Below are 57,671 nucleotides of genomic sequence, written 5' to 3' on the forward strand. Positions count from 1 at the left end.
TTGTAATTCCTTATTCGTTATTTCTAAAGATAAATATTTACAAATCTGTTCGATTAATTGATCGATATAGAAAATATCCATATCCATTTTATACGTTCCAGATTCAAATTTGGCCAAATGAAGCATATCAACAATTAACATATCCATCTTATCCACTTCTTTTGCCATTGCTTCAAAATAATAATCTTTTTTATGGCTTGCGACACCATCTTTTAAAATCGATATGCAGCTCTTCATAATACTCAAAGGTGTTTTCAGTTCATGTGATACACCAGCGATAAATTCTTTTCTTGTATTTTCTAATTGTTTTTCTTTTTCTATGTCTTGCTGAAGTTGATTAATATGTGAATGTAGTGTATTAGATAATGTATTAATATTAGACGATAAGGCACCAATTTCATCCTTCGATGTAATTGGAATCTTTTCTGAAAAGTCTAAGTTTGCCATCTTTTTTGTTGTATTGTTTATACGTAATAAAGGTTTTGCAATTCCTTTTGAATAATAAAATGAAGTGAACAAGACAAGTATCAATACAAATACAATAATATACATGTAATAGTCTTGTATCATTTGAACAGCTTCATCAACAGGCTGTAAAGATGTCATAACAAAAATATATGTCGTTGCTCCATCGTTTTCTTTTATCGGCTCAATTAATAGTTTATATTTTATATCATTTTGCATATAGTCAAGAATTTTTGTAGAATTACTCCTCATATCGTTCTTTTCATTAAATAATAAATTTACTTGGAAAGCTTGGATTCTTTCCATAAAAAGACGATTTGTATAATTAATATTAGATGATAGATTTTCTTCCGGAATTTGCACTTTTTGAAGGGTTCCAGAAATAAATGTTTTTGAAGATGCCAAGTTTATATCTTGATCATCAATTTCATTTAATTTTTTATCAATTTGTTTATTTTCCCACGTTTCATCTCCATTATTCACCGATAATCTATACGGAATCAAAGCATGCTCTTTTTTTAATCCAGAAATAAAAACACGCTTTCCTAAAGTTAGGTCGAATTTTCTATCTGTAATATCCTCTATATCTATAAAAGTATCTAAAGGAATTCTGATCATCTGATTTCTAAATTCCTTATCCTCAGAGTAATCTACTTTTACTTCAATATAAAAATCGTTCACGTTCTTTAAATTTCCATTGCTACCCAATAATGCAATATACGCGCTATTCTCTTTGTAAAAATCTTGAGTAAGTTTTTGAATTAATTGTAGATTTCCTTGCTTATTTAAGTACTCTTTCTTAAATGATTGCATACTTGTTTTTATTTCATTTATCTTCTGATTTTCATAATACTGTTTAAAGAATATGGTTTGTCCAATAAAAATAGTTGCTAAAATCAACATGCATAAAGCTGTTGTTAATACAAATAATTTTAAAACAATTCCTTTTTTCATATGTCTCCCTCAAATTTATAGCCAGCTCTTACCACTGTTACAATATGATTTACCTTTTTTCCTAATTTATGACTTAAATTTCGAATATGACTATTGATGGTGCGATTATCCCCAGTAAATTCATAACCCCATATTTTAGTAATCAGTTGTTCTCTCGTAATAACAATCCCCTGATTTTGCATTAAATATGTTAATATTTTAAACTCCGTGTGTGTCAAACTTATAGCTTTCTTATCTAAAGTTACGGTACGTGAAGGAAAATGTATATAGATACTACTACTCATTAATGTATCTTCATTAGTTACGCTAATGAATGAAGAGTATCGACGTTCAATTAATCGCTTTGCTCTTGCTAATAAAATAGGTGGGCTATACGGCTTTGTAACATAATCATCTGCTCTTAGTTCAAATCCATATAATGTATCATCTTCTTCCACACGAGCTGTTAGCATAATAATTGATACATCAGATGTCTTACGAATTCGTTGACAAACTGACCAATCATCTAATTCTGGCAACATAATATCTAGAATGATTAAATGTACCTCATGTTCTTCAAATATAGCTAATGCTTCTTTTCCATCTGTTGCCTCTAGTACCTCATATCCCTCATTTAGTAAACAATCTTTCACGATCTCACGTAAAATATCTTCATCTTCCACAATCAAAATTTTTCTTTGCATGTTGTATATCGCTCATAATTTAGATGATTATTATAGAATAAATAATTCTTGTATATTTTAGCTAATAAAATTTTTTTACTATTTCTATTACTCATAAACTTAACACAACCATATACAGAGAATACCATAATGATGTAAAGATAAGATGCAGAGAGGTTTATAAAATCTATTTTAATAGGCGGGACATTCCAGGGTACAAAATTTATGATAATGGCTATTTAGACAAGAAAGTCTAAACTTTCATTTTTGGAACTTGATTGGGACAAGAAAATCCAAACAAAAATTTTATAGATTTACAGAGCTTAATATATGTAATCTCGTGTGAGCGTATAGGTTGAAATACTACGTTACTTTTATTTATAAAGAAAAGACACCCTAAGATGCCTTTCTACTCTGTAACAAATTTAAATACATGGTACATAAAAAATAGACAAGATAGATATGCTAGTCTGCTAGCAATCGATTATCTTATAATTGACAAGCGATGCTAAGAGTAAAGGTATAAACAGTACCATAGCAAGTTTGATTGCTATGTCATTAATTGCTAGAGTGAACTACCCGCCACTTAACGTCCTAACGGACTGTTTGAAGTGGGGGCTTCTCGGTTAGTCGTTACTTTTGGTAGCTAACGAATTCGTCCTAAGACAGCCGAGCTAACTCCCTTGTTCCAAGGGTTATTTTATTGCTATCTATGCTAACGCCAATAGGCGTATTGCGTCATTTTTGATATTGATAGCTGCGTTATAATCTCTATCGAGATTTACACCGCATATACAAGAATAGACTCGCTCAGACAATGACATATTTTTCACATTTCCACAACTGCTACATGTTTTTGTGGAAGGAAACCATTTGTCTATTTTCACAAGCTGTTTGCCTTGCTCATTTAGTTTATAAGCTAAGAAAGAAGTGAACATACTCCAAGCATTATCAGCGACACTTTTTCCAAAATGAAGTGCTTGCGATATTCCCTTCATATTTAGATCTTCAATAGCTACAACATCAAAATGAGTAGCTAACTCTTTAGACTTATGATGAAGGAAGTTCTTACGTTGGTTTGCTACTTTTTCATGCAGCTTAGCTACACGGATACGTTGTTTATTCCAACGCCCTGAACCTTTTGTACGTCTTGATAATACTCGTTGAGCCTTTGCTAATCGGTCTAACATTTCACGATAGAACTTAGGATAATTGGCTCTCTCATCCTCAGAACTGACGTATAATTGATCCATCGCAAAGTCTAATCCAACAACTGTTTCTACTTCTTTTTGTACGATCTCTTTTTCGTATTCAGTCAAAATGGACACATAGTATTTACCAGTAGGTGTCATAGAAATCGTACATGACTTGATTATATGGTCTTGTGGTATTTCTCTATGCTGTTTGATACGTACCATTTTCAGTTTTGGCAATTTGATATGACCGTTAAGCAACATAATATTTCCGTTCACTACATTCGTTGTATAAGACTTTCTGTCTTTTTTGCTTTTGAATGTTGGGAAGTCATTTTGACCACGAAAGAAATTTTTATAAGCAGTTTGCAAGTTTAGTTGAGCATTTGCCAAAGCTAATGAATCAACTTCTTTTAACCACTCAAATTCTGCTTTGTATTTTGCAGGAGTGGGAAGCTTTTGTTTCTTTAGTTGAGCCTTATCATCTTTATGTTTTTCATACGCTTCTTTCCGTTCAGCTAACATTCTGTTATACACGAAACGTACACAACCGAAGGTTTTACACATAAGATGTGCTTGGTCTTCTGTTGGATACAAACGGAATTTATATGCTTTATTCTGCTTTGTCATATCATTTCACCTCACTTTTCACTTTGATTTTCAATATATGTTTTTACTACGTCTATTGGCGAATCACCAGTAGTTAGCAAGCAAAAACTTCTTGACCAAAACATCTCTTTCCAAAGTTTCTTTTTCACTTGTGGAAAGTCTCTTTTAATAAGTCGAGAACTTGCACTTTTATAAGCATTGATGAATTTTGTCATTTCTGTATTAGGGTGTGCCTTGAACAAAATATGAACATGGTCTACATCATGATTCCATTCAACTAATGTGATGTTAAAGTTTTCAGATAGTCGAACAAACATATCTTTTGCATAGTCTGACATATCATCATCAAACACATTTCTTCTGTATTTCACGACCAACACAAGGTGATAATACAACAAGAATACTGAATGGTTATTGCTATCTAATTTCATTTATATACCAGCCTTTATAATTTGTAAGACTGATTATATCAGAGGCAAAATAAAAAGAAAAACCTTTTGGCTACGCCCTTCACATGTTTGAGGAAGGAGAATTCTTTCGGGAAATTCGTTAAAATGTAAGACTCGATTAAAAATTGCATTAATATTTTTCGCGCGTTGCACCAAGTGCTTTACGAATACCAATTTCACGCGTACGTTCCGTTACAGATACAAGCATAATATTCATAACACCAATACCGCCTACTAATAAAGAAATTCCTGCAATTCCGCCAAATACCATTTTTAACATATTCGTGGACTCGTTAATCATTTCAATCATTCAGAATGAATATCTTATTTTTGTGTTACTCTAGTAAAAATATAACCAAATGAGTCCAATGTATTACTCAATATTAATTTCTTCTAAGATTATAGATGGATTAACAACAAAGATAATGAAGTTTAAGTTTGTAGTATGTATTAGTATTCTATTCTTCGAGGTAGATGGAGTTCCAATATAAACAACATGATCGAGCTTATTATGAGGAACGTCATTCGTAGATATAGTAATAATATCTTTTAAAGGGATGGTAATCTCTGCTGATTGCCATGCAATCATTATACTATCTTGGGATTTTGTTATGCTAATTCTTGACATTTTAAATCAATCCTTTATTAGTTTTAGATAAATAATTAACCTATTTTCTAAATTTTTTAAATAAATACATATATTATAATATATGCATTTTAAGGATTTGTGCTTATGTATGCAAAATTACATGTACAAACTCCTTATTTCTATAAAAATACATAGCATAAATTGAAAATAAGATCCCCATAATTCCACCGATAAGCCCTAATATGTATTCTGTTGTTCTTCTCGAGATTACCCCCCTTAAAATATATAATTATTCTATTAAAAGTAAAATACAATTCATTTACTTTTATATTGATTTATAATTCTATGAAAGAAAAAGCGCTCTTTCGAGTGCTTCTTCTACTATTTCTTAAAAAATTATGCTTTTCCACTCTTAAAACATATTGTAAATAAATTATACTAACTACCCAAATTAAAATTGTATAAAGTTATAAAAGGTAATTATATTTAAAGAAATCTAGTTATTATTAACAAAGGAATTTTATATGAGTTAGTGTTAGCTAGCCTCTCTCTAAAATTTTATCAGGGTATTTATTTAGAGAAATATTGAATAATTCTTTAAGAATTTTCTGATATTCGTCTTCATTTATAGTTCGTTTGCTTTTTTTACCTTTCCTTGTTTCCGTAAAACTTTTTTTAGTAAGTGAAATATGTCCATCTTCAATTAATTTGCAGACAATGTATCCTTTATTAAAAGGTGATTCGGGGTGCTCCACAATAATATTTTGTATAGCATTTACTTTGTTAGAATCAATTTCATTTAATGAAAACGCAAACCCAGTACACCATGTATTAGTAGGTTCAGAATTAAGGAATTGAGCACTCTCCCCATTTTCTCCTTTTTTCATTTCAAGTAGGTAAGTTCCTTTTTCAGTATTCTGTTTACGAATACGATATTTTCCCGTTTGAGATGAGACGACTTCACCGCTAAATGGAACTGGGTGCAATGGAAGATGTGAGGCAAGTCCCCCATCTACAATGTATTTTTGATTATTATAATTTAAAATAATAATTACATGTCCATCATCAGGTTTCCATTTATCACCACCTAAATCGTAGACTGTACCAGATATGCGATAGACATCAAATCCACAATCAAGTAAAAAATAATATAATAGTGTATTAAGCTCGTAACATAGTCCTCCGCGTTGAGTTAGTAGTAATTTTTCTTGAACATTTTTTCTAGTAATTTTCCGAACATTTTTTTCCATAACGTCTAAATTTTCATAAGGTATTACATATGCCATTTGCTGAAGAATTTCATGTAAATTTTCAAAGTTTACATCTTTTTTCGGAGTTATCTGTAGCCGTGAGAAAAAATTTTTTTGCAAATCAGTTAACATTGTATATAACCTCCCATTTATAGAAAATTTAACCATCACAAATAATGATACACTAAATAAATATATAATCAAGTGTAATAAAATCAAATCATGTTATTTTACGGATTGTTTTTCCATAAGAAGCCTCACCATATCAAAAAATGAAAATTGTAAGCTTAGACATAATTCGAGCAAACTTTCATCTTCTATTGATATTCTTCTTATTTACAGAGCAATTAACTTTTGCTAGTTACTTTTTTATTTTCTGGAAAAATATACTTATTTATCCCTTTTCTTATATAGTATCTTTAATAATCATCTATGAAAAAGGCGAAAACAATACTATTGGTTTTATCTACCCTTGTTGTTCAATACAGCAATGGTATCCCTGATAGAGTTTTATATTACTTAAATATGAGGTTAAAAATTAATTTTAAAAGAAAAGAGAACCCATATAGGCTCTCTTTTCTTGGCATACTTACAACATAGGGAATGTTGAGACAACTCTTTCAAAACTTTATTAGGGGAAAGTTTTAAAAAATGTACTCACATTTATTTTTACATATATGGAATATAAAGTAAATTGATATAAAATTTTCTAATCATTTGTAATTTTCTGCAATTTATTACAACCCTTGTCTTACAAGAAGGTACTACCATATTGCTATTAAGCTAAAAAAAATACCCCAAAACAAAAAACGTCTTCCTTCTATCTAAATGGAGATGAAATACAGACCATGTCCTATTTTTCAGGGGTAAAATGAGGAATAAATTTGTACATAACAAGTACGTTAATGATAGTAAGAGCTTTCTCATTTACAGTACCTGTAGCATGTGGAGATAATGGTGCCCCAAAGGAATATACTGAAGCAAATTTTGAAGATGCAAAAGGCGGTAACACAAAACATATAAAAAAGTACAGGTCTTTAATTGATAAAGGACCTGCACTTTTTAATTATTCGTGATATCACATGCATTTTGTAAAAAATAAGCTTTTCTTTCTGTAGAATTATCGGAAAGGGTAACGTTATTTTAGGATTACAATTTCGCTTTAGTTAAATGCCGATGGATAAAGAAGCCCTATAAAAAATTTAATATTATAATCAAAACAAAGGAATCCCTTATAATAAGGGATTCCTTTGTTTTGATTATATAGTTACCTATTTTCAATTTCCAAGTAGCCAATTTATATAGTATATTTATAGGTTACCTAGGATAAATTATAATATTATTTGAAATTAGTTTTCCTATAGGCTGTGTATGAGCGGCATCTTTGTACAATTGAACTATAATAACTGTAGTTTCTTTTTCGTGAACATTACCTATTTTTAGTTGTTTTATTGGAGTTTTTGAAGAAAAACTTCCAACAGTTGTATCATGTGCTACAGACTCTAGGCCTCTATCTGTTAAAGCCGCATCATAATACATTTTACTACAATTTCCTTCTGCCTCTAACTGCATGCCTACGGTTTTATTATTGGACTTATATTCAGTTTGATCAGTATTCACCCTAGCTTTACAATTGTTACCTGCAGCTGTCACTTTATACCATCCTCCCGATGCAGCTTCAGCATTTCCAGATGTAATGAAAATACAACCAAACATAAAACTCAATCCCATTAAAACTTTCATATAATGTTTCATAAATTTACCCTCTTTCTATTTGTTTATATAAACATTAGCATATCAATTCGGCATTTGGTTGTATTTCCTATATTTATCAATTACTTACAGAAAATTGCGTTAATGGTAATGTTTCTTTGTTGTTGTAACTGCTTTATGTAGTGACAACAACAAAAAACACTAACTTCATGCGTTATCAAGACCTAAATCCATAAAAAACCTAAAATATAAAGATCCTAACATATTATATATGACTAATAAGTTAGGATCTTTTATTTTTGTTAATAAGTTTTGAAACTAAATTTGAATAGTGTTTCTTTCTATTTGGGTAGGGTTTCATTATCCTTTTGATGTTGCAATAGGAGCTTTAATAGGATGTGTTTCAGCGTTATTTTCGTATTGGTTAGTATCGAAGTTTTCTTTTAACAAGCAATTACCTACTCTATATGAAAGAGTAGAGAAACACGCTTAACCATCCAAAAACAAATCAAAGGGATTTTGAGTATACAAGTATAAAAGTTAGCGTGAAAGCTCTAGATGCTGACAACCTATATATGGAATGTATTCATGTTACAGCAGCTGCTTTCTTAGCACATATGCTGAAAGCTCACGCATAATCTCTTACTCTTAAGTTGATGGGCATGTATGGTGACCCCTAACAAAAGAATTAACTAAAACAAACAATTCTTTTCATTAAGAGAAAAAATACAGTTTTATATTAAGACCAAGCCCATTGATCTTCATTTAATGTTGAAATCTTCTACTCATTAACTTTTTCAATTTCATCTGTTATTGACCATACATTACTTCTTTCAGCGCTTGCCATATGTACTTTAACTTTGTCACTTACATTAAATTTCTGTCCTTGTGTCAAATAAACCGTAACATCACGTTTACTTCCATCTTTTCCAGTATATTGAACATTCACATAATCAGATTCTTCTGTTCCATATTTAAACTTATCTACTTTTGTAATATGTCCTATTTCATATTCATATGCAAAAACATGTTCTAAATACCTTCCCTGATGCAATGTATCAGTACCTTGAACTTTTTCAACAGACTTTGCAACCATAAATTCAGTGAAATTACGCATCATTTTACCAGTAGCTTTTACTTGATCACCAACTTTTATATTAGGTGTAGAGTTTAAATAAATACTAATAGGCTCTGAATACATTGTTGATTCAACAGAGATAACATTATTAGAAATCTCAACTACACGCCCCTCAATTGTTGATAGATTTGATTCAATAGAAGCTGCACTCGCTTTTGTTGCTTCTAATCCTGGTAAATTTGTACCTGCAAGAGCTGCAATTCCTAATGCACCCGCTAAAATAACTTTTTTCATACCCATTTTATAACATCTCCATTCTTGTTGTATTAAATGTACACTTAGGTCTAATAAATACTTAATTTATTATATCGTTCAACCTGTAATCATTATAGTTACGGCGAGGATAATTATCAACTATGAATTTAATGTAATTTTTCATAATTTTATATTTGTATATTAGTATTAAAAGTTATAAAAACCCAATGTAAACTTTTTATTATTTATTGTATAAATAGCATGAAATTAAAAGTGTATTAAGGTGAAAAAAGGTATTTTTTTAAACAAAAAGCTTAGTTTTTACTAGGCTTTTTGTTTAACTTATTTATATTCTATATGGGTTAGCACCACATACCCATCAAGCTAACATTTTGAAGTGCCCCCAAAACGAAAATTTCATCTTTTTATAGGTGTCCATGAGGATTTAGTTCATTTTTTTCGTTTTGGGGAACATTTAATTTCTTAAGTTGATGGCAATGGGGTAGCACCAATTTTACAAAGTATCCACTTTGGTGTCTCCGTTTAAAAAAGTACCCATTTTCTTGTCTCGATATGTGGACAGAAAAATGGATACTAAATGAACTTCCTCCGTTGATAACGCAGCATTTTACACTATAAAATTAGTTCCTACTTTCATGTCTTTTTACATGTAAATGTAGAAAGACATGAAAATGGATACTTTTTAGACACGAAAGTAGATACTTCATGAATATCTTTCGTTACTAATATAAATTCCAAATGAATTTTCAATTCACATTTAATTAGGTTTTGCTGAAATGCAAAAAAAGAGAGCAAAACTCTCTTTTTCATTTAATCAATATTATTTTTTAATAATTAAATAATAAAAAATAGCCAGTTAAAAGAGCGTGTTGTTATATATTTAGCTAAACACACTCTTACAAATATTTAAACCCTATATTAATTTCTTATTCCATTCATTTAACTTATTCATCCTTTTTTATATTCGGTTATAAGCTTCAAATTCATAACCTTTTTATTTTAATCATTTTATAATCTGTGAGTTGCTACCATCCTGCACTTGCATTCATACCAGATCCCACAAAAGTAATAAATAACGGCCATAATAACGGCCATAACGTAAGAAGTATATTTACAAGTATAAGTATACTATATATCCCAGGGAAATTATGATTTTTACAATTTACCAATACTAAAATCACTAATAAAATTATGGGTATTAAATATAAAAATAGCATTATAAACCAATACCATGTCATTAAAGTAAGACTCAATGGTCCTAATATCATGTGTACAACTCCGAATGATATTCCTAATGCCCCAAAACTAAAGGTTGTAATTATTGTTTTTACAAGCACCTTAGCGAATTTTGAGTCGTACGTTTTTCTGCTATATAGACCTATCACAATGTACAACGATAGATAGGCCATTAATACACCTATCCAAGTCAATAACCAGTCTGCATCTAACATAAAGAAGACAAACAGCGACCAACACACCCCTACTATTGAAAAAACAAGGGAAATAATTATATTTTTTAAAACTGGTTTCATGTTCATTTCACATCCTTTAAAAACTTAAGAATACATTATTAGCTTATATTCTTTTTTTTCTACCGCTTTACTATTGTCTGTTGTATATTCAATAACAGTAATCCCTTTACTTCTAAGTAGATTCTTTTTCCACGTTTTCGCATCAGTTGACATATGGACAGTTACATTGAATCCTAACTTTACAGTCATAATTCCAATGCTTAACCCTAAATTTCCGGTCGAACCTACTGCAATTGAATAATTTGAAAAGAATGTTCTAAACATGTCACTATCTAATACGGAATAATCATCTTGTTTAGTTAATAAATGATCTTTCAAAGCTAAATCTTTGGCGTGTTTTAATACCTCATATACTCCGCCTCTTGTGTTTCAGAAAAAACTTTTGCATTATTATGGAGCAAATCGTTTTATTTGGATTAAGCCAAATAACTTCCGCAGTTTCAATTAATTTTTGAATCAATGGAAATCTCTTTTTCAACTTCTCTTTTGTTTCTATAGAAATTTCACTTATTCATAAACCCCCTTCAAAATATAATTGACCTATTTCAATTATTTTCGTCGTATTTAATATTCTTACAATGACATAAACGTTTGAAAATTAATCATAATTTATTATAATTAAGTATATATTAACAAGTTTTTAAGTATAAGTAAATAAAATTAATTTTAATTTAATTAATTTTACTAATTTAAAGGGGATTATGTATATGAACAATATTAATGTTGGTCAAAAAATTATGGCATTTAGAAAAGATGCAGGATTAACTAGTAAACGTTTAGCTGAATTAGCTGATATAACACCTTCCATGTTAAGTCAGATTGAGAAAGGGATTACGAATCCATCATTACAAACACTAAAGTTAATTTCTGTAGCATTAAATATTCCTTTATTTAATTTTTTCTTGGAAGATACCAATACAGAAGAATTAGTTGTAAGAGCGGATCAAAGAAAAAAAATGACTTTCCCTGAAAGCGGTAATGTTTCGTATGAGTTATTATCTCCTAATTTAGATGGATCACTGGAATTGGCTTTAATGAATCTGCTACCTCAAACCGCTTCATCTATGGAGCCTGTGGCACATAAAGGTGAAGAAATAGCATTTATTATGGAAGGACAAGTAAAACTATATGTAAATGATGAGGTTTTACTTCTTAATCAAGGTGATAGTGTTAAAATACCCCCATATGCAAAACATAAATGGGAAAACACTTCTTTACACAAAGTCACTGTTATATTTGGAGTAACCCCACCATCTTTTTAATTGTAAATACTAGCGCATGGAAAATTATTTACCTGACGTAGCTTTAAAACATTATCTAGAACAGCAGAGTCATAATTTAGAACATATTTATTTTTCCTTCCTGAACAATGTAAAGATTATTCCGACATGAAAAAGGGATTAACAATTCAAAATTGCAATTTACCGATCTGGTGTAATCTTAAAATACAAGGAACTGAAGAAGTAGCAGCAACTGCTGAAGGTAAAAAGAGTGTTGTAGATGGATTTGGCGAGCAGGTTTGGAAAGCCTTCCATAATGTGAAAACTTCAGAACAATTACTGTCTGAAGATGATAAGAATGAATTGAAAGACATAGCCCAAAAGATTGTTCAATTTGCATAGTTTTTATCAGTACGGAATTTGAAAATAAAAAAGACCTTGTAAGAATAAACTTTATCCTATAAAATGGACAGTTTAATAAAAAAGCCTTGAAAGGTCTTTTTTAGATAATGTAAAAAGGTGAAACAAACTATCTCATAATTCGAATCGGAGCAAACACTCTAACTACGGGTTGCCTTCATTATATACCAAATCCTAACATGTGAAGTTAAAATACCTGAAAATTATGTGAATTTATAGGAAGAAAATAAAACCCTGTTTATAATTCCTAAAAATCTCAATTGTTTATATTGCACAAAACACTTTAAAACAATATCTATGTCATAATAAATTATAAAAAGTTTGAGTATAGGTAAATAGAGAAGAATGGTGGATTCTTACTGAAGTATATATAATGATATTTAAGATTAATTAACTATAATAATATGAATTTCATTTTATAACTAAATATAATTTTAGAATATATGTTCATGGTGTTTTCTTCTCTTTTTTACTTATATGATTCAGAAGTTAGTTATGGGAAAATGAAACAAACATTTGTTTAAAATATTTTAGTTATGAAACAATGTTTGAGATATGAGAAGATGATTTACGGGGTCAATGGTCCGCTTTGTTAAATTATGCTTTTACTATATAAATTTTATATAACAAAGAAAAAGAACATATTTTTATAGGTGCTTAGGTAACAAGAGAAACTAAGGCCCTCTTGTCCACTATAAAAACATTTTGATTATTAATTCGCCAATTAGGGGTCATCATACATATCTATCAACTTAAGAATTTTATAACGTCCTAAAACAAAAGATTGTACATTTTCACCTGACATGTCAATTCTTTTATTTTGGGGTATTTACGTTTCTTAAGCTAATGGACATGAAAGGACTAGTAAAACCTAAGTATACAATAGTTCATCCGGAATTTTAAAGAAAGGGAATACTAATGATAAATTACTTGTCCCTGGCAGAAGCGATCTTACCTTATTATCGTAGTCAATTATTGATGCTCCCATTACGATACCCTTTTTCTGATAAAACAAAAAAACGGATACTCCCATCATAGGAGCATCCGCTATAAATATACTTCTATATGGTTAGTATTTTTCTACTCTAAAAAGTCCTAAAAAGAATCTACTATTAAATCCTCGATACCTCTTACCTTACTCTGAAAACTCCTAAAAGGGAGTTTTATTATTGATATTATTTTAAATAAAATACGTCTGTGTTAAACGTTCCTAAATATACAGCACCTGAAGATGTTGTTTTGTACGTATCAACTTTCAAACGATATTTACCCTTTTCATAAATGCCTACGCCATCATAATTGACTCTACCAATATCAATGTTCATTCCTACATATTCTCCAGGTACAAACCAAGAAATTAAAGGTTTGTTCACATTTTCCCACGTGCTATTTGCGCGCTGAATTTGTGGTTGTATACGAAGCTCAACTTCATAAGCTTTGTTGTCATTTTTAATTTTAATATTTACATATGAATCTGTATCAACATAATGATTTGCTTTTGTTGTATTTACGCTAGCTCCGTAACCTGAAGCCGCAGCTGCTTTTGATACGGGGTTAACTAATTCTAGAGTAGCTACACCTCCTAATGCGATTGCTGAAGCCAACATTGTCATACCCATTTTCTTTTTCCATGGTTTCATGTGAAATTCCTCCCAATTTTCAATTATTTTATCGTGTTAATTTTACTAACCCTGTGTACATTGTATCAATTGAACCAGTAGCATTTTCAACTTTCACACGGAAAGTACCTATTTCTGCGATTGATTCGCCATTGCCTGTTGAAACAATAATTTCTTCATTTGTACAAGCTGGTAACATAGACCCCCCTTCCAGATTCATTCCATTACGTCGAAATTAAGGTATTATTTCTCTTAAAATGTTATAAATTTCATTTTAAAATCCCATTATAATAATATTAATTTTCTCTCTTCTTTGCATATTACAACATGGAGAATACAGAGACGACTCTTTCAAAACTTTATTAGGGGAAAGTTTAAAAAAATGAAATTATAATAATTTTTACATAAATGTAATATGTAGTAAATTGATATAATTAATACTAACTATTCTTAACATTTAATAATCTTATCCTTTGCCCTACAAGGGGTACGAAAACGATTCTGGGTATGAGGGACCACTCTGGGATTTAATTACAAACCAAAAAAGGCATACCACCAACATTTTAACGAAAATATATGCTAAGCAAAAATACAATAAGCTGTCCATATGGACAGCCTATTTACATAATTTTCGATATAGGAAGTAAATATGACACCTTTGTTCAAGTATCTATCCCTTTAAAATAAAGGGCTATTTTTTGTACGTGTTTTTAATCATAAAAAAATATTTTGTCAAAAATACTTTACGAATTGTAAGAAATAAATTACAATCATTTCAAGAGGTGGTACTATTGTTACATAATAAAATTGTAGTTTGTCGAGCAGAAAGAGGTTGGTCTCAAGAGGAACTGGCAAAAAAAGTGGGGGTTAGTCGTCAAACTATCGCTACTCTTGAAAAAAATAAATATAATCCCTCTTTAATTCTTGCTTTTAAAATTGCAAATGTATTTGGAAAGTCAATAACTGACGTATTTGATTATCAGGAGGAGTGAGACATATGTTGTGGTTAAAATCTTTATCTTTAGTTTTAATATTTATCAGTCAGATGTATGTAATAAAATTTCAATCAAGCGATGAAGCAAAAGATGAAAGAGGGAGAGAAATTCAATATAAAACAAATAATATGTTGTACAACATATTATATTTAGGTATCATTGCCATTATTATTTTTCAATTGATAGATATTGTTCCTTTAGAATTTATACCTGATTTATTGTTATATTTTGTACTTTTATTAAGTGTGTTAGGTAGTATTTTGATATTTATCAATAGAAACAAGGAAAATTACTAATATAAGTTAGGTTTTTTATTAGACGATTGAACAAAGAATCATGTATATCATATACATGACTGGTTAACATAACGTCTCATTATCAGTAGCAAAGAAAAAGGCGTCCCCTTACTCCCACAAGGGATTCGCCTTTTTCTTTTTCTATGACCCTATGCATCTTTTTATACATTCCTATTCTGGAGCACCTTTTGGCTTCCCTATGTCTCCCTATTTTTCGCATAAAATCTTGGATACTCTTAGCGTGGGGTTTTTCCGAAATGCTGGCGGTACCCCTTTATAAAAGTTACAATTGTCTTTTTTATTACTCTTACATCATATTTGATATATTTTATTGCTCTTTGTCTTGCTTCTCAATAATAAATTTTGAAACTAATGCGGACAATGCTTCTACTTTTTCTTTTATTTTGTTAGATTGATTTGATATCTCCTCGATTGATGCTGCTTGTGATTGGATTGACTGTACAGTTTGAGTTGTTTCCTTAGCTACTTGTGTTGCAGTTTCAGAAACACTCGACATAGAGGCATTGACTTCTTCTGTACCGGCAGACATTTCTTCTGTCGCTGCAGATACTTCTTGAATTTGGCTAGTGATTTTATTAATAGCCATCATAATAGCTGCGAATGCTTGATCTGCTTTATTAGCAGTTTCTTTTCCTTCCGATGCTTTTTGTTGGCCTTTTTGCATTGCATCAACTGTATCTTTTGTATCTTGTTGAATGGATTGTATTAAATGATTGATTTCATATGCGGATGTTTTAGACTGCTCAGCTAAATTTCCTACTTCTTTTGCTACTACTGCAAATCCTTTTCCATTTTCTCCAGCACGTGCAGCTTCAATTGATGCGTTTAAGGCAAGAAGATTTGTTTGTTCAGCAATATTAGTGATTGCATCCAAAGCTTTATCTATTTGTTGCGTACGTGTAACAAGCCTCTCAATTACTTTAGAAGTTTCTTCAACAACTTCATGAATACTATTCATTTGAAGTATAGATTGTTTTATCACTTCACTACCAGAATTGACTTGTTCTGTTGTTGTGACAGCCACTTCTGTAACCGTTGCTGAAGATTCAGCTACTGTTTGAACTCCAGTCGCAATTTCTTCCATTGATGATGAACTTTCTTGAATACTAGTAACTTGACCTTCTATTTTTTTATCGACCTCAGAAATAGTTTGAACAACCTCTCTTGATATATGAGATGCTCGTTTTGTATCTTGCAACATCCCATCAGTAGAAGAAATAACCTCTTGTGTTGTGATTTTTACTTCTCCAATTAATCGTTGCAAGTTATCCAGCATACTATTAAAAGACTTCACAATACTTCCCAATTCATTATTTGATTTATAAGAAGTACGTATAGTTAAGTCACCTTCAGATACTCGCTCCATATCCCTTTGTAATAATACAATTGGTTGTTTAATAGCACTTTTAATGACATAACCAATAAAAATAACGATTGTAATTGCTATAATGGAGATACTAACAAACAGGATTAGAGTATTTGTTGCACTGGCTGTATTATTTTTTTGTAATTGATCTGCATTATTATTATTAAATTGGATAAGTTCACGAATTGCCTGAATTGACTTTTTCATATTAGGATCAACCTCTTTTAGGTAATAAGCATATGCTTCTTCATTATTAGATTGTCCTAAATCTTGCACTTTTTTTAGCTGTGTTCTTAAGTCTTTAAATATCGTATAAAATGTGTTATACAATTCCTTTTCTCTATTAGAACTAACTCTTGTCTCAAACTTCTTTAATAACTGATCAGTTTCTGTACGAGCTACATCTATTTCTGTTAAAAGTTCTTTTATTCGTTTTTCATCTTTTGATAGGATTGTTTCCTTTACATTCATATTGATAAGATAAAAATTAGACTCTATAGCTCCTATCCACTGAATTGGTAATAAACTATCTTCATACATAGTAGTAGAAGCATGCTCCCCTTTTTTAAGACCCCAAAATCCTAGTATAGATAATATTATACAAGCGACACTTGATATTATTACTAATACGTTTAATGTTGTCCCGATTCTAGTATTGTTTAAAAATGACAATTAAATCCACCTCGTTGTTATATAATCTTATTGAGTAATTAATATATAACAATAATCGGCAAAAGGCGACAATTCTATTAATATCCGTATATACTGATATTAAATTAATCATTAAAATAAAATGCATATTTCAAAACTGATTAAATAGAAAAATAATTTGTAATATAATTTGTAATATAATGAATACGTCTATAATTTGTTTTAATTCATTTAAAAAGGCAATTTCTTAACAAAGGGCATTGCCTATCTTTTTATAAGTTAATAATAGATTTCTTTTATAAGGGGTCCCGCCACATCGCTATCAAGCTAAGGTATGGTATCCCGATCTTGTTGGCTACATGCTTGATATTTTGTTTGTTGTTAAAAATACGTATTCCAAATAAACCTTGATAAGATGTGATTTTAAAGGTTATGCAGAAAAGCTTTATCTATTATTTTTCTGAACCTGTTTATTTTTGTATTTCAACAATAAAGATAAAAGCCCTCCTTTAATTAGGAGGGCTTTTATCTTTCATATAAGTGAATCCGATTTTATGATTTTAAAAATGAATGTCGTCTGTTATACCCCAATATAACGCTGACTAATCAGAGCATGCTCTGACTTTATTATTATACTAATGTATATAACGGAAATCAATACTATAATAATAGGTAGATTTCCCCTACTCTTCTTCGTTTTTATGACTCCTATATTATAAAAGTGATATATAAAAATACACAGTTTTATAATTTTAATTATTATATACTTATACAAGTGATTTAGCTCTTTTTACGAGTTGAAATTAAGTTATATAAGGAGCGGTTTGAATGAAGAACAAATTTACGCGTATGATCATGTTAATGGTGGTAATGGCTGTATCAGTTACGGCACTTACAGCATGTGGAAATAATCGTAATCCCGAAGAAGTTGCTACAGCGTATTTTGAAGATGCAAAAGACGGAAATGCAAAAGATTTTGGAGAGCTATTTACTCCAGAAGCAAAAAAAATAGTTGGTTTTATTGGCGGAAATGCAGAACTAATGAAATCAATTAATGAAGATCTTAAAAGCTATAAGATTAGAAAAGTTGAAGAGAAAAACGAGATCGCTACAGTAACTGTTGATGCTGTTTATAAAAAAGATTCTAAAAACGATTATAAAAAAGTAATCGTAATTGAACTAGAAAAAATGGACGAAGGTTGGAAAATTAGTAAATCATAGAAACAACGGTCTAATATATAGGCCGTTGTTTCTATTTTTGAACATTTGAATTCACAGTTATTTAAAATATGTAATGCATTCCTGTATGCAGAGGAATTTGCTTGAAGTGATTTTCCTTTTGTAAGACCTGTAACAGCTACTACTTTACCTACTTGATCAACTTTATCCAGCCCTTTGCTACCAGTAAAACCTGAGAGTAGCGAGGTGATCGCATAAGCTGCATAATTTTCTCTGCTTTTTAAATCCCCATCCATAAGTCATTCATGAATGAATCGGATAGAGCATTCCATGCAACAGGAATAGTTTACAATCGCACCTCCGGTGTTTTTGCTCAAATCCCCGAAATAGGGGAATTAGCTATTAATTTTATTATGAATTAATCTTATTCCCCTCGAGGATGGGCAAAGTTATCCTAAATAGATTTTCTGGTTATAAAATAAAACAGGCTCCATAAAGGAGCCATCTTATCATTTACATATTATCCTACTTTTTTTCTGCTTTGTAATTCCATGCTATTTCTACTACTTCTTCGGGAGTCAATTCTTCATCATTCCAGAAAATTAAATCACTTGGAGCAGGGTGAGGTACACCAGAGTTATTAAATTGATGAACATAGTTACTGTGTTCATCTTCAGGTAAATCAAGATCATAAATTTTTTTTACAAGCTCAAGCAGTTCTGTTTTCGTCATTTTACATGTCATATTTTTCATCCTTCCATTCAATTTATAGCCCTTTGTACCCGAAATGGTATGCCGGATCTAAAACGTTTTGATGCATTTTAGGAGATACAATTATTAGATTATCAAGATTATAGACATCTCCACCTTTATCAATAGGCTGTTTATGATGTAGTATATATTTATTATGGTTACCATAATGTTCTGTTCTTGGTGAGTAAGGTGCCTTACCTTTTTTCATAAGTTTTATATTCATAGGACTAAATTCTTTAGCATAGCTCGAATCAGAAAGTGTTTTCCAAAATTCCTCTCTAAAATCGTCAAAAGATTTGAATTCTCTTCCTGCTAATTTTTCTCGAACTTCTTGTGGAATAATACCAATAGCGCCATCATTATACATTAACTTCTTTTGGGTACCTAAACTTCGTTCAAGATTAAAACTTGAGGTCACTGTACCTGGTGTCTTTCTTTTTACTGCACTTGAAGTTTTTGCAAACATATATGTATCTAATGGTTTAATAGTATCAACTTTATAATCTATCTTACCATAAGCGAGAGCTGGTTCTAAACGATTTTCTAACTGAAACTTGGACATAGATGACAAATTTTTTCTCTATCTCGCACTATTACCTACGGCACCGGCACCTCTTGTGACAAGTCCAAAGAACGCTAAATTAGTCGCTCCGTATGCTACTGATTCTGTGATACTTTCTCCATCTCCATATTCTATGTTCTTTACATACCAATCTGATAAAACATTTCGTATTGCATACAGTTCTTGGATTTCCTCGTTCCACTCATGTTTTAATGTTCCGATAGGATCATTCCACAGATCGCCAATAAACTCGTATGTATCTTTAGCTTTCTCTTTTTTGTCATTAACATAACTCTCCACAAAGTCCGTAAGTCCATATTTTGCTTCTTCCAATGCATCTATTGGATCATCAACTAAGTGTCCAAAAAAGTCTAATGCTTGATTCCCTGCTTTTTTAAGTGGATCAATCAAAGTATCACCTGCCGCTCTCCCGCTTCCTCGCTGAAAGGCGTCCCATAGCTTGCCCATTTGATTAAACTCCCTAAACGCTTTCTCATCCGCTTCACGGAATGTTTTCGCAGTTTTCTTTACTTCGAGTTCGGTATGTTGCAAATGCTTAATTAAATCATCCATACTCTTCTTTTTCGAGAAAAATTCATCGTAAAATCGTTGATGCGCCACCCCTTCCCAAGACATCTATAATTCGAACGTGACTTGTAAAAGCTCTCGAATTACTCTTTCCATAGCCTCTCTATTTCGTGACATGGAATTCGCAGCTGCTTCTAATTTATCTGGATCAACACGTACTTGTCCCAATTAATATCCTCCCTCCACCTATATGTATAAAACTTCTAGTACAAGTATAGAAAATTCATAGGGGGGTACAGACATGATTCGTAAATGTGTACTTTTTACATGATGTATAAATTTCTAATGAATTCTATACTTTAAACATCGCTATATCAGTTTCGAATTTTCTTTCTATTCACAGTATACTAAAATAAGGGAGACGTATCTCGTTATTTTAGTATACTGTGAATAGAATTAGGCTTTTGTAATTTACTCCACATATTCTTTGAATGAAATCATAATTGCTTGTTTATTGACCAAAAAATAAATATATGGTATGTTTACTGTAGATTAGATATATATTGAATGCATATTTAATGTATATAAAGTATAGCACTTAACTAAATTGCATAAACTAAAAAGACAGGATGCTGGAAACATCCCGTCCAATATGTAACTGCCGCTGTAAGGTGGTTGGTTGCAAGTTTTTAGTTATTTTCTTTTTGAACCACCTTTTGTCTTGCCGGACGCGGTGGTTCTTTTACGTTTATTATTACTTTTAACTAACTTATTTGCATAAGCAGTTGCATAAGTTGTTACGAATACTGTTATGAATAGCTTCGTAGCATCTTGTAATAATTGAAGTAAAAAATCCATATCGGTTACACCTCCTTTCCCTCTTTAATTAAGAGAAAGAAAGGGTGCAACCTCCCACCGCACGTCTTCAGTTACTATCTACATTATACCATAACCCCTACTGTATTAGGATATTATTAAATTAACCCTTTTAATTTTGATAGTAGCTTTAAATTTGAAAAAGAAGTTTCTTAGTATGTAGACTAATATCTAATATTAATTAGTTTACTATAATATGAATATGTATACTTAAAGTTTTCTTTTTCGTAATTTATTTTCTATGTTTTATATCAAATTACTTTCTTCTATTGAACGCCTCTCATACTATTAAGTAAACAATACCTTATTTTCCAAAAATATCAATATTATAGATTGTGAAACTTTTTCTCTTATAATCAGTTCCTTTTTTTGTAATAACAGCAATTTTGACTGAACAAACAAAAAAACGACCTCTCAAATTCGCTTGTAAACGTCATTGGTGTTTCAGGTAATGCAATTAGACCTGATAGTTTATAAATTTCTTAAAAACAAAAATAGACCCCTTAGAACGTTTTTGTTTTTTTAGGGGTCTATTCTCTCTGGAATTTCTATTCTTTTATGTCTTCTTTTACTTCTGCGGTTAAAATGTCTTCAGCAAACTTCTTGTAGCCATTATACCCTTTCTTTACGGCCTTTTTCTTTATTGCTTCTAATACCTTTTCATCAAGGTATAGACTTAAATGCTGCTTTTTTTCTTTCGACTCCTCTTTTGATCTATTTTCAATTCTTTCTTTGAAAATTTCCAAATCGGATTTTAAGTACAATCGTTCAGTAGACTTCCCTTTAGCAATCTCTTTAAAGGGCAATATCCCATCTTTAGCCGCATTATGAACGTAAGTCTTAGACTTATTTAGAAATTCAGCTGCCTCTTTTAATGTTAAAGAGTCTTTGTATAATTCCTCTAACTTTTTTACGTCTTCTTGCTCGAAACGATATCCGCCATCTGCTTTCCAGGTAGCCAGATTGATAGGTTCGATCTGTTTATACTTAATTAAATAGCCTAATTGATTTTTTGTTAAACCTACCCTATCGCATACCTCTTCTAAAGATAAATAGTCCATTTCTCACCTCATCCGAAACTCTCACTCTAGCTGTTGTTTGAATTTTCTTAGTTGATACTTTGTTAAACCTGTTTCTTTTACTACATCTGTGATTGAGTACTCCTTATACTGAAGATACTTAAATGGATTTTCCATATAACGTTCTCGTACCTTATTAAATGTACTCTTTTTCGACAAAGAATTCAATTGCTCTCCTTTCTCTCGGATGGAATCGAAAACGGGACAACCTTTACAATGTTTGTAGTTTCTCTGTTTTGCCTGTTCTTGCTCATCCGTACAATTCACTGATAGGTTGTTCAGAGGGCAAATTGAACAATGGGTATCTTCTAAATTATGGATTTCTTGTAAAATTTTCAGACGAAGATGAGTCAAAAAAATCTCCTCCTACCGCACTTGGAATGAAATGTACAAAAAAAACAATTAAACATTTCCATTATACATCACCTAAACAGAAACGTTAAATTATAATGGAAATATATTTATTTAATTATTTCAATTTATACCACAATAAATAATCTGTTTATTGTGGTATAATTAGAATCATAAAAATTGATATAAAAATATTTGTTTTATATTTCATTCTGTTAAAGGTTGTGTTTAAATTTGAATATTATAAATTACGAACATAATAACCAAATTATAAAACCAAAATCAGATTTTTTTGATAGCAGTCATTTTGAAAAAATTATGGGTTTGGGTATCCGTAATATTGACTACTCCCAATTAAGTGAAGAATCATTAGTTTATTTATTTTTACACGATGAGCCTTCTTTAACGAAAAAAAGAAGTGAGCGAACAAAACAACAGTATCTTCACGATCTTTCTCATTTTCTTCGTTACATAAAAGAAACAATCGGAACCATCCAGGAGTTATCCCATAATGATATGGAAATCTACTTCTATGAATTAAGTAAGAAATATGCAGCCACTACATTACGTAAAAAGAAAACAGTAGTTCAGCAGTTTTTAAAATATGTGTACGATAACAACGGACTCTCAGACAACTTTAGTAGTCGCCTTAAAAAAGTATCCGTAAAAAAAGAAGAGCTGGTCAATCGTGACCTTTACCCCGAAGAAGTTAACCAGATCTTAGATGAACTGAAAAAATCCAACTATTTTGTTTACACTGCATTTTTCCTGTTAACTACAACAGGACTACGAATTGAAGAAATCGCAACTGCAAAATGGGCAGATTTGGTCTTTCATTCATCTTTAAGTGCCTATCTACTTCGTGTTGTTGGTAAAGGAAATAAAAGTAGGGAAGTTCGCATCTTTGAAGATACATTGGATGCTTTATGCCATGTTCGAAGTTTACGTAAACAAACAACAGAACTAGATGCATCGAGTACCTCCGCTTTTCTCCCTAAAGCTGATGGATCAAATTATCGAGCGGACTATCTCTCTTCTCTTGTGGCAAAAAAAATAGAAGAAATAAATTTAGATTTTCTCCGTTACCGTCAGGATAGAATCACTCCTCACACTTGTAGGCATTTCATGGCTAACTACTTAATGGAAAAGGGTGTTGAACTAAAAAAAATAAGGGACTATTTAGGGCATGAATCTATCATGACTACAGAACGTTATTTAAGAGAGCGTACAAGACGTCAAAACTTGGCCACAATAGATATGGGAAATTCGTTATTTTAGTAAGTATATATAATAGGAAGAAACTCGATTTAATGTTTCGATTTCTTCCTATTTTTTGCTCATAGAACTCTAAATATTTCTCTATCATCATAATGTTTTAACTGAATATTACAAAATAATTTATATTATGCCTTATTATTAGTCATTAGGACACAATTTACTTTTTCTGTTTTACACTAACTTTATAAATCAGAAAGGAAAAGGTAATGATATGTCCCATCTAAACAAACGACTTGCTGAATTGAGAAAAAAACAAGGATATACCCAATCCGATATATCACATCGCCTAAACATCGCTCGTACTACTTATGCAAATTGGGAATATGGGAAAGCTGATCCTGATGCAGATTCGATTATGCGGATTGCAGAGCTGCACAATATCACTATAGATGAATTGTTTGGAAGAAATAATCCTCTAGAAAGGAAATTAGAATCCATTAAAGTAGCATTAGCAGATCTACCTGCTGATAAGCAACAAGAAGCGCTAGATGTTCTTATCGATTATACATATTTCATTAAGAAGCACTTTAGTAAATGATATTTGTAGTACTTAAATAACACCTTTTCTATCATAAGGCAGAAAAATTAAGTTTGAAATTCATGAAAAGGTATGTGTTTGGATTATCCAGCCATACCTTTTTAATATTTGTGAATAATAAACTCTACATTACAATCTAAATACTCTGGATTATTAAAACTAAATACATCAATAGCAAATAATGTCTTATTTAATGCATCAAACTTATTATACTAACAATCCTATATAGTATAATTATATCTTTATAATGCCAAAGATCTATTTCTTCTTTTGTCTGCATAGCTCATATTAACAATTAATTTTGTATTGTTTGGAAAAATAAACAGCCATACACTGCATTGCCCTCACAAATAAGAACGTTTGTTCTTATTATATTCCTACTCAACTTGAATAATCAAGTTGTTTTACGAAAATACGTTCGTTTTCTAGGAAGGAATTATGTATTTTTCTTGAACTTGTATTTTTATATACGGAATAACGGATATATATGTGCTAAAATGAATATGATATGAAATATTGCTGATATATTCACCATTGTAAAAGTAGTGTTAGTAGAATCATGTTGGTTTAAGTCAAAGAAAAAGACATCTGTATAGATGTCTTTTTCTTTGTAATGCATTAAGGAGAATGTTCTTATTTAACTAATTGCTGCTGAATTTCCTTAATTAAAAGTTCAGCGCCTTCAGGACTAAGAACAATTTGACCATTAGCTAATGAAATATTTTTTTCTGAAATATCACCAGTTATTGCACAAGCATCATAAGATTTATATTTTTGTAAAATGATCTTTTCATCTTCTACAAATATTTCTACAGGATCTTTTTCTGCAATTCCTAACGTTGTTCTTAACTCTTTCGGAAGAACAATTCGCCCTAATTCATCTACTTTTCTTGTAATACCTGTTGATTTCATATTTATACCACCTTTTATTTTTTCTAGCTAATAGTTGCATATGAACAAGCGGATTTAATGATGTTTTTCCGGTATCATCTGCATGCAATACTACAATTATATCTCTAAATTCCTTTGTCGTCTTTTATCTCGTTTTCTCTTTCTTTAACTTCTAACATAAATTTAGCGTAAGTCATTATTTTTTCAAGCTCACTTTTGGACGCGTTATAATCTGTGATATAACTTTCTTTTCTTCCTGGACTCATATATTTATTTTTTTCATTTCGTTTATTGTTTCTATATTCAAGATTTTTCGTTTTCCCTTTATTTCATATAAGAGTTTTAGATTTATTGCAAGGCCTATGCTCCAAATAGTAAACCCCATAATAAAAGAAAGTAATAAATGTGCTGAAAGAGAATGATCAATAATCATGAGATAGAGAAAATAAATAATCGAGATTGCAAACAAAAATGGATTATAGTATTTTTTGATATTTTTGTACTTATGTATTTTTATTTTGTGTTGCTTTTTTCTCATTTCAAGAGTCTCTAACATGTATAATTAATCTCCTTTTAATTAGGACCAATTGGTTGTTTTTTATACTCTCCCTTTTTAGGCTAATATACCACTGTTTAGTAATAATAGAGAAACCAAAAGGACTAATCCTTTGATATTGCTAGTGTTTGCATATTAGTGTGCCTACACCCTTTGTTTAGTTGTAGTTTACGCACAGTAAATAACTTTATATACGGATTATATAATTTTAATAAAAGTTAAACAACAAAAAACTTCATGAAGTTTTTTGTTGTTTAATTAAATTGTTAGTGATTTAATAGTAATGCTATTATATATTTATGAATAAGTTATTTCCGTTTTAATACGTAAAGGAGCGATTACTGTTGAAAATGACAAAAGGAGATGCAATACTTCGCTTACTGACAGAAATTAAATTAGAGCTGAAAGAAACAAAAGAAGCTATTGAAAAACTGGATGAGAGATTAGCTGAAATAGAAAAACAAACACTTCCAACAAATTCATCTAAACCTGCTCTAAATACTCGAAAAGAAAAAGATTGGAAATATCCTTCTAAGATGAAATGAATCAGAGGGATATTTTTCATTTTAGAATATGTGAAAACAGGCAGAACATCTAGAATAGGTAATTTGAATCATTTAATTAAGATGTTGCAATATGAATTGTACGATGAACACATTTTTCTTTCTTACTACCACACAGAAATTGTTCCCTAGCTCTTGCTAGGGCTCTTGCTAGGGCTTTTTCTATGTACATTATTAATTGCATCCTTAGTATACGTTATAATAGTTATCCCAAAACAACAAAAAAATCCCACCATAAAAGTAGGATTTTTAGAAAGTGAATGAAATTACCCAAAGATTGAGTCTCGCCCACTCAATCTTTTTATCTTATAAGAAACGTAATTATTTGTCAAAAAGCATCTACTATAGAGTAACAAATACTTTTTGTTGAACTTGAATTGAACACTTTCAGAAAGTATTTATATTGTTTGCCTTTTTCTCTTAAAAATTGTACCCTCAATAAACAAGTATACCATAAACGGCTATAAACACACTATTAATCTAACATAAATTCAGTTTTTCTAATAACCAGTCTAGCACTTCATCTTTTAAGTCTATACCTACAGCAATTGTTCCAAGTATTACACCTTTTCCAATAAGGTTTATGTCTACAGATATTGCTACCTTTACTGTTTTAATTTCATATGTAACTGTTTCGATGTATTTTTTTTGGAACACGGATAAAGTTAATTAGACCTGAGGTTTCTACATATCTTTCTGTAATTTTAATTTTATTATCTTTTCAAGAAAACTCCGTATCTGTAACTGTTTTAAGATTTTTTGTTCCAAATAAGCCCACAAGCAATAGACCTCCTATATAGTAATATTAAAACCTTATCATATAGATAGAGATATTTATAGAGGGACATAACCAAAATTCAAAAGTTTTAAGGTAATGGAAGGAGGCCTACTATGAAAAGAAAAATTCATAACTAACAGAGGGAGCGACAGGCCCATCAAGCTAAAATTTTGAAGTTTCATTAACCATTCTTACTACCATACAGAAATTATCTCTTAGCTCTTGCTAGAGCTTTTTCTATGCATATTTTTAATTGCATCTTGAGTATACACACGTTATAATAGTCACCAGATTACATATAACGAGGTGGAAAAAATGAATAAGACAGAATTGACAAAAGTAGTAGCAGAAAAAGCAGAACTTACACAAAAAGATGCAGCTGCAGCAACACAAGCAGTATTAGATGCGATAACAAGTGCACTAGCTAATGAAGAGAAAGTACAAATCCTTGGATTTGGTACATTTGAAGTACGCGAAAGATCTGCACGTACAGGACGTAACCCACAAACAGGTGAAGAAATGCAAATTGCGGCTTCAAAAGCACCTGCTTTTAAGGCTGGAAAAGAATTAAAAGAGGCAGTGAAATAATTATATATAGTCAAAAGGGTTTGATATTTATATCAAACCCTTTTTTAATAGCCTTTTTGTTCATAGAACAAAAAATATCATCCAAAGTTTATATAAATAATATAAATTCCCCAAAGAATGTAACCAACTTGTGTTACGATAAACATTGTAAGCTCGAAACCAGTGAGTTTTCTTTCTCTTTTTATTTTTCGTAAATACAGATAGAAACTAAAAGTAGATAAAAACATTAATGATATAGAAGCATTATATATATTCTCTATTATAGTGATAACTGATTCACTCCTCACTTGAAAATTAATGCGTATAGAATAAGCATAGCATATAAAAGTTTGACTTACTTCAAATACACTTTTTATCATTTTAGCCAAGAAGACTCCTTCCTCAAGGAGCGTGAAGGGTCACAGCTCAGTGAGTAGGTGGGAGATGAATTGGCTTCGAACAAGGGATGGCAGGAAGCCATCTTAATTGTTCGACATACAGAAAGTGTTACTCGACTACCTACCGAATGTACGTTTGGTATATAATAGTCATATACCGAAATGGAGGTGAATCAAATAATGATGAATAAAGCCTATAAGTTTCGTATCTATCCAAATCAGGCACAAGCAATTCTAATCAACAAAACGATTGGATGTTCTCGCTTTGTATTCAATTATTTCCTATCCTTATGGGATCAAGCATACAAAGAGACAGGAAAAGGCTTGACCTTATGGTACATGCTCTGCCAAACTACCTGCCATGAAGAAAGAGCTTGTTTGGCTAAAAGAAGTGGATAGTATTGCGATGCAGTCGTCTGTTCGCAACCTTGCGGATGCTTATACACGCTTTTTCAAAAAACAAAACAGCGCACCGCGCTTTAAATCTAAGAAGAACAACGTACAATCTTATACCACAAAACAAACAAATGAAAACATTGCCGTTGTAGGGAACAAAATAAAGTTGCCGAAACTAGGCCTTGTTCGATTTGCCAAAAGTCGCGAAGTAGAGGGGCGTATTGTAAATGCTACAGTTAGACGGAACCCTTCTGGTAGATATTTTGTGTCACTATTAGTTGAAACAGAAGTACAAGAACTTCCGAAAACACATTCTTACATTGGAATAGATGTAGGACTAAAAGATTTCGCTATTTTGTCAGATGGAACACACTATGAAAATCCGAAGTTTTTCCGATCATTAGAAGATAAGTTGGCGAAAGCACAGCGTGTTCTTTCTAGAAGAATGAAAGGATCTTCTCGCTGGAATAAACAACGAGTAAAGGTAGCTAGAATTCATGAATACATATCAAATGCTAGAAAAGATTACTTGGACAAAATTTCAACTGAAATCATCAAAAACCACGATGTTATCGGTATAGAGGATTTGCAAGTATCGAATATGTTAAAGAATCATAAGTTAGCAAAAGCAATTAGTGAGGTATCTTGGTTGCAATTTCGATCAATGTTAGAATACAAAGCAAAATGGTATGGCAAACAAGTCATTGTCGTATCGAAAACATTTGCTTCCAGCCAATTATGTTCTTGTTGTGGGTATCAAAATAAAGACGTTAAAAATCTAAACCTACGTAAATGGTTTTGCCCTTCATGTCAAACACATCATGATAGAGATATTAACGCAAGTATCAATCTAAAGAATGAAGCGATAAGGCTTCTAACCGCAAGGACTGCGGGGTTAGCCTAATCAATTAGAGTTCGATAGAACTCTTTACTTAGGAATCCCTCACTTCTAAACGAAGTGAAAATGGGGGTAGTTCAATGCTGCTTGTACAAATAAAATTTCTCAAAAAATCCTAAAAAAAACTGTGTACGACCTATGAAATGAATGAAATAGTGTATAGTAATTTTCTTTAAAAGGAAGCATACCCATTTGCTAACACAACAACTTCCTTAACAGCTCAATTACTATATATACCTCAATCCCAATTCGTCATCAAGGCCATATAAATTTGTGACGAAGACTAGCTGTACTTTTGTGCAGCTATTTTTTATACAGAATAAGTTAGCAATAGATATTCAAGTTAACATAAGTGTCACCTTTCACAATTTTACCAAATCATTAAAGGAATCTCCTTTCCCCTATCGAATTATTGTAGAGGAAAGGAGAGGAATACATGGAAATTCTAGGATTAGATCCTCGCGCATTAGCGACCCTAGGTGCACTTGAATACACCAATCGTCGCAATAAATTAATCGAAGACTCGGAGAATAACATATACGAGTGTAAAGAAATAAAAGAAATACTTCAATCACTTCCTAAAGAGAAGCAGATTGAGGTTCTTGAGAATCAAGCTCACTTTGAAGCTGTGGCAAAGATGATTGAACAAAACAATTTAATTCTTTTAGAACAAATGAAAGCTCTACAGCTAATTCAAAAATAAGAAACTTAAGATTAATTAATTCTACATACGCTTCCATAAATAATGTATCTTTATCTATACCATTAGCCTCTGTTTTTACAGAGGCTTTTGTTATGCGTTGATTCATATTTTGAATTTGAATAGTTTCTTTCACATGTACGAATAGATCTTCTAATAAACCTGGTGTAGACTCTAATTCTTGTTTTTCAATTTCCTCTGTGACAGCACTTATAAATTCCCATAGTACTTTTACACCTAGTAGTTCTGCTAATCGTTTTTCACGCATTTCAAATATTTTTATATCCATATATAGCACTATCTTCCCGCCTTTCCCGACTTATTTATTCTACAAAAACCATAATTATCCTTTTATGTAAATAATACAAAAGTCATCACTGAAGTGTAGCTTTAAAATAAAGTTTTTGTTTAGCTACCTTTCATTTCCGAATAATATTTTTAACCCTGTTGATACTATTTCTACAACTTAAAGTTACAAACTATTTCTGTAAGCGTAGCGTTTCTTTTGTACAACGAGCAGTTAGTTTTATTAACTAGCTGCTTTGGTGTGCAAAATGAAGTTTTTGTCCAAGTTTTTCACCATTTGATAAAATAAACATAATAATAGTTAATGAACAGACATTTATAATCAATCTCCTAAGGAGCACTTTAATTAGGTGCTCCTTTCTACATATACAATTTAGATATCGTTGCGATATATAACTTTGAAGTTATCTCCATCTTTTCCCCGGCTTAACACTGTACGCGCGACTTTCATTGCATACAGCGTCCCATCTTATCCTTTTATACTAGAGCAACTAGATTACGAACAATATTGTACTCACCGATGTATTCATTCCCTTTTCTTACGAAAGGTCCCATCATCTTACTCGATCCTGTGAGTTACATATAGTTGATTTAGTTTTCAACGAATAAGACTAGGGACTATCCCTCCACATTTGTTACATGCTTCGTTGATACGTGTCCCCACCTTCACAAGAACAAATCAATTTCGGTTCGTTAGAACCGTATATGCACCTGTCTTCTAGTAGGCTTTGGTGACATTTTCTTGCTTACCACGTTCCGATTGACTTAGCTATACATATATCCTTAGGTGCTTGCTGTAAGCCTGTTATCTTTACATCCTCATCGTTAGATGTTCCGAATTTCATATCATTTACTCTTACTTTTCGGTAGATAACATCGTCATTAACGACATACACATTTCTAATGTATTAATCCTTTAGAGCCGTACATTCTCACCATAGATATTTTGTAGCATCCCGACCTATCCATTACCATATGATTTCTCACTTAGGTTTTGTTCAGCTAACTTCACCTAGCTTCATACAATTTGTGACTATTATCATGCCTTGCATGTAGGAGTATTAGATAAGTAGTTTAAGCTCAACCTGGCGGTTTCCATTCCTACCTTCAATCAAACAGTTGTTGTCATCAAATTAATAACCCTCCTATTTCGTATTTGCACACTTATAAGGAAACGTGTCGTGCAAATAAGAATTTTATTTAGTTTTCTAGTTACTCTGGATTCCCATAAATGCTACCAAAAACTTAAGCCTTCTATCTCATCCTAATCAAATACCATATAGCATAGCTCGATATACTCGTTATCTCCCACCCCATAATTCCGATCCATATCATTTGGAACTTTGAATAACTGATTACTAAATCATACAATATCTCCTTCATAAACCTCCTTACCATTTTTATCTTTTAAACGTGTGTATAGTAGTATTTCACAGTGATTCTGTTGATCATGAACGAATATCCAAGCACTTTATACTGCTACCACATACACTATAAGATGTTTGGAATTTACTACATTATTTGAAATTAGAGTTAGGAGGATTTAATATGGCAAATTGTAAAGGTTTAGCTTGTTTTTTATTCTCTTCATGGCCAACAGGTACAGTTGTTACAGTTACTACTAGATCAGGTCAAATTATTGGACCTGCTACTTTTTCACTGTTCTTTCCAAATCTTTGTGCGGTGGTATTGGTAGAAGAAGATGTGCTGACCCCCTCTTCAACCAATACTATATTCATAAGTTGTGAAGATATAGAAAGCGTTACTTTAACCACACCTTAAGATGATTTAAATGGTTCTAGTTCAATCTATAAAAAAGACATTCTAATGAATGTCTTTTTTATGAAAAAATCTAATCAGAATAATCACAAATGTATTATTTTATCTATCACTTCAATAATTTTCTTTAATTTAATTTTTCCCCTTCTAAGGGTTACTTGTCTACACATCCTTCTACATACTTTCATATGATACAGTATATTGTTTAAAGGAGGGACAAATTTGTTCTTATGTAATTTATTTCGTTGTTCAGGTGGAGTATGTAGTATTTTTAAAAATTTACAACCAGGCGAAGTCGTTACTGTGACTGGTAAATCTGGAAATATTATTGGACCTGCTATTTTTACAAATTTTAACCCTAATACTTGTATCGTCACATTAGAAGAGGAAAATTCACTTACTCCTCCTACTATAAGTATTACTAAGATCAGTTGTAAAGAAATAGAAAGTGTTACGTTTAGCTCATAATATATTTTATACCTAAAGCAGGGATTGAAATATGAAACTCTTATACATTACTTCTGGTTACTCAAAAATCTATCAATATCTAGATCAAAGCATACAGAGAACACTTATCAATCAAAATTTCGAATGGTTAGCAGTACAGCCGAGTGAATTAATAGAGCAATTAGATTTCATTACAACAACGTTTCATCCTGATATTGTTTTCACCTTATTAGGTAATCATCTACCGCAAATAGCCATTCAATATTTTAAAAAAAGGAACATTAAATTAGCTGTCTGGTTAACTGAGGACCCATTTTATATAGACACTTCTCTTCTTCTATTAAATAACTTTGATTTTATATTTACTATCGATAGTGAAGCACTTAAATATTACACAAGTTTAGGATATACCAATGTATATCACTTACCATTAGCAACTAATATAGATGTATTTAAACCTGGTCTAAAAAATTCAAAATATAAAAGTGAAGTATTGTTCATTGGATACCCTTATCCAACCCGAGTAAAATTGATACAGTTTCTTTTGGAAAAAACTCCTTATCACTATACTGTTATTGGTCAACATTGGAGAAATAAGTTAATTAAAAAATGGAAAAATCACCGAAGAATTAAGATTATAGAAGAATGGATTCCACCTCAAGAAGTTGCGTTCTATTATAATAACGCTAGTCTCATATTAAATCCTCATCGTAGTTATATGTTTCCACAGAATAAAAATAAAAATAGAGTAAAAAGTAATACCATTAATAATCGTACATTTGATATCGCCGCTTGCCAAGGCTTTCAAATTATAGAAGAAAAATCTGATCTTTCATCTTTCTTCAATAAAGATGAAATTATATCCTATAACAGCTTTAATGATTGTTTAAATAAGATATCTCTTCATTTGAATGATACGATTTCAAAAGGATTAATGATCGAAAAAATTCACACAAAAGTTATTACACAACATACTTTTCATGAGAGAATCAATTTTATAACGACTATATTACGATCACAACTTAATTGATTTATTAAATTAAAAATTTCTTTTCTTTTATAATCATTCTGAATAAATTAAAATGCCTTTTCAATTTTATGAAAAGGCATTTTAATTTATCTTTTCCCGTCAGAAGACTCCCTCCTTACTTTTCCTGAAGGTGTGCTAGCACTAACAAATAGGTAGGAGATGCATGTCGGTTAGCGTAAGCTAACTTGTTTGCTACTATATACTTAAAATGAATTTTTATTAGTATTTCAGTATACTCTATCAAATTAAATCCCATGAAATAGGTGTTCCTTTTTTGATATCCTTACTCGCTTTCTTTCCGAGAATTTTAGATAAGTGTTTTGGCAATAAACCATTACCTGGTCTGATAGCTTTAATATTCTCATTCGTGAATACTTCTCCCGCTTTTATGTCTTCTACAACATATAATGACCTTCTAAACTTTAAAGAGTCTTTTTCTAAATTAGTTGGTCCATAATATACATTACCTAAAGATTCCCATGCTTTTTCAGTTTCACTTACTAATAATTTAAATTCAGCAGGTTCCATTGAAAATTCAGCGTCTACACCTCCGTCAGACCTCGAGAGTGTTAAATGTTTCTCAATTACTGTGGCCCCCAAAGCAACACTTGCTACAGATACCCCTACTCCAAGTGTATGATCAGATAAACCTATTTCACATTTAAATAACTCCTTCATATGAGGTATGGTAGCTATGTTTGTAGATTTTGGTGATGCAGGATACGTACTTGTACATTTTAATAGAATTAATTCTTTACATCCCTCTTCTCTCGCAGCCCTTACTGTTTCATCTAATTCAGCAACTGAAGCCATACCTGTCGAAATGATTATTGGTTTTCCTGTTGCGGCTACTTTACGTATGAGGGGAATATCAGTATTTTCAAAAGATGCGATTTTATAACAAGAAACATTTAATGACTCTAGAAAATCTACAGCAGTTTCATCAAATGGCGTACTAAATGGTATCATTCCTAATTCTGTACAGCGATCAAAAATTGGTTTATGCCACTCCCATGGTGTATATGCTTCTTTATATAAATGATAAAGTGATTTACCTTTCCATAAGCTGTTCGTATCCTGAATTAAAAAATCACCATTTTCTATATTTAAAGTCATTGTATCAGGTGTATATGTTTGAATTTTAAATCCCTGTGCTCCAGCCTCTGCAGCTGCTTCTACAATTTGCAATGCTCTACCTAATGATTGATTATGATTCCCTGACATTTCTGCAATAATAAATGGTGGCGAGTTATTGCCAATCTCTCTACCGCCGATATATACATTACTCATGTTTTTCACCTTCAAGTTCTTTTTTTATAGCTTTTTTTCTTTCCATCCATTGCTCATAAAATAGTGTCATTTTAATGACATCGATATATTCATTACCCTTGCAAATATGGTTCACATATCTTCCATTTTCTACAAACCCAAGTTTCTGATGAAAGTTTAAACTAATACGATTTAATTCTAATATTTCTGCACACACTTTTTGTATGCCTTTTGTTTCAAAAATAAGATCTAATGCTAATAAACCTAATACAGTTCCAGCACGCCTTACGCTTTGTTTGTCGCCTATATAAAATCCCCAATAACAAGTCCGATTCATTTTGTCTATTTTTGTAAAATTAACAAATCCAATTGGTTTTTCTTTATATATTAATAATCTTGCAATCTTTGTATCATCCATTTCTAGTTTTTTATACCATTTTAAATGTTCGTCTATTGTAATTTCATGATCTTCATACATAACCGTACGTATTTCTTTTGTATTCCTCCACTTTAAAATCAGTTCTAAATCTTTCTTTTCTAAACTTTTCAATTGAAAATCCCCTATATCTAACATGCTATCCTCCTAAAATAATTTTTGCTATTTCATCTGAATTACTGGCACACTGTATAGAAAGAGCCTTATTAGACATTTCTTTCACTATTTTAGAATTTGATAAAAGCTTGCTTAGACATTTCATAATCGTTTCATCCGAAACACTTTCAGCTGTACCAATATTCCATGTAGCTCCAGCTTTCGACACAGCCTGGGTTACTTCAATTTGATTTGGAGCAGTTGTAATTGTTATAGAAGGTAATCCAAGAAAGCAGCGTTCCCATGTGGTTGTGCCACCAGCTCCTATCCCTAAATCCGCTCGTACGATAAACTCTTCCATATTCTCTATTTGACAATAGAACGAGGCATTAGAAATACTCCTGCAATAAGATTCAATCTCTTCTTTATGGGGATTTTGACTTCCTACTACTACATCTACTTTTAAAGTATCGCTACTTATATTTTGTATAGCTCTTAATGTTTTTAATGTTTCATTCGTTGCATCATGCCCCCCAAAAAATACAAAAATGCGTTCAATCTCGCCTGTTCTTTTTCTTAAAAATTTTTTAGCAGCATGAAACTCTGGTCGTAATATGGCATATTTAGGTCCTAATTTCACTAATGATTGCTCTGGTAATAAATCTTTATAGCGACCATTAAGGTTATCATATAAATTTTGGTCTAGTAATAAATCACAGTCATGCATTCGATTTGCAAGATCATCAATTACCATAATCTTTCTTACAGTTTTTCTTAAAGCAGTCTCCCACTTATTATCTAATCCATAATGATCAACAATTAACCAATCAAACTTGGGAAGTTGCGACAAAATATCATTGGTCTGTTGTGCATCAACAAACCAATGATATTTTAACCAATTCAAATAACTCCCGTGTACTGTACTTGAAAAATTCGTATTTTCACCATCTGCATCTAATAAAAACACATGAAATCCCTTATTTAAAATATATTGCTGCAGATCACCTTGCAGCTTACGGCAAATGAAATAAATCTGAGCACCTTTATTCCGTAACTCATGGGCAAGTGTTAAACAACGCATAATATGGCCGGTCCCTATTTCAATAGATGCGTCGGCGCGAAAGGCAATTTTTTTCTCAAGCAAGTTACTCCCTCCTCACTAAAAGCGCTACAATTTATTAATTTATAATTTTGTTTCTCTATTTAACTCATCTACTAACGATTTTTGATTTATATATTTCAGTTCCACATGACTATTGATTTGAACAAGTTCAGGATTTCCTAGGATGTAATCTTTTATTTGATGAAAAAATAAAGGTTTAGATTTTACATTCAGACTTTTATAAAGTTCATTGAACATATCTAAATCTGGTTGTTCATCTAATGTTAGCCTCCAAGTAGGGTAACGAAATGGAGGAGGGAGTTTTACTATATTGACTTGGAATAAATGGGGATTATTCACAAAATACAACGGAAGGTATTCTGCATAGGTTAAAGTTTTTTGGGTTTGTAGCAATCGTTCGATTGCCTCTAATGTAAAAATATCGCCTGCTGTTCCAACAGGTAACGTACTTAACTCTGCCTGTGTATAATCTGCACCGCTTTTCAAATGTTCATCTAGTAAAAAAGTATTGATTTCTGGTGACACAACTGGGCAATCTCCTGTAATCCGCATTACAATATTTGCATTTTCTTGTTTGGCAGCTTGAAATATGCGATCAGCAGTATTTTCTGGATCACCTCTGAAAATTTTAACCTTCCCGTCTAAATCAAATTTTTCCAAAGGATCATCTTGTGCTATATCTGAAGTAGCAAGTATGACCTGATGTTTTCCTGGAATAGCTAATGTATTTATAAGACATCTTTCAATGGAAGGAATTCCGTGTACTGGTAATAATGCCTTTAAAGGTAACCTAGTAGATTTTAACCGGCAAAGTACAATTATTACTACTTTTGGAGGTTCCATAACCTCTTTTGATAATGGGGTACCTGCAGACAAATTATATAAAGCTATCTGAGGTAATAATTCCTCTGCTTCAAGCTGGTTCAGTGCATTTTCAACAACATCTAGTTCCATAGCTATTTTATTAGCTGTAATAATCTCTCCTTTTTTAATATCGATTTTTGTAACAGCTCTTAACAATTTTTGATTTTGCAATCTTAATAACACCCCTTTCATTTAATGTTTAGCAACTCTATAAAACGAAAGAACTTTTCTCACCGCTTTTATTACATCCCATACATCAGTTTCAGTCATTTTCGGAAATAGAGGCAGTGTAATGATTTCCTCATATACATTTTCTGCTTGTGGACAAATACCTTTTTCATAACCTAATTTTTGATAAAACGGTTGTAAATGTACAGGTATATAGTGCACATTCACACCGATATTTTCTCTTTGTAATGCCTCGTAAATTTCTTTGCGATTACATTTTAATAATTTAGTATTTAAACGAATAATATAAAGGTGCCAACTTGATTCGGTCTGAGGCGATTGCTTTGGTATGATGATTTCAGATAGACAACTAAATTCTTTATTATAGATGTCTACATATTTCTTTCTAATCTTAATAAAAGAGTCTAATTTATTTAACTGTGATAAGCCAAGAGCAGCTTGTATATCCGTTAATCTGTAGTTGTAACCTAAGAATTGCATTTCATAATACCAAGGCCCATGATTTTCAAGAAGTTTTTGAGGATTCCTTTCAATTCCATGCGTACGGAATTGAACAAGTTTTTCATAAAACAGTGGATTATTTGTAGTAATTACTCCGCCCTCTCCGGTAGTAATATGTTTCACCGGATGGAAACTAAACATTGTCATATCACCAATAGAACCAATCTTTTTATTTTTATATGTGGCTCCTAATGCGTGGGCTGCATCTTCAATGATAATCAAATTATTTTCTTTTGCGATTTTCTTTATTGCCTCTAACTCTACAGGCTGCCCAGTAAAATGTACGGGAATGATGGCTTTTGTTTTGTTTGTAATCTTTTCCTCTATAGATTTAGGACTAATGTTATATGTTTCATTGTCAATATCTGCGAATACTGGCTTTCCACCCTGGTATAAAATACAATTTGCACTTGCTACAAATGTCATTGGAGTTGTAATTACCTCATCTCCCTCAGTTATGCCAGCTGCATAGCAAGCAGCATGCAGAGCAGCTGTACCATTTGAAAAAGAAACAGCGTATTTTGCTCCCACATATTTCGCTATAGCCTCCTCAAACTGTTGAATCGTTGGCCCTGTCGTTAAAAAATCCCCTTTTAATACATCTACAACCGCCTGAATGTCATATTCATCAATTTGTTGTTGACCATATGGCAAATTTGTTTCTCTAACAGGCTTTCCTCCATGTATACCGAGAATTTCCCTTACCATTATTCTTTCTCCTTAGGGTTACTTTTTAAAGATTTAATCCACTCTTCTGTTTTAATAACTCCATCTTCTAAAGAAACTTTTGGTTCCCAACTCAATATTGTTTTTGCTTTTTCATAGTTACATAATAATTTTTGAATTTCACTTTGTGGATGGATATGAGTTACATGTTGAATACTTACTTTATTTCCTGAAATCAATTCTGCTAATTTATTAATGGATATATCTTGTCCTGTTCCTGCGTTAATAATATGACCATTTGCTTTTGAAGAGTATCCTGCCGCCACAACAAAATCCGCACAATCTTCAACATATAAAAGATCTCTCGTTTGTTTCCCATCTCCATAAATATTTAGTGGTACATTATCTAATTTATTATTTATAAAAATAGCAACAACCCCACCTTCACCACCAGTTTTCTGGAATGGACCATACGTATTAAATGGACGAATAACCACAACTGGCAGCTTGTAAGCATAATAGTAAGATAAAACCATGTTTTCAGCAGCAATTTTTGATCCAGCATATGGAGAAGCTGGTTTAATCGGGTCTAATTCTGATATTCCTTGTATATTAGTAGCTTTATCGTATACCATACACGTACTCATAAAGACCATTTTGACATTATGCTTATGACATTGTTCTAACAAATTAAAAGTACCTACTGTATCATTTTCAAAAGTTGTTCTAGCGTCGTCTATACTATCTTGAACATTAATACTCGCTGCTAAATGATAACAAAGGTCAAATGAATTATTTTCAAATAATTGAGCAACTAATTTTTTATCTTTAATATCTCCTTGAATGCATTGTTTTAAATTTAGATCGTGTGCAAACTCGGTAATATTTGCAGTAGTTGAATTTGCTAAGTTGTCTAATATCCATACTTCATGCTTATCCTGCAATAATCTCTTTACAACCCACCTACCAATAAAACCTGCACCACCAGTTACTAATATTTTCATAGTTTCTCCCCTCCTGTTAATAGTTTCTGGTTTAATATTAAATTTCTAAGCTCTTCTTTTGAAATAGCATTTTGATTATCAGAACGGTAAAACCCTGCCTTCGCCCTTTTTGCATTTTCATATTGAGCACCCTTTTTTAATGGGCTAGGAATGATAAACATATCTGGTAATTCAAAAGCCTGTAAAGATTCATCATGTGTCATAAGTTCTTCATACATTTTTTCACCAGGTTTTAACCCAATTTCTTCAATTTTAATATTCTCCTTGGGCAATCCATATAACTTTGTAACTTCTTCTATCATCACTTCACTTAAATCGTTTAATGAAATAACTGGCATTTTTAATATAAAAGTTTCACCACCCTTTGCTATTTTCATTGCTTCAATTGTTAACATAGTTGCTTGGGTCAGTGTCATCATAAATCTACTCATACTAAGATCCGTTACAGTTATTTTTTGGTTTTCTTTAATTTGTTTTTCAAATAAGGGAATAACAGAACCTCTTGACCCCATAACATTTCCAAAACGAACACTTGCGAATATCGTTTCACTTGAACCTTTTGAATATTCCGCTGACGTAATCAATCTTTCAGCAGTCAATTTTGTCGCACCGTAATTATTTGTTGGTGAAATCGCTTTATCAGAACTTGTAAAAACTACCTTTTTTACTTTCTGAGCAATTGCCGCTTTTATTACATTTTGTGTTCCAAAAATATTGGTCAAAACAGCTTCAAACGGATTATATTCACAAAAAGAAACATGCTTCATCGCTGCCACATGGAACACATAATCAATATTTTCCATCGCACTAAATAATCGATCATAATTGCGAATATCCCCGATTAAATAGCGAATATTTCGATTTTTTCCCCTGAATTCTTCTTGTAATAAAAATTGATTATATTCACTTCTACTAAAAACCCTTACAACTTTTGGCTTTTCTTCTAGAATATTAGAAAGAATGCTCTTTCCAATTGTTCCTGTTCCACCAATAATTAAAATGTTTTTATCTTTAAAAAACATATAAATGCATACCTCCTCTGATTGAAATAATTTTTAGTCAAGAAAACTCCCTTCTCAATTTGTATGTAGTGCTATTGCACCAACAAATAGGTGGGAGAAAAATTAGCTTTTTGAATAGCAAAACATACGATGCTGTTTTAAATTTTTGGTACAGGTTGCTCATTGAAAACTGAAAATATAAGGTTGTTTAAGGAGTTATCTTTGGTTGAAATAAAGATATTTTTTTCAAACTCTAACTACAACTGCGTTTCTTCTATTAGCTCAATGGACAGTTGTTTATAAAAATTATTTACTTTCATATTATTTTTTACATCATCGTCTAAATATTGATAAAAATTACTCAGTAATGGCAAACGGATATTATAATGGTTTAGCTCAGAAAAAACATTTATATATTCTGGATTTATCGCCCAGTAATCTCCAAATAGATATCACTCAACATTTCACCCTCTTTTTCTTCTTAAGTCTTCTCTTAATTCTTTACATGTTCTTTGTAGTGGTAATAATTGTACAAATTCATTTTTTTCTTCTGCAAATAACTGCGCATGTATTGAATGTGAAGTAATATAATTGATATCTAAAATTTCATCTAAAGGATGAAAATCCCAATAATGATTTAATCTCCAAAAAAAGCGTGCATCTCCTATACGATAAAATTGAGGATCTTCATCCCAGTAAGAATTCCACCTTTTTTCAAGAATCGGTAAAACAGAGGCTCTATGCATAATAGAACAATGATCAATTGTACATGGAGCATTATTAGTAATTTTTTTGGCAGCTCTTTCAACAGTTTTAATAGGCAAATCTGATTCATCTAGATGAATCGTTTTCGATGCAGAATAAATAATTTGAACATCTTTATTCACATCAAGATAACTAGACATCTTTTTGAGTCGTTCTTTTTCATATTGATTATCATCAGTAATATAAGTAATATACTCCCCCTTCGCATGCTTAAGAGCCTCATTAATTAGAGCCGCATATCTGACTTTTTTTGTCCGTTCAGAAATATGGGCCACATTACTTTTATAAAAATGTATATTTTCCTTATTTATAAATGGTTGAATTACCTTCTGGGTCATTTCATTAGAATTATCATCCATGATAAAAAGCTCAAAATCTTGAAAAGTTTGGTTTAATACACTTAATATCGATTTTTCAACAAACGTAGGCTTATTGTAACTTGTCATTATAACTGAAATTTTAGGCAAATATTCCTCTCCTCCTTATAACCAAATACAAAAACAGTTACGTTATTATATAAACAGAAAGGACAATCCGTTCCGATAATTTTTAAAAAAATTTATATATATATTAAAGTCTATAGCAGCGTTTATATTTATCTATATATCTCTTTTTACTCCACTATAGTCCATACCATTTCTATGAAAAGGTAATAAACTATCCAAGTACAAAAAAGAATGTATCAATAAAGGTTTATTATTATCTATTAGACTTCGCTAGAAAAAACATTCAATATTCTCAGAAGAGGTGACGATTTTGCAACCCCTAATTTCAATTATCCTTACTAGCTATAATAAGCCATCATTAATTAATCAAGTTATTGAAAGTGTTCTAATGCAAACTTATAAAGAATGGGAACTTTTTATTATGGATGATAACTCTTGTCCAGAAACTATAAATATTATAAAAAATTATTTAGATGACCCTCGAATTTATTATGAAAATAGTTTTATACAAGATAATGAGAGATATAAAACCACAAGATATGCAACTCTCATCAATAAGGCACTTCCATTAACACGTGGGGAGTATATTTGCTATTTAACGGACGATACTATGTACGTTCCAAACAGATTAGCTGAAATGTTATCTTTCTTAGAAAAACAACCTGAAATAGATATAGTGTACTCTTCTCAATACGTAAAATATGTTGATTATAATCTACAACCTATTCATGAATATGTAAGAGAAGCTTCAAAAATTTTATATACAGCTGCAAATGTTGTGGATCACTGTTCAGTTATGCATACTAGAAGAATATTATTAAAGGTTTATGAAAAATACTGTGAATATTGGGATACAAATCCTTTATATTGGTTTGTTGGAGATGCGATGTTTTGGAAACGCCTAAATACATTCCAGCCTTTTTATCCCATTAACAAAGTGCTCGATATTACTTTTAAAACACCATTTTCCTTCCAAAATTTATATGCTAACCTCCCTTCCAAAGATTTAAATGGTATTTTGTTTAGCAATTCACAAGGTGAAGTATTTTTAATTGATAATTATAAACGTAGGCTTATATCGAAAGAAATGCTTTCCTACTTCAAATATAATCAAAATGAAATTGTCTCAATCCCTGATCCCTTTATCTACAAATATACTGAAGGTCCTCCCATAACCCTTACTGAATCAATCCCAAATCTACGGGTTGTGCAAAACGAAAAAGAAGAATTATTTTATATAGAAAATAATCAAAAACGTCCATTCATTAACACCATAGCATTTCGCAAATTAAAATTTTCAAATCAAGAAATTATTAAAGTTTCACAAAGTAGTTTAGATAAATTTTCAGATGGACCACCTATTTATCCGAATTTATCTCATTACACGATTCTACCCGAAGGAAAAGTATTTATCTATCATCACAATTATTTCATAATGACAGATTACATGCTTCATCCAATAGATAAAGACATATTGCAAAAACTATATTTATTAAAGAACTGTATACCAATTTCAAAAACTAGTTTATCCTTCTTTAAGATTGGTCCTCCTATTTCATCATACCCCTCTCACTTAGCTAAAGAATACCAAGAAGAATGATATAAGAGGATAGTACCAATAAGAGATATTGCTTCAAAAAATAAACATGATACAAATTGTATTTTTTCATTTTCCATTAAAATTTTGGAAATAACCTTCTTAAAATACCTAAATCATATTAACAAAGGTTTTCAATGAGTTGCACTAACTCAAAAATAAAAGTCAGTCTCAATAAAGAGAAATGACTTCTATCTATATCAAATACTTCCTTAAAATTAGGGAATTTTACAGAATAACAAAGTATTTGTAACGATAAATTTATCAATATAATATAACATTATTAACGAAGGCTCTTTTCACTTCTAGATTGTCAAATTCTCACTATAACTAAAAAATCTTCTCATCTTATATAAAATGAGAAGATTTTTTCAGTGGAAAGGTTTCTTGTTACATCCTTGACTTTCTAGCGATGTTTTACCACGATGTCCAGCCACCATCAATGCAAATATTTTGCCCCGTTACATAGCTTGAAGCATTAGATGCAAGAAAAACAATCAACCCTTGTAATTCCTGGGGATTTCCAATACGACCTAGCGCTGTTTTTTTCTTTAAATTTCGAATAAATTCTTTATTTTTCTGAACTTCTGTATTAGGAAATGGACCTGGAGAGATAGAATTAGCTCTAATTCCTTTTAAACCATAGTGACACGCAAGATACCGAGTAAACTGTATGATAGCAGCTTTTCCTGCTCCATAATTCGGAGGATTATTAAAGCCTGAATCGCCATAAATAGAAGGGTCTGGGGAAACAACACCATACATTGAAGAGATATTAATAATATTTCCTTTATTCTTCGGTAGCATATATTGTAATGCCTTTTTAGTAACCCGAAACACATTATTTATAGAACCATCAATTCCTGTTTCCCACTCCGATTCTGTCATTTCTTCAATAGTCTTTCCTGCTCCAAAGTAAGCATTATTAATAAGAATGTCTATCTTATTATCTGAATTATAAATCTCCTCAAATGTATGGTTTATTGATTTACTATCTGAAACATCTAGAGCATATCCCTGACATTTCACATTATATTTTTGATTTAACTGATCAGCTAAATTCATACATTTTTCTTTGCTTCTACTAACTATCATAACGTTTGCACCATACTTAGCCAGCCCTTCAGAAATTGCAGAACCAAGATAACCAGATCCACCAGTAACAATTGCATTCTGGCCTTTTAAACTAAATAATTCATGTTGATTCATTATTCACCCTCCATAAGTTCGGATTAATAATTATCTCAGGTATATCCTTAAATAATTTCTTTGCAGTATTAAGAACTTTCTCTTCTAATAAAGGTGAATTACAGATTTGAATATTTTCTTTTAATTGATCTACTGTTTCACATCCAATAATAATCTTATCAACTTCTTTCAATTCTCGAACAAATAATAAAGCCAATTGCGCTCTACTTAAATTGAATTCCTGAGCTAAAAACTCAAATTCTTTTATTGGTTTTTTAGCGATTTGTAAATGATCGGGAATTTTTTCCGTATCCATTAATAGCAACCCTTGAAGATATGGGCTTCTAGCATGTATTTCTATTCCTTTTGTTTTCAGCTTTTGTAGTAGGCCTGAACAAATTAGACGTTGATCAAATATATTTAAAGGAACTTGAATCATATCAAAACAATCAAATTCCAAAAACCGCTTAACTTCATCAGGTGTATAAACGGATACACCAATCTTTTTGATTACTCCCCCTAATTTCAATGTATTTAATTTTTGAATGATATATCCATTATGTGAAACCATATTTTTAGAATCATGTAACAGGCAACAGTCTATAATATTTGTTTTCAAATTCATCATAGATTGTTTAATATATTTATCAATTAAGCTATCTAAATGCTCAATACCAATATTTTCAGAATCAATCATAGGTATTTTAGTTACAACCTGAAAATTTTTTTCTGTTGTTTTGCTTGAGACATATTCACCTATAATAACTTCACTATTTCCATAAGAAGACGCTGTATCTAACACATCTATACCATTATTTATAGCATATTTGATGATATTTAAAGCCTCTTCCCTATCAGGTTTACCCATTATATTTCCTATTCCATAATGAAGACCCAGCTGAACAGTACCTAATGCTAATTTCATAGAGCACCTCCATAATAACCACTTAGGCTAGTTAGATATTTTAAACAGAATGACAATATATATTTACATTGAACTGCCCCTACCTTCACTCCGTTTAAAGGAGGAGCTCTTCTCCTTCACATGATAAAGATTTCTTATTTATTTTTAGTTATCAAGATTGCGTATAAAAATGTTGATGTAAAGAGAATAAAGCCTGAAATTTTTGGGCCGAATGTATATAGAATTTGTGGCATTTTCTATACGTACGATACGACAAAGAAAAAATGGATTTATCTTTTATATCCTTATGAAATCGAAAATCAAATTCGTTCCTATAGGCTCCTTCGTACAACACGGCAGACCTTACTGACCGCAAATAGCGGGATAAAGCAGGTAAATAGTATCCTGCCCAGTATATGAAAGTGACTGCTATTTGGTACAAATGATTTTAGATCTCGAATAATTAAAAGCTCACTTAAAGAATGCTACGGTGATGCGATTGCACACTCTAATACATTAATGGAAAACTACTACTTGATATTTCTCTGATGGAAATCAAAACAAATATTTCCCATTTTCCCAATAATAATTTTAAAAAATAATTATTTCACGTTCTAAATTCGTTTCTTGGTTCATACGTTATTAAAGTTGTTGAAAAATAAAAAAGCGAAAGATTTAAAATATGATCCAAATGATCCAGATGATGTTTAAGAGAGGTAGGTATATCTTCTCCTAAATAAACACTGCAGCTGCTATAGCATGTGATTATTTACACTTCACTTCTGTTTAAACATTTCTAAATAAAAAATCTTGCTAACAATTCCTTACAAATACAATTAAGAAATTACATTCTATACAACTGATGCAATTTTGTAGTTACCTTGAGAAAGGACAGATTGCTGATGCAGAAATTTAATATTAATAGGAAGCTAATTGGTGATGATTCATCAGTTTTTGTAATTGCCGAGGCCGGAATTAATCATGCAGGTTCATTTATTGAGGCGAAAAAAATGGTCGATGTTGCCAACTCAAGTATGGCTGATGCAGTTACTTTTCAGCATATAGCCTATAATGACATTGATTGTAGAAAATCTTCTAAGACCAAATTAGATTGGGATAAATGGAGATTATCAGACGAACAGATCATCGAATTGTTTGATACTGCACATAGATTGGGATTATCTACGACGGCTTGTGTAGTAGATTTTAAGTCTCTTGAGTTTATTGTCAAGTCAGGTGCTGACTTTCTTAAAATAGTTAGCGGGGATATTACATGCCATCCCTTTTTGGCTGAATGTGCAAAAACTGGGTTACCTATATTTCTTTCTACTGGAAGTGCATTGTTATCTGAAATAGAAGCTGCTTTAGAAGTGATTGAAAAATCAGGTGGAAAAAATGTCGTTGTATATCAAACTAATACTAAATATCCGACTCCACCTAATGAAGTTGATCTTAGAGTAATGGAGACACTAAAAAAATTTAATTATCCAGTAGGCTTCTGTGATCACACTGCAGGAACAGTTATCTCCTTAGCAGCAGTGACGTTAGGTGCTCACGTTATAGAAAAGCACTTCAGTTTAGACGCTACAATAAAAAGACCTGACTATGAAGTTTCTATTAATCCTCATGAACTAAATCAATTTGTAACTGATATACGTAATATTAAAAAAGCAATGGGTGTGCCGATAAAGCGCCGGCATACGGATGATGCAAATTTTATATTAACTCGTAGGTCCTTGGTAGCTTGTAGTGATATGACTAAAGGTACAAAAATCCAATGGAGTGATTTAACATATAAGCGCCCTGGAACAGGTACCCAACCTTCAGAAGCTAAGAATTTTATAGGTAGAACTTTAAAATATGATGTAAGTAAAGATGATCAATTATATGAAGATATGTTGGAGGAGATTTAATGAATAAAATTGAAAGACGTACCGCATTAGTGTTAGCTAGTTCTGATGGACTTGGCTTAGCAGTTGCTAAAAGATTATACTTTGATGGACATAATGTAATTATTACAAGTAGAAGTGAAAAATTAGAAAAAGCTAAAAAAGAAATTTGTGATATTGGTAGTAAAGGAGAAGTTCTAGCAATCCCATCCGACGTAACTAGCATCGAGGATTTAAATAAACTTATTATGCAAGGAAAAAAGCAACTGGGGAATATTGATATTTTATTTACAAATGTGGCTGGTCCTAAAGCTGGAACGATAGAGGATTTAACTATTGAAGATTTCTGTAAAGCACACAATGATCTGTTATTGCCCGTCATTTATTTAACTAAACAATTAATTCCTGATATGTCTTCTCGTAAGTGGGGAAGAATTATTATAAATTCTTCTCTTACTGCAAAAGAGCCTTCAAAAATGCTTACCTTATCAAACATATATAGGGCTGGACTAGCTTCTCTTTCTAAAACTCTTTCTCATCAATACGCTAGTTATGGAGTTACAGTTAATACTGTTGGACCTGGTTCTTTCAAAACTGCTCGCGCATTAGAATTATTAAATGAAATGTCTAAAACACAAAAGCGAAATGTTGAAGATATCGAATTAAAAATCACAAAAAATTTACCAATGAAGAGATATAATGACCCAATAGAATTTGGTAATGTTGTAGCTTTTTTAGCTAGTGATGCTGCAAGTGCTATTACAGGTACTTTTATTCCAATTGATGGTGGAATTTCTCATGGGATATTCTAGATAAGTAGATATTTTACTATTATCCCAAAGTACTAAATGCTGAGATCGAGGTTTTTTTATATTGTGATCTCTTCTATTGGTAAAGCAAGTTTTTTATAAAATTCAACTGGAACCATTCGATCAGGTGTTAAACCCATCTAAAAAGAAAAATAACGATAAAAAATTGCTGTTTTTTCATAAGAATACTTAATCATTTAACCATTTTGATATAATTATCTAATTGTATCAAAGCCAAAAAACTACTTACTTAACAAATATTAATGCACTTTTAACTTCAAGACCAAAAGAAGAGCGAACTGTATTGCCATTCCCATCAGAAAAAAATTAGGAAACGCACTGATTTCATAATAACAAACTTCTCCCACACATCTTGGCCCACAAGAAATTTCATATTGTAGTGAAATTTCAATCCAGACGAAGTTCTAGATTGGAAATATTAGTTCTGTTGCAAAATTAACTAAAATGTAAAAGATCTGTGGTTGAAGAAAATAAATTTTATACAGGCAGCAATAATTTCTATAATTCATTGTATATCTAAAAAACGGAGTTTGGTTGAAGACTCCGTTTTTTTATATAAGGAATGAATGGCTTCAATTCCTTTTATTGTACTTGAGGCTTGAAGAGAGTTTTAAAATCTTGAGGATCTAGCACAACGACGTTTTACGTGTCTATGGCCTTGTTCGATACGATTTTTAGATGTCTAGCTGTATAATCCATGGTGTTTTATAAAGATTTTTCACTCTTACATGCTTCGAGATAAATCCTGTAATTTTTGAGTAACTGTTGTTTGAGGGTAATTTTTCTGTATGAAGTAATCCCTTAATTGCTTAGCAGTTACAGAATATGAAGAATCATATAAAACTTTTTCGATTGTCTGTATCATGTTTTCAATAGAATGAGTCACAAGCCAGCTTAATTCATCGTAATATTTATAATCTCTCTCCTCTGACTTAGATTTATAAACAACTACTGGTTTATCCAATAACATAGCCTCTAATCCTACTGTTGAATTAGAAATAACTACAAGATCTGAATTAGAAATGACATCATAAATACTTACTTCAGTTGTAATATACTTGACATTAGGGTATACCTTACTTAAATGAATATATTCGCTCACTAAATTACGACCTTTTTCCCAAGGGTGAGGCTTTATAATAACTGTAATATTTTTGTCTTTCATCAATTGTTTTGTTAGTTCAACATAAACTTGGGTTTTAAATGGTTGAGTTGCTATAAAGATTATTTTCTTAGAGGTATCTATATTTAGCTTCTTACAAAGTACTTTTTTTTCTAAATGCTTCTTTTCAAAGATATCATCATATCTTGGGTGTCCCAATATCTCGATTTGAGAATCCGCTCCACCTCTTCGAAAATACCACTCTCGTTCATACTCTCCATATACAATCTGTTTCGTAGCGAAAATTGGAAAAAACGCTTCTTCTCCCATTATGGCCCCATGCTGAAGACAATAACTTGGAATCCCCTTACTTTTAGAGATAAGAGTAAGTACTCGGTTCGTTATATCTTCTGTTGTACCAACAATCACACTCGAGATATCATGTTCTTCAAAAATAAAATATGCCATATTAATTTTTTCAATCATAATAGGAAGATCATTGAGTAGTTTTGTTTGAAAAAATTTATTAGAAAATAACGGATGTTCTTTACATGTTGAAAAAATTTTTTGAGCTTTTTCAATGAAAATATGAGAACTATCAGGAACTTTATTTGTATAATCCAGTGTGCAAATCGTAGGGAGACCATAAAGCTCGCTTTTTTTTGCTCTTGTTAATATTTTTGTATACTTAGGGTTAAAATGCGAAAAATTACCTGCTGAAAAACGAAGATAATCAGTATTAAGCAATACGACTCCATCTGGTCCTCTTTTCTTTGTCGTTTGCTCAAGCAGAGGCAACCATTTTTCAAATTCTGACTGCAATTGTTTTTCTTCTATTGGTGCAACAGACAAATATTTATAAAAATCCTTACTTTTCATCTTACTTTTAACATCTTCTTCTAAATATTGATAAAAATTACTTAATAAAGGTAAAGAAATGTTATGATGTACTAATTCAGAAAACACCTTTATATACTCTAAATTTAATAACCAATAATTTTTCAAATAGACTTCACTCAAGGTCTCACCCTCTTTTTCTTCTTAAGTCTTCTCTTAATTCCTTACATGTTCTTTATGGTTTAATAATTGTATAAATTCATTTTTTTCTTTCGCGAATAACTAAAAATATATTGAATTTAAATTAATATATTTTTTATCTAAAATCTTATCTATCGAATAAAAACCAAAAAAATGATTCAATCTCAAAAAAATAGCATACCTCATGCAATAAAATTCGGTTTCTTATCCCAGTAAGAACCCTATTTTTTGAACGATTGGCAAAATAGAAGCCCAATTTTTGTGCAGGTCTTTTTACAGCTTTAATTGGCTGAGATGCTTCGTTAATTAAAACTGCGAAACATTGACAATTCTAATTTAATACGCTCCGTATCGATTTCTCTACAAACAATGGCTTGTAATAACTAGTCATAATAACTATAATTTTAGGCAGCTATTATCCCACTCCTTATCAATAAATAAAGTTCAGTTATATTATTATATAAACAAAAAGAACGAACTGTTCCGGTAATTATGATTTTCTTTTTGTATACACTAAAAGATAAAGGCGATATCTTGTTTTTCCATGAATTTTTATTATTTTCTGTAAAAATCTATTCCATAAGTAACTTCAATCACAATATGACTTGCTAACTAGAAAATCTTCTGATGTAAAAAATAAACCAGGAAACTCTAATCACTTTCTAGACTTACTCCCCCTCACTCTTAAGCGTCACACCCCTTATTAGTGGTACATATGCAATTTTCGTTTCTGCCATAGCGCTGTGTTACCTTTCATGCTTTGACTTCTTTGAATTCAATAGCGCTTTATCAGCATTAACCTATCGAGATCAATTTTATATTTACCTCAACGTGTTTTACTATTATTGGATCAAATATTATCCCGATTAAAATAACCACGATATGTACAAGCATTAGAAAATAGGAAGCATAATATAGAGCATTGCCACCTATTGGCATGTCATATCAACAAGTAAATGCCTTTCAAACATGATTATTTCATAAAAAGGCATAAGTTATAAAATTATTTTTCTTAATACGGTATGTAATCAACTTTATATACCACATGAAATAACACATAATTTTTGATAAAGGAAGTGAAGTACATGTTCCCTTGCCAAGGTACGTGCAATCAATATGTAGATTTTGAGGTTTTAATTACAGCTCCTGAAGGATATATAATTAATGATACGAATTATACCGGTGCTGTCACTTGGAATACAAACCGATTAAAATGTGCATTTGAACCATGTACGATGCAAACACCGAACCCTTGCCTTCTTCAAACTGATCTACCAGATGGTTCCTATCCAGTACACAGTGTTCGCATATATGGAGTACTTACAATGCTTGTTAGTATTTCCCCTGTTCAAAATCAATATGGACAAGGAGATGCAGCTTTTTCTAAATGGCATAAATTCTCTATCAATCAGATTGTTTATTATACAATTGATTCGAATTGCTGCTTTGATTTTAGTAGCTTTAAACTTAAGAGTTTAACAGTTACGCCACAAGATAAAAATACATTTATCTTAAATGGCACCCTCTCTGTTTTACCAGTGCCACCAAATCCTCCTATTTATGCTTTTACAGCAAATAGAGATGATAATACTCTTTCAGTAATTAATACAGCAACAAAGACTGTCCAGCATGTAATCAATCTTCCATTTCAGCCAATTAAAGTTGCTGTTAGTCCAAACAAAACATACACTTTAGTTTTGCACTCAAATGATAATAGTGTTTCTACAATTAATAATGAAACACTTACCATTATCTCTACTTTCTCGATAAACGACCCAATTGATATTGGGTTTTCTCCGGATAACCAGTTTGCGTATATACTAAATTTTTTAACTGGTTCAATGGGCATTACTGCTATTAACCTCTTAACTCAAACCATCTCTAATACTATCTCGCTTGGAGGATATGGATTTTCAAGTATAGCAATTGATCCGAATGGACAATACGCCTACATCGTAAATTATACGACTTGGAGTATTGTAAAGGTTGATCTAAACACAGGAGAAATTGTAGCAGAACGTCCTACTTCAAACGATTATCCAAATCTCATAGAAATCAGCTTGCTTGACGGATTCGCTTATATTACAGAAGAGTTGGTGGCGTCTGGGACCACCCTTACAGTTATTGACTTGTCCACTTTCCAAGAGATTGGGGATATTCTTACTGGAGCATATTACTACTCGTTCCTTGCTCTTTCACCTAATCAACCTGTAGCATTGCTAGGAGAAGAAACTACAGATGAAATCAATATTATTGATACAGCACAACATCAATCCACAGGCACTATTTCCATAAATGGCCCAAAAAGCGCTGCGTTTACCCCTGATGGAAAATTCATCTATATTGCACAGCCAGAACAAAACACAATTACTATTCTTAACTCCGTTGACTATACCGTAAATACAGTAGTAACAGTTGGAGCATCACCTGTAAGTGTTGCAATATAAAGTTTAATGCTTATTAACATTCAAGAAATACTGAGGATTGCACCCTCTACTTATATTAATTCCCTACTCTCCGGTATTCCATTTATACAAATAACTAGTGTCCTTCTCTCTATTTAATGACTAATCGTTTATTTTGATATGTAATAATTTATACACGGGACTCTTCTTAAATACTAAAAAACATATTACCTGATAGCTCCTAGACATATTCTGTAATCATTTCAGTTACAACTATTATTAATTTTGCTTCTCCATCAATTCATTCCCTATTCCCTATATCTATCTAATCTTCATCAAAGAATCTAATATAAAATTCATAATATATTAATTTATTAGACAACTTGATATAGCAGGCTGTAGGAAGAAAAGTAATAAATTAACCCCCCACCTTTACAGTGTGGAAGTCTTGAGTTCGAGCCCTTTCCGGGCCCATATATTACGGTAAAATGGCGTTCTATTCAAAGTTAGAGCGCTTATTTTTGTCCGATAATTTACTTATTGATTTAGCCTAAATATTTGCGTTACGCCGCCAAACTGTATGAAATGAAAGCCTCCTATTTCATACATTCAACGTAAATCATAGATTTAATAATACTGGAGTTTAGTCTGCCTTTAGACATGAGAGTGTTAACTAGTGAGTATTAATACACACGAGCATTTAGTGCGTAATATCTACTAGAAAAGAACGTCTTACACCACTTCGCAAAACTATCTCTTCCATAATATCTGATTTTTTCAAAGTATAATCGATAAAAACCACTTTTATTTGCATGTATTCGACTCTTTTTATTTATAAATACGAAGGAGCATTGTAAAGTTTGCTTATCCATCTCATTTGTTTCTCTAATTCCTATAAAATTATTTAATTTTATTATAAAAAATATAAGAGCCTTGCTACATTTTATTGTAGTAAGGCTCTTTAAAGTTTTTTAATTTCTATTCATTTAAATACATTTAAACTCAAAGTTCAATAATGTAGTTGTTTAATCTTGTTCAACTAAAGCACCTGTTTGTTAAACAAGGGGCGCTTTAATTATAGAGCCGTTGACTTTTTAAACAAAGGTATGTAACCTCCACTAGGTCCATAAGCAACACCAATCTTTTCCCATCCATATTTTTCATAATACTCTTTAAGATCTGAAGTAAGATAAAGAAATTTGTATCCTCTTTTTGCCGCTTCTAGAAGTCCATGATTCAACATTTTTTCTCCTAGAGAGTTGCCCCTAAATTTTTCATCTACAAACAAACATGCTAGCCAGGGGCTCAAATCCTGACGACTATTTAGATCATTACGAATTAATGCATAAATCCCGATAATCTTATCATCTACTTTTGCAACGTAAAAACTGGGTATGTCATTTGGATTATTTAAAGCATTAATCATACAATCTTCATAAAAAGCACGCCCTCCTTCTTCACCCCATTCTTTCCAAAAAACATCTATAGCCTTATTAAATAAGTGATCCTTCTTTAGTAATTGAATTATTTCCATAAAGCTATCATCCCCAGAGTATTATTTAATAATTGTAGAACAAAACAAAATTAATATTTTTCAATTATCTATATTTTATCTATGTAATCAGCTATAATTTCCTCACCCTAGAAATATAGAGTTTTAAATATTTATTCTCTTAATTTATTAAAATTCCTTCTTAACCGAACCTGCCTCGTTAGTGACATAGGCAATGTTTTTCATTTTTAAACAACTTATTATTTTTTAAATGACTTTATTGTCATTAAACATAAAACATGTGAGATAGCTTGAAATTTACATTTGTTTTATAGTTAAAATATTTATCCATTTTTAATGAACCACTTTTTCCAATCTCTAATGCTTTTTCAAAATTCATCTTAATCCATAATAAGTTATTTAATATGGAATTGCTATCTTCTTCTATCTTTAGATAGTCTTCACCATGTTTAAGTATACGATCATCGTTTCGGTGATTCGTTGAAACTAAGATACACCCTGTCGCCATTGCATCAGCTGCAGCAGTAGTTGGAAATCCATCAATAGCAAAGTTATCTTTTGTACTACAACAGATAAATATATGAGATTGTTCATATAAGTGTTTTAGTTTTTCGAAATCTAATATGCCCCAAAAAGTATAATTCTTGTTTGTTAATAGATGTAAACTATCTTCCCAGTTTCCTACAATATGTAAATGAAATTGATCATCAAGCTTATTAAACGCTTGCGCTAATAAAGGAAAGCCTTTTCTTTCTGCATTGTGAGCCACAAATATGATCTGTATTGGCTTAGAAATAACCTTTTGATTGTAATGATAAAAATCTGTATTAATCACTCCTGGAACATAAATACTATTTGGGATAGTATTTAATACTTCATTTGCATTAGAGAATACTGTTTTACAATGTTTAGATACTATATTTAAAAATTCAACAGAAGTATAAGGGTCTAATCCCCCTCCTGGATATACTGTAGTGTGAAGGTCAATATGATTTTCCATTAAAAAAGTAGCTATATCAAGTTTAGGATTTGCTCCTGGCATTTGTGTTCCGTCAGGAAGATAACAAATACCTAATAAACTCAACACGAAGTTTAAAAAAACACAATATATATCGGTAATTCCTTCTTCTTTCGCTATCTTATTGAATAATTGAAAATCATAAACTTTGGTCGGGAAATCATCTGTATATACCTCAGTAGCAAAGAAAAGAGTATCGGGTCGTTCTTTATAGATTTGGTAATTCTCCCAATAACGAAATCCACTTAACTTCCAAGGGAATTTGGTATCAATTACCGCAAGACGTCTTTGAGATTTATTCTTCATTTTTAACCACTCACTTCCATCTTCTCTCTTGCAACCGCAAATAAAATTGTTTCTTGAGCATTGATAGTATAGTGGCCTAAATAAAATTGATATCCCAAATTTAATTCATTAATAAATTTCATAACATTAACAAAATCACTGATTTGATGATAAATCGCAATAGCAAGCGTAGGGCGGAATGTAGTTATAGAATGGATAGCGCCTTTTAACGCATTCATTTCAGAACCTTCAATATCCATTTTAATAAAATCCAATTTATGAATTTTTTGTTCTATTACCAAATTATCTATGGTGGTAGTACTCACTTTATCTGTAACACCTGATTCTTCAGAAAATGAAACAAAACTTGCAGCCCCTTGATCTTTATAATATAGCAAAGTATTTGAATCATTCCAAAGAGGGTGTTTAACAATTGTAATATGCTTTTGAAGTGTTTCATTTAAATTGATGTTTTTCGACATAATTTCTAAATTGCTTGGTATAAATTCAATTGTATAAACATGGCCCGTTTCTCCTACTTCATGAGCGAAATACAGCGCAGTATCCCCAAAACATCCACCTGCGTCTATAACAATGTCTCCTTCTTTTGCTTTTATTACGGGTGAAATTTTATTGTATTCATACTGCTTATCTAAAAAAGTTGCACTAATTCCCATCGAAACATAAAATAACTGCAAATTATACTTTAAAGGCGTTAAATCAAACAATTGTAGCGTCCAGTTATGATAATTAGTTTGAAGTGTTTCTGTAGAATGGATGAGGTTTTGAATAGATTTTCTCTGATTCCAATAATCAAGAGTATTTAAAGGCAACTTGACTTTATGATTTCCTAATAATCGAAATGCCAAGAGTTTGATTAATAACTCTTTGGAAAAGGGGTCGCTCAAATTGAAGTATAGTTCTTCAAGTCCTTGTAAGTGCTTCAAAATTTCTTCTTTTTCATTTTGGATATTTACAACAATTGAATCAATGGTGGGACGAACATGCATAAGTTCAAATAACTCTATATCGATATTATAGTAATAATGGTTCTTTAAGCAATTAAGAAGTTCCATTATAAGTGTATCTAAAAAACCAGAAGTAGACTGCATAATATCATTATTGTTAATCTGGATTGCACGTTCTGCTAAAAACAATAATTGATTTGCTTTGTTGGATAAATCAATATTGTTAGTCATTTTCATGACATAGGATAAATAATTTGCTGCTAAATATAGTCGCCCACTGGAGTAGTAAATCTCACCTATCTTTAATAATGTCTCAGGATCATTTATATTTGTAATTAAAAGTTTTTTCAACTCTAACTCTAGTAAATTTGTTTCATGTTCCATTTTTTAAGTTACCACCCTTCTTTTAACGTAAATTATGTTTTACTTTTTCCAGATACTTAAATATGTGTAAATTGAATTCACTTCTTATGGCTGTTGTTATTTGAGACACCGTTATAAGATATTATCTGCAACTAAAAAATAGAAGCTTATATTACAGAAATTTATTTCATCTCGCTAGAAAGAACGTCTGTACAAAGGTAAATTTCAACTCTTTACATATCAAAATAAATTCGAGTAACAAACAATTTTTTGTTACTCAAATGTTATAAGATGATACAATCGAGAAATTTATAAAAAAGCACCCTCCTTTTCTATTTAGCCTATATAGAAAAAATAACGTTTTTTACTTTGTAATAATGGAAATGTTTAAGAAGATAGC

At 31.2% G+C, this 57,671-nt stretch carries 54 protein-coding genes and 8 pseudogenes; 20 read left to right on the forward strand and 42 right to left on the reverse strand.

The features are described 5' to 3' along the window. The 7 genes and pseudogenes from MR143_RS20530 to MR143_RS20555 all read right to left on the reverse strand — a co-directional run. On the reverse strand, nt 1-1,419 hold a 1,419-nt coding region (locus MR143_RS20530; protein ID WP_242280901.1), incomplete at its 3' end, for a histidine kinase dimerization/phospho-acceptor domain-containing protein. After that, the gene (locus tag MR143_RS20535; RefSeq protein ID WP_242280902.1) at nt 1,416-2,102 is read right to left on the reverse strand and encodes a response regulator transcription factor; all 687 of its coding nucleotides are present in this window, start codon (nt 2,100-2,102) and stop codon (nt 1,416-1,418) included. The genes MR143_RS20530 and MR143_RS20535, both read right to left, overlap by 4 nt. A gap of 689 nt (nt 2,103-2,791) precedes the next feature. Then, nucleotides 2,792-3,904, reverse strand: coding sequence for a transposase (locus tag MR143_RS20540; RefSeq protein ID WP_242280903.1), 1,113 nt, complete (start codon nt 3,902-3,904; stop codon nt 2,792-2,794). A gap of 11 nt (nt 3,905-3,915) precedes the next feature. Further along, nucleotides 3,916-4,314, reverse strand: a complete 399-nt coding sequence (tnpA, locus tag MR143_RS20545) for an IS200/IS605 family transposase (protein WP_242280904.1) — start codon at nt 4,312-4,314, stop codon at nt 3,916-3,918. Between the two features lie 116 nt (nt 4,315-4,430). Continuing rightward, nucleotides 4,431-4,597: pseudogene (locus MR143_RS20550) on the reverse strand (ABC transporter permease); the annotation flags it as partial. Between the two features lie 108 nt (nt 4,598-4,705). Beyond that, entirely contained in the window at nt 4,706-4,960 is a 255-nt protein-coding gene (locus MR143_RS33245) for a SunI/YnzG family protein (protein ID WP_046956905.1), read from the reverse strand. Between the two features lie 500 nt (nt 4,961-5,460). Further along, nucleotides 5,461-6,303 (reverse strand): arylamine N-acetyltransferase family protein, encoded by an 843-nt coding sequence (locus MR143_RS20555; RefSeq protein ID WP_242280905.1) that lies wholly within the window; start codon nt 6,301-6,303, stop codon nt 5,461-5,463. Nucleotides 6,304-7,055: 752 nt separating this feature from the next. Between MR143_RS20555 and MR143_RS20560 the strand changes: the two genes are divergently transcribed. Then, a complete protein-coding gene (locus tag MR143_RS20560; RefSeq protein ID WP_242280906.1) occupies nt 7,056-7,247 on the forward strand; it encodes a hypothetical protein in 192 nt (63 codons plus the stop codon). A gap of 241 nt (nt 7,248-7,488) precedes the next feature. Here MR143_RS20560 and MR143_RS20565 read toward each other — a convergent pair whose 3' ends face one another. Next, entirely contained in the window at nt 7,489-7,926 is a 438-nt protein-coding gene (locus tag MR143_RS20565; RefSeq protein ID WP_242280907.1) for a hypothetical protein, read from the reverse strand. Between the two features lie 301 nt (nt 7,927-8,227). Between MR143_RS20565 and MR143_RS20570 the strand changes: the two are divergent. Next, a pseudogene (locus tag MR143_RS20570) lies at nt 8,228-8,377 on the forward strand (undecaprenyl-diphosphatase); the annotation flags it as partial. Nucleotides 8,378-8,665: 288 nt separating this feature from the next. Here MR143_RS20570 and MR143_RS20575 read toward each other — a convergent pair. From MR143_RS20575 to MR143_RS20585, 3 genes and pseudogenes are all read right to left on the reverse strand, one after another. Continuing rightward, nucleotides 8,666-9,262: a hypothetical protein gene (locus tag MR143_RS20575; protein ID WP_242280908.1), complete on the reverse strand. Its 597-nt coding sequence runs from the start codon at nt 9,260-9,262 to the stop codon at nt 8,666-8,668. 1,001 nt (nt 9,263-10,263) lie between these two features. Further along, nucleotides 10,264-10,770, reverse strand: a complete 507-nt coding sequence (locus MR143_RS20580; RefSeq protein WP_000805737.1) for a DUF3902 family protein — start codon at nt 10,768-10,770, stop codon at nt 10,264-10,266. Between the two features lie 54 nt (nt 10,771-10,824). Beyond that, nucleotides 10,825-11,266: pseudogene (locus MR143_RS20585) on the reverse strand (hypothetical protein); the annotation flags it as partial. A 211-nt stretch (nt 11,267-11,477) separates the two neighbouring features. On the opposite strand from MR143_RS20585, the gene MR143_RS20590 reads away from it, so the two are divergent. Both MR143_RS20590 and MR143_RS20595 read left to right on the forward strand, forming a co-directional pair. Then, on the forward strand, nt 11,478-12,032 hold the full coding sequence (locus tag MR143_RS20590) for a helix-turn-helix domain-containing protein (RefSeq protein ID WP_103656298.1): 555 nt from the start codon (nt 11,478-11,480) through the stop codon (nt 12,030-12,032). Between the two features lie 126 nt (nt 12,033-12,158). Next, a complete protein-coding gene (locus MR143_RS20595; protein WP_242280909.1) occupies nt 12,159-12,392 on the forward strand; it encodes a hypothetical protein in 234 nt (77 codons plus the stop codon). A gap of 1,193 nt (nt 12,393-13,585) precedes the next feature. On the opposite strand, the gene MR143_RS20600 is transcribed toward MR143_RS20595, so the two are convergent. Together MR143_RS20600 and MR143_RS20605 are read right to left on the reverse strand one after the other, a co-directional pair. Next, nucleotides 13,586-14,050 (reverse strand): DUF5065 domain-containing protein, encoded by a 465-nt coding sequence (locus MR143_RS20600; protein ID WP_131252113.1) that lies wholly within the window; start codon nt 14,048-14,050, stop codon nt 13,586-13,588. A gap of 28 nt (nt 14,051-14,078) precedes the next feature. Further along, complete coding sequence (locus MR143_RS20605) at nt 14,079-14,228, reverse strand: hypothetical protein (protein ID WP_165498065.1); 150 nt, start codon at nt 14,226-14,228, stop codon at nt 14,079-14,081. A gap of 592 nt (nt 14,229-14,820) precedes the next feature. Here MR143_RS20605 and MR143_RS20610 point away from each other — a divergent pair. Further along, the gene (locus MR143_RS20610; protein ID WP_242280910.1) at nt 14,821-15,021 is read left to right on the forward strand and encodes a helix-turn-helix transcriptional regulator; all 201 of its coding nucleotides are present in this window, start codon (nt 14,821-14,823) and stop codon (nt 15,019-15,021) included. Between the two features lie 5 nt (nt 15,022-15,026). Continuing rightward, nucleotides 15,027-15,320, forward strand: coding sequence for a hypothetical protein (locus MR143_RS20615; protein WP_050845655.1), 294 nt, complete (start codon nt 15,027-15,029; stop codon nt 15,318-15,320). Between the two features lie 328 nt (nt 15,321-15,648). Here the strand turns inward: MR143_RS20615 and MR143_RS20620 are convergent, their stop codons facing one another. Further along, nucleotides 15,649-17,379 carry a methyl-accepting chemotaxis protein gene (locus MR143_RS20620; RefSeq protein WP_242280911.1) on the reverse strand — a complete coding sequence of 577 codons (1,731 nt, stop codon included), beginning with the start codon at nt 17,377-17,379 and terminating at the stop codon, nt 15,649-15,651. Nucleotides 17,380-18,186: 807 nt separating this feature from the next. On the opposite strand from MR143_RS20620, the gene MR143_RS20625 reads away from it, so the two are divergent. Next, nucleotides 18,187-18,579 carry a nuclear transport factor 2 family protein gene (locus MR143_RS20625; RefSeq protein ID WP_199697700.1) on the forward strand — a complete coding sequence of 131 codons (393 nt, stop codon included), beginning with the start codon at nt 18,187-18,189 and terminating at the stop codon, nt 18,577-18,579. 44 nt (nt 18,580-18,623) lie between these two features. On the opposite strand, the pseudogene MR143_RS20630 reads toward MR143_RS20625, so the two are convergent. The 7 genes and pseudogenes from MR143_RS20630 to MR143_RS20660 all read right to left on the reverse strand — a co-directional run. Further along, nucleotides 18,624-18,883: pseudogene (locus MR143_RS20630) on the reverse strand (cytoplasmic protein); the annotation flags it as partial. Nucleotides 18,884-19,062: 179 nt separating this feature from the next. Beyond that, nucleotides 19,063-19,281, reverse strand: coding sequence for a bacteriocin immunity protein (locus tag MR143_RS20635; protein ID WP_199697699.1), 219 nt, complete (start codon nt 19,279-19,281; stop codon nt 19,063-19,065). 22 nt (nt 19,282-19,303) lie between these two features. Further along, nucleotides 19,304-19,759, reverse strand: a pseudogene (locus tag MR143_RS20640) (WXG100 family type VII secretion target); the annotation flags it as partial. 111 nt (nt 19,760-19,870) lie between these two features. Beyond that, nucleotides 19,871-20,473 (reverse strand): WXG100 family type VII secretion target, encoded by a 603-nt coding sequence (locus MR143_RS20645; protein WP_242280913.1) that lies wholly within the window; start codon nt 20,471-20,473, stop codon nt 19,871-19,873. Between the two features lie 600 nt (nt 20,474-21,073). Further along, the gene (locus MR143_RS20650; RefSeq protein WP_000346798.1) at nt 21,074-21,238 is read right to left on the reverse strand and encodes a hypothetical protein; all 165 of its coding nucleotides are present in this window, start codon (nt 21,236-21,238) and stop codon (nt 21,074-21,076) included. A gap of 566 nt (nt 21,239-21,804) precedes the next feature. Next, the gene (locus tag MR143_RS20655; protein ID WP_199697697.1) at nt 21,805-22,317 is read right to left on the reverse strand and encodes a helix-turn-helix domain-containing protein; all 513 of its coding nucleotides are present in this window, start codon (nt 22,315-22,317) and stop codon (nt 21,805-21,807) included. 21 nt (nt 22,318-22,338) lie between these two features. After that, nucleotides 22,339-22,689 (reverse strand): zinc-finger domain-containing protein, encoded by a 351-nt coding sequence (locus MR143_RS20660; protein WP_199697696.1) that lies wholly within the window; start codon nt 22,687-22,689, stop codon nt 22,339-22,341. Nucleotides 22,690-22,920: 231 nt separating this feature from the next. Between MR143_RS20660 and MR143_RS20665 the strand changes: the two genes are divergently transcribed. Further along, entirely contained in the window at nt 22,921-23,964 is a 1,044-nt protein-coding gene (locus tag MR143_RS20665) for a tyrosine-type recombinase/integrase (RefSeq protein ID WP_199697695.1), read from the forward strand. A 211-nt stretch (nt 23,965-24,175) separates the two neighbouring features. Further along, nucleotides 24,176-24,502 (forward strand): helix-turn-helix transcriptional regulator, encoded by a 327-nt coding sequence (locus MR143_RS20670; protein WP_199697694.1) that lies wholly within the window; start codon nt 24,176-24,178, stop codon nt 24,500-24,502. Nucleotides 24,503-25,135: 633 nt separating this feature from the next. Here the strand turns inward: MR143_RS20670 and MR143_RS20675 are convergent. Together MR143_RS20675 and MR143_RS20680 are read right to left on the reverse strand one after the other, a co-directional pair. Next, entirely contained in the window at nt 25,136-25,414 is a 279-nt protein-coding gene (locus MR143_RS20675; protein WP_199697693.1) for an AbrB/MazE/SpoVT family DNA-binding domain-containing protein, read from the reverse strand. Between the two features lie 241 nt (nt 25,415-25,655). Beyond that, nucleotides 25,656-25,949: a hypothetical protein gene (locus MR143_RS20680; protein ID WP_242280914.1), complete on the reverse strand. Its 294-nt coding sequence runs from the start codon at nt 25,947-25,949 to the stop codon at nt 25,656-25,658. 350 nt (nt 25,950-26,299) lie between these two features. Between MR143_RS20680 and MR143_RS20685 the strand changes: the two genes are divergently transcribed. After that, a complete protein-coding gene (locus tag MR143_RS20685; RefSeq protein ID WP_199697703.1) occupies nt 26,300-26,494 on the forward strand; it encodes a hypothetical protein in 195 nt (64 codons plus the stop codon). A 498-nt stretch (nt 26,495-26,992) separates the two neighbouring features. On the opposite strand, the gene MR143_RS20690 is transcribed toward MR143_RS20685, so the two are convergent. Further along, nucleotides 26,993-27,169: a hypothetical protein gene (locus MR143_RS20690; RefSeq protein ID WP_242280915.1), complete on the reverse strand. Its 177-nt coding sequence runs from the start codon at nt 27,167-27,169 to the stop codon at nt 26,993-26,995. Nucleotides 27,170-27,605: 436 nt separating this feature from the next. Here MR143_RS20690 and MR143_RS20695 point away from each other — a divergent pair, with 436 nt between their 5' ends. Beyond that, nucleotides 27,606-27,878, forward strand: a complete 273-nt coding sequence (locus MR143_RS20695) for an HU family DNA-binding protein (protein WP_199697692.1) — start codon at nt 27,606-27,608, stop codon at nt 27,876-27,878. A gap of 77 nt (nt 27,879-27,955) precedes the next feature. Here the strand turns inward: MR143_RS20695 and MR143_RS20700 are convergent, their stop codons facing one another. After that, complete coding sequence (locus MR143_RS20700; protein ID WP_199718545.1) at nt 27,956-28,246, reverse strand: hypothetical protein; 291 nt, start codon at nt 28,244-28,246, stop codon at nt 27,956-27,958. Nucleotides 28,247-28,435: 189 nt separating this feature from the next. Here MR143_RS20700 and tnpB point away from each other — a divergent pair. Together tnpB and MR143_RS20710 are read left to right on the forward strand one after the other, a co-directional pair. Continuing rightward, nucleotides 28,436-29,555, forward strand: a pseudogene (tnpB, locus tag MR143_RS20705) (IS200/IS605 family element RNA-guided endonuclease TnpB). Nucleotides 29,556-29,625: 70 nt separating this feature from the next. Further along, a pseudogene (locus tag MR143_RS20710) lies at nt 29,626-29,818 on the forward strand (hypothetical protein); the annotation flags it as partial. 309 nt (nt 29,819-30,127) lie between these two features. Here MR143_RS20710 and MR143_RS20715 read toward each other — a convergent pair. Together MR143_RS20715 and MR143_RS33485 are read right to left on the reverse strand one after the other, a co-directional pair. Further along, nucleotides 30,128-30,538, reverse strand: a complete 411-nt coding sequence (locus tag MR143_RS20715) for a hypothetical protein (RefSeq protein ID WP_033690398.1) — start codon at nt 30,536-30,538, stop codon at nt 30,128-30,130. A gap of 1,380 nt (nt 30,539-31,918) precedes the next feature. Further along, nucleotides 31,919-32,017 carry a YopX family protein gene (locus tag MR143_RS33485; RefSeq protein ID WP_142386006.1) on the reverse strand — a complete coding sequence of 33 codons (99 nt, stop codon included), beginning with the start codon at nt 32,015-32,017 and terminating at the stop codon, nt 31,919-31,921. Between the two features lie 86 nt (nt 32,018-32,103). Between MR143_RS33485 and MR143_RS20720 the strand changes: the two genes are divergently transcribed. The 3 genes from MR143_RS20720 (at nt 32,104) to MR143_RS20730 (ending at nt 33,811) form a co-directional block, all read left to right on the forward strand. Then, complete coding sequence (locus MR143_RS20720) at nt 32,104-32,337, forward strand: hypothetical protein (protein WP_001262458.1); 234 nt, start codon at nt 32,104-32,106, stop codon at nt 32,335-32,337. A gap of 219 nt (nt 32,338-32,556) precedes the next feature. After that, nucleotides 32,557-32,802, forward strand: coding sequence for a hypothetical protein (locus MR143_RS20725; protein WP_000477974.1), 246 nt, complete (start codon nt 32,557-32,559; stop codon nt 32,800-32,802). A 31-nt stretch (nt 32,803-32,833) separates the two neighbouring features. Next, nucleotides 32,834-33,811 (forward strand): CgeB family protein, encoded by a 978-nt coding sequence (locus MR143_RS20730; RefSeq protein ID WP_000772277.1) that lies wholly within the window; start codon nt 32,834-32,836, stop codon nt 33,809-33,811. Nucleotides 33,812-34,051: 240 nt separating this feature from the next. Here MR143_RS20730 and pseI read toward each other — a convergent pair whose 3' ends face one another. The 9 genes and pseudogenes from pseI to MR143_RS20775 all read right to left on the reverse strand — a co-directional run bounded on the left by pseI (nt 34,052) and on the right by MR143_RS20775 (nt 42,192). Further along, nucleotides 34,052-35,101, reverse strand: a complete 1,050-nt coding sequence (gene pseI / locus MR143_RS20735; protein ID WP_000073378.1) for a pseudaminic acid synthase — start codon at nt 35,099-35,101, stop codon at nt 34,052-34,054. Then, entirely contained in the window at nt 35,094-35,654 is a 561-nt protein-coding gene (gene pseH / locus MR143_RS20740; RefSeq protein WP_000884116.1) for a UDP-4-amino-4,6-dideoxy-N-acetyl-beta-L-altrosamine N-acetyltransferase, read from the reverse strand. The genes pseI and pseH overlap by 8 nt, the downstream gene beginning before the upstream one ends. A gap of 1 nt (nt 35,655) precedes the next feature. After that, nucleotides 35,656-36,756 carry a UDP-2,4-diacetamido-2,4,6-trideoxy-beta-L-altropyranose hydrolase gene (gene pseG / locus MR143_RS20745; protein ID WP_000890378.1) on the reverse strand — a complete coding sequence of 367 codons (1,101 nt, stop codon included), beginning with the start codon at nt 36,754-36,756 and terminating at the stop codon, nt 35,656-35,658. Between the two features lie 39 nt (nt 36,757-36,795). Next, entirely contained in the window at nt 36,796-37,791 is a 996-nt protein-coding gene (locus MR143_RS20750) for a cytidylyltransferase domain-containing protein (RefSeq protein WP_242280916.1), read from the reverse strand. After that, the gene (pseC, locus tag MR143_RS20755; RefSeq protein WP_242280917.1) at nt 37,792-38,997 is read right to left on the reverse strand and encodes a UDP-4-amino-4,6-dideoxy-N-acetyl-beta-L-altrosamine transaminase; all 1,206 of its coding nucleotides are present in this window, start codon (nt 38,995-38,997) and stop codon (nt 37,792-37,794) included. Next, on the reverse strand, nt 38,997-39,959 hold the full coding sequence (locus tag MR143_RS20760; protein WP_000699379.1) for a dTDP-glucose 4,6-dehydratase: 963 nt from the start codon (nt 39,957-39,959) through the stop codon (nt 38,997-38,999). Before MR143_RS20760 ends, pseC begins: the two co-directional genes overlap by 1 nt. Next, nucleotides 39,956-40,981 (reverse strand): SDR family NAD(P)-dependent oxidoreductase, encoded by a 1,026-nt coding sequence (locus MR143_RS20765; protein WP_242280918.1) that lies wholly within the window; start codon nt 40,979-40,981, stop codon nt 39,956-39,958. Before MR143_RS20765 ends, MR143_RS20760 begins: the two co-directional genes overlap by 4 nt. 239 nt (nt 40,982-41,220) lie before the next feature. Further along, nucleotides 41,221-41,420, reverse strand: a pseudogene (locus MR143_RS20770) (CDP-glycerol glycerophosphotransferase family protein); the annotation flags it as partial. 4 nt (nt 41,421-41,424) lie between these two features. Further along, a complete protein-coding gene (locus MR143_RS20775; protein WP_001124413.1) occupies nt 41,425-42,192 on the reverse strand; it encodes a glycosyltransferase family 2 protein in 768 nt (255 codons plus the stop codon). A 289-nt stretch (nt 42,193-42,481) separates the two neighbouring features. On the opposite strand from MR143_RS20775, the gene MR143_RS20780 reads away from it, so the two are divergent. Then, nucleotides 42,482-43,771 (forward strand): glycosyltransferase family 2 protein, encoded by a 1,290-nt coding sequence (locus MR143_RS20780; RefSeq protein WP_001182747.1) that lies wholly within the window; start codon nt 42,482-42,484, stop codon nt 43,769-43,771. Between the two features lie 414 nt (nt 43,772-44,185). Here the strand turns inward: MR143_RS20780 and MR143_RS20785 are convergent, their stop codons facing one another. Together MR143_RS20785 and MR143_RS20790 are read right to left on the reverse strand one after the other, a co-directional pair. Then, on the reverse strand, nt 44,186-44,977 hold the full coding sequence (locus tag MR143_RS20785; RefSeq protein ID WP_001071530.1) for an SDR family oxidoreductase: 792 nt from the start codon (nt 44,975-44,977) through the stop codon (nt 44,186-44,188). After that, nucleotides 44,964-45,881: an aldo/keto reductase gene (locus MR143_RS20790; protein WP_242280919.1), complete on the reverse strand. Its 918-nt coding sequence runs from the start codon at nt 45,879-45,881 to the stop codon at nt 44,964-44,966. Before MR143_RS20790 ends, MR143_RS20785 begins: the two co-directional genes overlap by 14 nt. An 881-nt stretch (nt 45,882-46,762) precedes the next feature. Between MR143_RS20790 and MR143_RS20795 the strand changes: the two genes are divergently transcribed. Together MR143_RS20795 and MR143_RS20800 are read left to right on the forward strand one after the other, a co-directional pair. Continuing rightward, nucleotides 46,763-47,773 (forward strand): N-acetylneuraminate synthase family protein, encoded by a 1,011-nt coding sequence (locus MR143_RS20795; RefSeq protein WP_242280920.1) that lies wholly within the window; start codon nt 46,763-46,765, stop codon nt 47,771-47,773. Further along, nucleotides 47,773-48,561: an SDR family oxidoreductase gene (locus MR143_RS20800; protein WP_242280921.1), complete on the forward strand. Its 789-nt coding sequence runs from the start codon at nt 47,773-47,775 to the stop codon at nt 48,559-48,561. The genes MR143_RS20795 and MR143_RS20800 overlap by 1 nt, the downstream gene beginning before the upstream one ends. Before the next feature lie 742 nt (nt 48,562-49,303). Here MR143_RS20800 and MR143_RS20805 read toward each other — a convergent pair. After that, on the reverse strand, nt 49,304-50,701 hold the full coding sequence (locus tag MR143_RS20805) for a CDP-glycerol glycerophosphotransferase family protein (RefSeq protein ID WP_242280922.1): 1,398 nt from the start codon (nt 50,699-50,701) through the stop codon (nt 49,304-49,306). Nucleotides 50,702-51,804: 1,103 nt separating this feature from the next. On the opposite strand from MR143_RS20805, the gene MR143_RS20810 reads away from it, so the two are divergent. After that, nucleotides 51,805-53,166 (forward strand): YncE family protein, encoded by a 1,362-nt coding sequence (locus MR143_RS20810; RefSeq protein ID WP_242280923.1) that lies wholly within the window; start codon nt 51,805-51,807, stop codon nt 53,164-53,166. Between the two features lie 1,033 nt (nt 53,167-54,199). Here MR143_RS20810 and MR143_RS20815 read toward each other — a convergent pair. From MR143_RS20815 to MR143_RS20825, 3 genes are all read right to left on the reverse strand, one after another. Beyond that, the gene (locus MR143_RS20815; RefSeq protein ID WP_000402858.1) at nt 54,200-54,658 is read right to left on the reverse strand and encodes a GNAT family N-acetyltransferase; all 459 of its coding nucleotides are present in this window, start codon (nt 54,656-54,658) and stop codon (nt 54,200-54,202) included. Nucleotides 54,659-54,902: 244 nt separating this feature from the next. After that, nucleotides 54,903-55,721 carry a glycosyltransferase gene (locus tag MR143_RS20820; protein WP_308218769.1) on the reverse strand — a complete coding sequence of 273 codons (819 nt, stop codon included), beginning with the start codon at nt 55,719-55,721 and terminating at the stop codon, nt 54,903-54,905. Between the two features lie 242 nt (nt 55,722-55,963). Further along, the gene (locus MR143_RS20825; RefSeq protein ID WP_242280925.1) at nt 55,964-57,292 is read right to left on the reverse strand and encodes an FkbM family methyltransferase; all 1,329 of its coding nucleotides are present in this window, start codon (nt 57,290-57,292) and stop codon (nt 55,964-55,966) included. Between the last annotated feature and the right edge of the window lie 379 nt (nt 57,293-57,671).

It is taken from the genome of Bacillus cereus group sp. BfR-BA-01347 (assembly GCF_022663835.1).
In the GTDB taxonomy this organism is placed as follows: domain Bacteria; phylum Bacillota; class Bacilli; order Bacillales; family Bacillaceae_G; genus Bacillus_A; species Bacillus_A thuringiensis_K.

Coding starts and splice junctions, on each gene's coding strand:
- MR143_RS20535 (WP_242280902.1), bottom strand. CDS start 2,102: ATGCAAAGAAAAATTTTGATTGTGGAAGATGAAGATATTTTACGTGAG.
- MR143_RS20540 (WP_242280903.1), bottom strand. CDS start 3,904: ATGACAAAGCAGAATAAAGCATATAAATTCCGTTTGTATCCAACAGAA.
- tnpA (WP_242280904.1), bottom strand. CDS start 4,314: ATGAAATTAGATAGCAATAACCATTCAGTATTCTTGTTGTATTATCAC.
- MR143_RS33245 (WP_046956905.1), bottom strand. CDS start 4,960: ATGTCAAGAATTAGCATAACAAAATCCCAAGATAGTATAATGATTGCA.
- MR143_RS20555 (WP_242280905.1), bottom strand. CDS start 6,303: ATGTTAACTGATTTGCAAAAAAATTTTTTCTCACGGCTACAGATAACT.
- MR143_RS20565 (WP_242280907.1), bottom strand. CDS start 7,926: ATGAAACATTATATGAAAGTTTTAATGGGATTGAGTTTTATGTTTGGT.
- MR143_RS20575 (WP_242280908.1), bottom strand. CDS start 9,262: ATGGGTATGAAAAAAGTTATTTTAGCGGGTGCATTAGGAATTGCAGCT.
- MR143_RS20580 (WP_000805737.1), bottom strand. CDS start 10,770: ATGAAACCAGTTTTAAAAAATATAATTATTTCCCTTGTTTTTTCAATA.
- MR143_RS20590 (WP_103656298.1), top strand. CDS start 11,478: ATGAACAATATTAATGTTGGTCAAAAAATTATGGCATTTAGAAAAGAT.
- MR143_RS20595 (WP_242280909.1), top strand. CDS start 12,159: ATGAAAAAGGGATTAACAATTCAAAATTGCAATTTACCGATCTGGTGT.
- MR143_RS20600 (WP_131252113.1), bottom strand. CDS start 14,050: ATGAAACCATGGAAAAAGAAAATGGGTATGACAATGTTGGCTTCAGCA.
- MR143_RS20605 (WP_165498065.1), bottom strand. CDS start 14,228: ATGTTACCAGCTTGTACAAATGAAGAAATTATTGTTTCAACAGGCAAT.
- MR143_RS20615 (WP_050845655.1), top strand. CDS start 15,027: ATGTTGTGGTTAAAATCTTTATCTTTAGTTTTAATATTTATCAGTCAG.
- MR143_RS20625 (WP_199697700.1), top strand. CDS start 18,187: ATGAAGAACAAATTTACGCGTATGATCATGTTAATGGTGGTAATGGCT.
- MR143_RS20635 (WP_199697699.1), bottom strand. CDS start 19,281: ATGACATGTAAAATGACGAAAACAGAACTGCTTGAGCTTGTAAAAAAA.
- MR143_RS20650 (WP_000346798.1), bottom strand. CDS start 21,238: ATGGATTTTTTACTTCAATTATTACAAGATGCTACGAAGCTATTCATA.
- MR143_RS20655 (WP_199697697.1), bottom strand. CDS start 22,317: ATGGACTATTTATCTTTAGAAGAGGTATGCGATAGGGTAGGTTTAACA.
- MR143_RS20670 (WP_199697694.1), top strand. CDS start 24,176: ATGTCCCATCTAAACAAACGACTTGCTGAATTGAGAAAAAAACAAGGA.
- MR143_RS20675 (WP_199697693.1), bottom strand. CDS start 25,414: ATGAAATCAACAGGTATTACAAGAAAAGTAGATGAATTAGGGCGAATT.
- MR143_RS20680 (WP_242280914.1), bottom strand. CDS start 25,949: ATGTTAGAGACTCTTGAAATGAGAAAAAAGCAACACAAAATAAAAATA.
- MR143_RS20685 (WP_199697703.1), top strand. CDS start 26,300: ATGACAAAAGGAGATGCAATACTTCGCTTACTGACAGAAATTAAATTA.
- MR143_RS20695 (WP_199697692.1), top strand. CDS start 27,606: ATGAATAAGACAGAATTGACAAAAGTAGTAGCAGAAAAAGCAGAACTT.
- MR143_RS20715 (WP_033690398.1), bottom strand. CDS start 30,538: ATGGATATAAAAATATTTGAAATGCGTGAAAAACGATTAGCAGAACTA.
- MR143_RS20720 (WP_001262458.1), top strand. CDS start 32,104: ATGGCAAATTGTAAAGGTTTAGCTTGTTTTTTATTCTCTTCATGGCCA.
- MR143_RS20730 (WP_000772277.1), top strand. CDS start 32,834: ATGAAACTCTTATACATTACTTCTGGTTACTCAAAAATCTATCAATAT.
- pseI (WP_000073378.1), bottom strand. CDS start 35,101: ATGAGTAATGTATATATCGGCGGTAGAGAGATTGGCAATAACTCGCCA.
- pseH (WP_000884116.1), bottom strand. CDS start 35,654: ATGTTAGATATAGGGGATTTTCAATTGAAAAGTTTAGAAAAGAAAGAT.
- MR143_RS20750 (WP_242280916.1), bottom strand. CDS start 37,791: ATGAAAGGGGTGTTATTAAGATTGCAAAATCAAAAATTGTTAAGAGCT.
- pseC (WP_242280917.1), bottom strand. CDS start 38,997: ATGGTAAGGGAAATTCTCGGTATACATGGAGGAAAGCCTGTTAGAGAA.
- MR143_RS20760 (WP_000699379.1), bottom strand. CDS start 39,959: ATGAAAATATTAGTAACTGGTGGTGCAGGTTTTATTGGTAGGTGGGTT.
- MR143_RS20765 (WP_242280918.1), bottom strand. CDS start 40,981: ATGTTTTTTAAAGATAAAAACATTTTAATTATTGGTGGAACAGGAACA.
- MR143_RS20785 (WP_001071530.1), bottom strand. CDS start 44,977: ATGAATCAACATGAATTATTTAGTTTAAAAGGCCAGAATGCAATTGTT.
- MR143_RS20790 (WP_242280919.1), bottom strand. CDS start 45,881: ATGAAATTAGCATTAGGTACTGTTCAGCTGGGTCTTCATTATGGAATA.
- MR143_RS20795 (WP_242280920.1), top strand. CDS start 46,763: ATGCAGAAATTTAATATTAATAGGAAGCTAATTGGTGATGATTCATCA.
- MR143_RS20800 (WP_242280921.1), top strand. CDS start 47,773: ATGAATAAAATTGAAAGACGTACCGCATTAGTGTTAGCTAGTTCTGAT.
- MR143_RS20810 (WP_242280923.1), top strand. CDS start 51,805: ATGTTCCCTTGCCAAGGTACGTGCAATCAATATGTAGATTTTGAGGTT.
- MR143_RS20815 (WP_000402858.1), bottom strand. CDS start 54,658: ATGGAAATAATTCAATTACTAAAGAAGGATCACTTATTTAATAAGGCT.
- MR143_RS20825 (WP_242280925.1), bottom strand. CDS start 57,292: ATGGAACATGAAACAAATTTACTAGAGTTAGAGTTGAAAAAACTTTTA.